Annotated in this window: 47 protein-coding genes, 1 tRNA gene and 1 pseudogene (2 of these 49 only partly in view); 20 read left to right on the top strand and 29 right to left on the bottom strand. The window is 65.2% G+C overall.

Translation table 11 applies throughout. The features are described 5' to 3' along the window. Positions 1-124, bottom strand: the 5' portion of a protein-coding gene (locus AUL31_RS08220) for a cold-shock protein (protein ID WP_039188609.1). Its footprint begins 92 nt before the window's first position; only the first 124 of its 216 coding nucleotides appear in the window; its start codon is at positions 122-124; its stop codon lies beyond the left edge, outside the window. A 515-nt stretch (positions 125-639) separates the two neighbouring features. On the opposite strand from AUL31_RS08220, the gene AUL31_RS08215 reads away from it, so the two are divergent. Further along, positions 640-1,011 carry a hypothetical protein gene (locus AUL31_RS08215; RefSeq protein ID WP_060604278.1) on the top strand — a complete coding sequence of 124 codons (372 nt, stop codon included), beginning with the start codon at positions 640-642 and terminating at the stop codon, positions 1,009-1,011. 24 nt (positions 1,012-1,035) lie between these two features. Here the strand turns inward: AUL31_RS08215 and uvrB are convergent, their stop codons facing one another. The 9 genes from uvrB to AUL31_RS08170 form a co-directional block, all read right to left on the bottom strand. After that, positions 1,036-3,876: an excinuclease ABC subunit UvrB gene (gene uvrB, locus AUL31_RS08210; protein WP_060605243.1), complete on the bottom strand. Its 2,841-nt coding sequence runs from the start codon at positions 3,874-3,876 to the stop codon at positions 1,036-1,038. 204 nt (positions 3,877-4,080) lie between these two features. Beyond that, entirely contained in the window at positions 4,081-5,142 is a 1,062-nt protein-coding gene (locus AUL31_RS08205; protein ID WP_060604274.1) for a siderophore-interacting protein, read from the bottom strand. After that, entirely contained in the window at positions 5,139-5,978 is an 840-nt protein-coding gene (locus AUL31_RS08200) for an ABC transporter ATP-binding protein (RefSeq protein ID WP_060604271.1), read from the bottom strand. Before AUL31_RS08200 ends, AUL31_RS08205 begins: the two co-directional genes overlap by 4 nt. Next, positions 5,975-6,943, bottom strand: coding sequence for a FecCD family ABC transporter permease (locus AUL31_RS20280; RefSeq protein ID WP_409359957.1), 969 nt, complete (start codon positions 6,941-6,943; stop codon positions 5,975-5,977). Before AUL31_RS20280 ends, AUL31_RS08200 begins: the two co-directional genes overlap by 4 nt. Positions 6,944-7,005: 62 nt before the next feature. After that, positions 7,006-8,049: a FecCD family ABC transporter permease gene (locus AUL31_RS20275; RefSeq protein WP_060604264.1), complete on the bottom strand. Its 1,044-nt coding sequence runs from the start codon at positions 8,047-8,049 to the stop codon at positions 7,006-7,008. Then, a complete protein-coding gene (locus AUL31_RS08185) occupies positions 8,046-9,044 on the bottom strand; it encodes an iron-siderophore ABC transporter substrate-binding protein (protein WP_060604261.1) in 999 nt (332 codons plus the stop codon). Before AUL31_RS08185 ends, AUL31_RS20275 begins: the two co-directional genes overlap by 4 nt. A 14-nt stretch (positions 9,045-9,058) precedes the next feature. Then, positions 9,059-11,206: a TonB-dependent siderophore receptor gene (locus AUL31_RS08180; RefSeq protein WP_060604258.1), complete on the bottom strand. Its 2,148-nt coding sequence runs from the start codon at positions 11,204-11,206 to the stop codon at positions 9,059-9,061. 196 nt (positions 11,207-11,402) lie between these two features. Continuing rightward, positions 11,403-11,798, bottom strand: coding sequence for an acyl-CoA thioesterase (locus AUL31_RS08175; RefSeq protein ID WP_060604255.1), 396 nt, complete (start codon positions 11,796-11,798; stop codon positions 11,403-11,405). Between the two features lie 62 nt (positions 11,799-11,860). Continuing rightward, complete coding sequence (locus AUL31_RS08170; RefSeq protein ID WP_060604251.1) at positions 11,861-12,754, bottom strand: DMT family transporter; 894 nt, start codon at positions 12,752-12,754, stop codon at positions 11,861-11,863. 134 nt (positions 12,755-12,888) lie between these two features. Between AUL31_RS08170 and AUL31_RS08165 the strand changes: the two genes are divergently transcribed. Beyond that, positions 12,889-13,326, top strand: a complete 438-nt coding sequence (locus tag AUL31_RS08165; RefSeq protein WP_060604246.1) for a PRC-barrel domain-containing protein — start codon at positions 12,889-12,891, stop codon at positions 13,324-13,326. A 32-nt stretch (positions 13,327-13,358) separates the two neighbouring features. Here AUL31_RS08165 and AUL31_RS08160 read toward each other — a convergent pair whose 3' ends face one another. After that, positions 13,359-13,973, bottom strand: a complete 615-nt coding sequence (locus tag AUL31_RS08160; RefSeq protein WP_060604243.1) for a glutathione S-transferase family protein — start codon at positions 13,971-13,973, stop codon at positions 13,359-13,361. Between the two features lie 207 nt (positions 13,974-14,180). Between AUL31_RS08160 and AUL31_RS08155 the strand changes: the two genes are divergently transcribed. Continuing rightward, the gene (locus AUL31_RS08155; RefSeq protein WP_060604240.1) at positions 14,181-15,383 is read left to right on the top strand and encodes a pyridoxal phosphate-dependent aminotransferase; all 1,203 of its coding nucleotides are present in this window, start codon (positions 14,181-14,183) and stop codon (positions 15,381-15,383) included. Positions 15,384-15,674: 291 nt separating this feature from the next. Here AUL31_RS08155 and AUL31_RS08150 read toward each other — a convergent pair whose 3' ends face one another. Beyond that, the gene (locus AUL31_RS08150) at positions 15,675-16,571 is read right to left on the bottom strand and encodes a LysR family transcriptional regulator (protein ID WP_060604236.1); all 897 of its coding nucleotides are present in this window, start codon (positions 16,569-16,571) and stop codon (positions 15,675-15,677) included. A 39-nt stretch (positions 16,572-16,610) separates the two neighbouring features. Next, entirely contained in the window at positions 16,611-17,588 is a 978-nt protein-coding gene (trxB, locus tag AUL31_RS08145; protein WP_060604233.1) for a thioredoxin-disulfide reductase, read from the bottom strand. 394 nt (positions 17,589-17,982) lie between these two features. Here trxB and AUL31_RS08140 point away from each other — a divergent pair, with 394 nt between their 5' ends. From AUL31_RS08140 to AUL31_RS08125, 4 genes are all read left to right on the top strand, one after another. Then, positions 17,983-19,782 carry an ABC transporter ATP-binding protein gene (locus AUL31_RS08140; RefSeq protein WP_060604230.1) on the top strand — a complete coding sequence of 600 codons (1,800 nt, stop codon included), beginning with the start codon at positions 17,983-17,985 and terminating at the stop codon, positions 19,780-19,782. A gap of 191 nt (positions 19,783-19,973) precedes the next feature. Continuing rightward, a complete protein-coding gene (locus AUL31_RS08135; protein WP_060604228.1) occupies positions 19,974-21,362 on the top strand; it encodes a TrkH family potassium uptake protein in 1,389 nt (462 codons plus the stop codon). Further along, positions 21,359-22,159: a glycosyltransferase family 25 protein gene (locus AUL31_RS08130; RefSeq protein WP_060604224.1), complete on the top strand. Its 801-nt coding sequence runs from the start codon at positions 21,359-21,361 to the stop codon at positions 22,157-22,159. Before AUL31_RS08135 ends, AUL31_RS08130 begins: the two co-directional genes overlap by 4 nt. An 88-nt stretch (positions 22,160-22,247) precedes the next feature. Beyond that, on the top strand, positions 22,248-22,724 hold the full coding sequence (locus AUL31_RS08125; RefSeq protein WP_060604221.1) for a hypothetical protein: 477 nt from the start codon (positions 22,248-22,250) through the stop codon (positions 22,722-22,724). A gap of 8 nt (positions 22,725-22,732) precedes the next feature. Here the strand turns inward: AUL31_RS08125 and AUL31_RS08120 are convergent, their stop codons facing one another. From AUL31_RS08120 to aceA, 6 genes are all read right to left on the bottom strand, one after another. Further along, positions 22,733-25,327 carry an HWE histidine kinase domain-containing protein gene (locus tag AUL31_RS08120; protein ID WP_060604218.1) on the bottom strand — a complete coding sequence of 865 codons (2,595 nt, stop codon included), beginning with the start codon at positions 25,325-25,327 and terminating at the stop codon, positions 22,733-22,735. Continuing rightward, positions 25,324-25,938, bottom strand: coding sequence for a biliverdin-producing heme oxygenase (locus AUL31_RS08115; protein WP_060604215.1), 615 nt, complete (start codon positions 25,936-25,938; stop codon positions 25,324-25,326). Before AUL31_RS08115 ends, AUL31_RS08120 begins: the two co-directional genes overlap by 4 nt. Before the next feature lie 35 nt (positions 25,939-25,973). Next, on the bottom strand, positions 25,974-27,266 hold the full coding sequence (locus AUL31_RS08110) for an NAD(P)/FAD-dependent oxidoreductase (RefSeq protein WP_060604212.1): 1,293 nt from the start codon (positions 27,264-27,266) through the stop codon (positions 25,974-25,976). Further along, a complete protein-coding gene (locus tag AUL31_RS08105) occupies positions 27,259-28,782 on the bottom strand; it encodes a glutamine synthetase family protein (protein WP_082646854.1) in 1,524 nt (507 codons plus the stop codon). Before AUL31_RS08105 ends, AUL31_RS08110 begins: the two co-directional genes overlap by 8 nt. A gap of 92 nt (positions 28,783-28,874) precedes the next feature. Beyond that, complete coding sequence (locus tag AUL31_RS08100; RefSeq protein WP_244489349.1) at positions 28,875-29,132, bottom strand: SMc00767 family acetate metabolism repressor; 258 nt, start codon at positions 29,130-29,132, stop codon at positions 28,875-28,877. Between the two features lie 32 nt (positions 29,133-29,164). Continuing rightward, positions 29,165-30,469, bottom strand: a complete 1,305-nt coding sequence (aceA, locus tag AUL31_RS08095; protein WP_060604209.1) for an isocitrate lyase — start codon at positions 30,467-30,469, stop codon at positions 29,165-29,167. Between the two features lie 204 nt (positions 30,470-30,673). On the opposite strand from aceA, the gene AUL31_RS08090 reads away from it, so the two are divergent. From AUL31_RS08090 to AUL31_RS08060, 7 genes are all read left to right on the top strand, one after another. Then, positions 30,674-32,086 carry a helix-turn-helix domain-containing protein gene (locus AUL31_RS08090; RefSeq protein WP_060604206.1) on the top strand — a complete coding sequence of 471 codons (1,413 nt, stop codon included), beginning with the start codon at positions 30,674-30,676 and terminating at the stop codon, positions 32,084-32,086. Positions 32,087-32,158: 72 nt separating this feature from the next. Then, on the top strand, positions 32,159-32,899 hold the full coding sequence (locus tag AUL31_RS08085; RefSeq protein ID WP_060604203.1) for an aspartyl/asparaginyl beta-hydroxylase domain-containing protein: 741 nt from the start codon (positions 32,159-32,161) through the stop codon (positions 32,897-32,899). Then, positions 32,896-33,408 carry a GNAT family N-acetyltransferase gene (locus tag AUL31_RS08080; RefSeq protein WP_060604200.1) on the top strand — a complete coding sequence of 171 codons (513 nt, stop codon included), beginning with the start codon at positions 32,896-32,898 and terminating at the stop codon, positions 33,406-33,408. Before AUL31_RS08085 ends, AUL31_RS08080 begins: the two co-directional genes overlap by 4 nt. 80 nt (positions 33,409-33,488) lie before the next feature. Further along, positions 33,489-34,592: a polyamine ABC transporter substrate-binding protein gene (locus AUL31_RS08075; protein WP_060604197.1), complete on the top strand. Its 1,104-nt coding sequence runs from the start codon at positions 33,489-33,491 to the stop codon at positions 34,590-34,592. 26 nt (positions 34,593-34,618) lie between these two features. Next, positions 34,619-35,770: an ABC transporter ATP-binding protein gene (locus tag AUL31_RS08070; protein ID WP_060604194.1), complete on the top strand. Its 1,152-nt coding sequence runs from the start codon at positions 34,619-34,621 to the stop codon at positions 35,768-35,770. A gap of 9 nt (positions 35,771-35,779) precedes the next feature. Next, a complete protein-coding gene (locus tag AUL31_RS08065) occupies positions 35,780-36,706 on the top strand; it encodes an ABC transporter permease subunit (RefSeq protein ID WP_082646853.1) in 927 nt (308 codons plus the stop codon). Further along, positions 36,703-37,548, top strand: coding sequence for an ABC transporter permease subunit (locus tag AUL31_RS08060; protein WP_060604191.1), 846 nt, complete (start codon positions 36,703-36,705; stop codon positions 37,546-37,548). The genes AUL31_RS08065 and AUL31_RS08060 overlap by 4 nt, the downstream gene beginning before the upstream one ends. 9 nt (positions 37,549-37,557) lie before the next feature. Here the strand turns inward: AUL31_RS08060 and AUL31_RS08055 are convergent, their stop codons facing one another. The 3 genes from AUL31_RS08055 to AUL31_RS08045 all read right to left on the bottom strand — a co-directional run bounded on the left by AUL31_RS08055 (position 37,558) and on the right by AUL31_RS08045 (position 43,325). Further along, on the bottom strand, positions 37,558-38,610 hold the full coding sequence (locus tag AUL31_RS08055) for a hypothetical protein (RefSeq protein ID WP_060604188.1): 1,053 nt from the start codon (positions 38,608-38,610) through the stop codon (positions 37,558-37,560). A 54-nt stretch (positions 38,611-38,664) separates the two neighbouring features. Next, positions 38,665-40,533 carry an AsmA family protein gene (locus AUL31_RS08050; protein WP_060604185.1) on the bottom strand — a complete coding sequence of 623 codons (1,869 nt, stop codon included), beginning with the start codon at positions 40,531-40,533 and terminating at the stop codon, positions 38,665-38,667. A gap of 101 nt (positions 40,534-40,634) precedes the next feature. Next, positions 40,635-43,325: a PAS domain-containing sensor histidine kinase gene (locus tag AUL31_RS08045; RefSeq protein ID WP_159439799.1), complete on the bottom strand. Its 2,691-nt coding sequence runs from the start codon at positions 43,323-43,325 to the stop codon at positions 40,635-40,637. Between the two features lie 236 nt (positions 43,326-43,561). Between AUL31_RS08045 and AUL31_RS08040 the strand changes: the two genes are divergently transcribed. Beyond that, positions 43,562-44,080: a phasin family protein gene (locus AUL31_RS08040; protein ID WP_232414398.1), complete on the top strand. Its 519-nt coding sequence runs from the start codon at positions 43,562-43,564 to the stop codon at positions 44,078-44,080. 109 nt (positions 44,081-44,189) lie between these two features. Further along, positions 44,190-44,266: transfer RNA gene (locus AUL31_RS08035), tRNA-His, on the top strand. A 172-nt stretch (positions 44,267-44,438) separates the two neighbouring features. Here the strand turns inward: AUL31_RS08035 and AUL31_RS08030 are convergent. Then, positions 44,439-45,224: an alpha/beta fold hydrolase gene (locus tag AUL31_RS08030; protein ID WP_060604178.1), complete on the bottom strand. Its 786-nt coding sequence runs from the start codon at positions 45,222-45,224 to the stop codon at positions 44,439-44,441. A gap of 98 nt (positions 45,225-45,322) precedes the next feature. Continuing rightward, the gene (locus tag AUL31_RS08025) at positions 45,323-46,231 is read right to left on the bottom strand and encodes a LysR family transcriptional regulator (RefSeq protein ID WP_060604175.1); all 909 of its coding nucleotides are present in this window, start codon (positions 46,229-46,231) and stop codon (positions 45,323-45,325) included. A 221-nt stretch (positions 46,232-46,452) separates the two neighbouring features. Here AUL31_RS08025 and AUL31_RS08020 point away from each other — a divergent pair. Further along, positions 46,453-47,456, top strand: a pseudogene (locus AUL31_RS08020) (zinc-dependent alcohol dehydrogenase family protein). 13 nt (positions 47,457-47,469) lie between these two features. Here AUL31_RS08020 and AUL31_RS08015 read toward each other — a convergent pair. Together AUL31_RS08015 and AUL31_RS08010 are read right to left on the bottom strand one after the other, a co-directional pair. Then, positions 47,470-49,143 carry a putative bifunctional diguanylate cyclase/phosphodiesterase gene (locus AUL31_RS08015; protein WP_060604170.1) on the bottom strand — a complete coding sequence of 558 codons (1,674 nt, stop codon included), beginning with the start codon at positions 49,141-49,143 and terminating at the stop codon, positions 47,470-47,472. 122 nt (positions 49,144-49,265) lie between these two features. Then, positions 49,266-50,159 (bottom strand): SDR family oxidoreductase, encoded by an 894-nt coding sequence (locus AUL31_RS08010; RefSeq protein ID WP_060604166.1) that lies wholly within the window; start codon positions 50,157-50,159, stop codon positions 49,266-49,268. A gap of 92 nt (positions 50,160-50,251) precedes the next feature. Between AUL31_RS08010 and AUL31_RS08005 the strand changes: the two genes are divergently transcribed. After that, positions 50,252-51,634, top strand: coding sequence for an MFS transporter (locus AUL31_RS08005; protein WP_060604163.1), 1,383 nt, complete (start codon positions 50,252-50,254; stop codon positions 51,632-51,634). A 24-nt stretch (positions 51,635-51,658) separates the two neighbouring features. Here AUL31_RS08005 and AUL31_RS08000 read toward each other — a convergent pair whose 3' ends face one another. Then, entirely contained in the window at positions 51,659-52,633 is a 975-nt protein-coding gene (locus AUL31_RS08000; RefSeq protein ID WP_060604161.1) for a sensor domain-containing diguanylate cyclase, read from the bottom strand. 297 nt (positions 52,634-52,930) lie between these two features. Here AUL31_RS08000 and AUL31_RS07995 point away from each other — a divergent pair, with 297 nt between their 5' ends. Further along, on the top strand, positions 52,931-54,163 hold the full coding sequence (locus AUL31_RS07995) for a glycosyltransferase (RefSeq protein WP_060604158.1): 1,233 nt from the start codon (positions 52,931-52,933) through the stop codon (positions 54,161-54,163). An 8-nt stretch (positions 54,164-54,171) separates the two neighbouring features. Continuing rightward, positions 54,172-55,413, top strand: coding sequence for a glycosyltransferase (locus AUL31_RS07990; RefSeq protein ID WP_060604155.1), 1,242 nt, complete (start codon positions 54,172-54,174; stop codon positions 55,411-55,413). A gap of 25 nt (positions 55,414-55,438) precedes the next feature. Here AUL31_RS07990 and xseA read toward each other — a convergent pair whose 3' ends face one another. Together xseA and AUL31_RS07980 are read right to left on the bottom strand one after the other, a co-directional pair. Continuing rightward, on the bottom strand, positions 55,439-57,016 hold the full coding sequence (xseA, locus tag AUL31_RS07985; protein ID WP_060604152.1) for an exodeoxyribonuclease VII large subunit: 1,578 nt from the start codon (positions 57,014-57,016) through the stop codon (positions 55,439-55,441). Further along, positions 57,016-57,238, bottom strand: partial view of a LysR family transcriptional regulator gene (locus AUL31_RS07980; RefSeq protein ID WP_060604147.1) — the end only. Its footprint extends 734 nt past the window's final position; the window shows 223 of its 957 coding nt (coding positions 735-957); its start codon lies off the right edge, out of view; its stop codon occupies positions 57,016-57,018. The genes xseA and AUL31_RS07980 overlap by 1 nt, the downstream gene beginning before the upstream one ends.

Below are 57,238 nucleotides of genomic sequence, written 5' to 3'. Positions count from 1 at the left end.
CGGACAGGCCCGAAGCCTGAACGGCGGAGATATGGACGAAGATGTCCGCACCGCCATTGTCGGGCTTGATGAAGCCGAAGCCTTTTTCGGTGTTGAAGAATTTGACCGTGCCGGTCTGAGCCATGCTGGAACCCTTTTCCTAAGGCTATTCGTGTCGCCCTTGCGGGCATGGCAGGCAAGTCTTGATGCGAGGAAAAGGAGCCGATACATCGCAGGCCGCATAAGCGGGCCGCTCGGGGAATGCGCCCCCGATACGCAATTCGTCCATTACCCGTGTTCGCAAAATTGCCCGAACGTCACTTTTGTGAATGCCAATCAAAGACTTTGCAAGCAAAACTTTTGTGCATGACTGCTCAAAAAGTAGCAGGTCCAGTGGTCGATGCGGACCTGCTTCGCAAATGTATGTGAAGCGAACTAATCTGCAAATGGTGACGCCTGTCACCTGTGTTCGCTGCTGCCGGGCATCTTCAAACCGGTCCGTGCGGCGCTTGCGGAGGAATGACATCCTAAGTCGAAATGCCGGCCGGAGGGCCGATTGAGGGTCTCACCCTTTTCCCGACGCTCTTGAGTCCCAGATTGGGGGCATCCCTTCGTGGACGCAGACGTTCGCGACAAGAGTTAAGTCAAGGAGTTTGGACGATGAGACACCTCATTGCCGCCGCCCTCGCCACCACGTTTATCGCTTCGGTGGGCGCTGCCCATGCACAGGCGCCTGCCATGCAGCAGGACATGGAGCCCTCGATGCAGACGGGCACGCCGGTCGGCGGCAGCGCGCCGGTGGACAATGTCCTGGGCACGGGAGCGCTTCCCGGGGTCGGTATGGGCAGCTCTTCCGCGCCGGACACGTCCGGCATTTCCGGGCCTGGCGGCCTGCAGAACGGCATCGGCGCGCAGGGCGTGGCCGCTCCGAGCCTGTCCGGCTCGGCCGTGACCAATGATGGGTCGGTGCCCGGAACGGGCCAGTCCGGCTTCGGCATACCGCTCGATCCGCAGCCGGCGACCGGCAACTAGGCCGCCGCTGAACGCCCGCTTTGCCTACTGCCCCGGTCGGCCTGTCTTGCCGGGGCGGCGCTTGCGCCGCTTCTCGTCGCCCGGGTCCTCATAGGAGCCCACACCGATCCGCTCCCGGCGGATCGGACGCGCATCGCCCTCCGGCTTTGCCGGCGCCGCGCCACCGACCGGCTTTTCGGTCCGGCCGACAGTCATCTCATCCAGCGTATTCTTGCGGAACAGCGATCCGCCGGCTTCGCCGCGCGGCGCCAGCGGTTCTCCGCGTGGGCCGAAGCGCGGGTTGGCCGGCGCCTTCGATCTGCCGCGCCGCTTGCCGCCTTCGGCGTCCGATATATCGCGCGCCAGCGGGTCGTCCGCGATGGCCAGCTCGGTTGCCTGAAGGCGCTTGATTTCGTCGCGCAGCCGCGCCGCCCGTTCGAAGTCGAGATCGGCCGCCGAGTCCCGCATCTCCTTTTCCAGATGCTCCAGATGGCTCTTGAGGTTGGAGCCGACCAGGGCGCCTTCCCGGGCGTTCGGCCCGGTATCCACCCGCACGTGGTCTTTTTCGTAATAGGAATCGAGGATATCGGCGATCTTCGCCTTGACGCTTTCGGGCGTGATGCCGTTGGCCTTGTTGTAGGCTTCCTGCTTCTCGCGGCGGCGGTCCGTTTCCGCGATGGCGCGCTCCATGGAGCCGGTCATCCTGTCGGCATACAGGATCACCCGGCCGTCAACATTGCGCGCGGCGCGGCCAATGGTCTGGATCAGCGACGTCTCGGACCGCAGGAAACCTTCCTTGTCGGCGTCCAGGATGGCGACCAATCCGCATTCCGGGATGTCCAGCCCCTCACGCAGCAGATTGATGCCGACCAGCACGTCGAAGGTGCCAAGCCGCAGATCGCGGATGATCTCGATCCGCTCCAGCGTGTCGATATCCGAATGCATGTAGCGGACGCGGATTCCCTGCTCGTGCAGATATTCCGTAAGGTCCTCGGCCATGCGCTTCGTCAGCACGGTGCAGAGAACGCGGTAGCCGTTACCCACCGTCTCGCGGATTTCGCCGATCAGATCGTCCACCTGGCTGCGCGCCGGGCGGATTTCCACCGGCGGGTCGGTCAGGCCGGTGGGGCGGATCACCTGTTCGGCGAAGACGCCACCCGATTGCTCCAGTTCCCATGCGCTCGGGGTTGCCGACACCGCCACGGTCTGTGGGCGCATGGCATTCCACTCCTCGAAACGGAGTGGCCGGTTGTCCATGCAGGATGGCAGGCGGAAGCCGTACTCGGCCAGCGTCGCCTTGCGGCGGAAGTCGCCACGGTACATCGCGCCGATCTGCGGCACGGTGACATGGCTTTCGTCGATGAAGACGAGGGCATTGTCCGGCAGGTACTCGAACAGCGTCGGCGGCGGATGGCCGGGCTGGCGCCCCGTCAAATAGCGCGAGTAGTTCTCGATGCCGTTGCACGACCCCGTCGCCTCGATCATCTCGATATCGTAGTTGACGCGCTGCTCCAGCCGCTGCGCCTCCAGCAACCGGCCGGCGCGGTTCAACTCCACCAGCCGATGGCGCAACTCTTCCTTGATCGACTTGACCGCCTGCTGCAGCGTCGGGCGCGGCGTCACATAGTGCGAGTTGGCGTAGATCTTCACGCTTTTCAAATCGTCGGTCTTGCTGCCCGTCAGCGGATCGAACTCGGCGATGCTCTCGATCTCGTCCCCGAACAGCGAGATACGCCAGGCGCGATCCTCCAAGTGGGCGGGGAAGATCTCGATCGTGTCGCCCCGCACCCGGAACGAGCCGCGCTGGAAGTCCATGTCGCGGCGCTTGTACTGCTGGGCAACGAGATCGGCCAGAAGCTGGCGCTGGTCGAGCCGGTCGCCCACCGTCATCTGGAAGGTCATGGCGGTATAGGTCTCGACCGAGCCGATACCGTAGATGCACGAGACGGACGCGACGATGATGACGTCGTCCCGCTCCAGAAGCGCCCGGGTGGCCGCGTGGCGCATCCGGTCGATCTGCTCGTTGATGGAGCTTTCCTTCTCGATATAGGTGTCCGACCGGGGCACATAGGCTTCCGGCTGATAGTAGTCGTAATAGGAAACGAAATACTCGACGGCGTTGTCCGGAAAGAAGTTCTTGAACTCGCCGTAGAGTTGCGCCGCCAGCGTCTTGTTCGGCGCAAGGATGAGCGCCGGCCGCTGCGTGCGCTCGATGACGTTGGCAACGGTGAAGGTCTTGCCGGAGCCCGTCACGCCCAGCAGAACCTGTGTCTGCTCCGTATCGGAAATGCCCGATACGAGATCCTCGATGGCCTGCGGCTGGTCGCCCTTCGGCGTGTAGTCGGAGGCGATGCGGAAATTGTGCCCACCCTCCGATTTTTCTGGCCGATGCGGCCGGTGCGGCACCCAGATCTCGCCGTTCTTCAACAGCGGGTTGCCCTCGGAGATCAGGCGCGTCAGCGCCTCCACCGTGGCGGTGACGCCGCTCTCCGGCAGGGCGGCGGCGTCCTCCAGGCTGATATCCATGCCGGCCACGGGGTTGAGCCCGGCGCGCGCGCGCGCCTTGGGGTCCGCCGTGCCGCCCATGGACGTACCGCGCGCCGTGCGCCCGGAACTGGCCTTGCCGTCGCTCTTTTTGCCCTTGCCGCCCTTCGAGCCGGCCTTGGCCGGCTTTTCGCCGGATGTGTCGGCGGCTTTCTCCGCCGTCTCCTCCAACTGCTCGGCGATGGCATCCGCCCAGCCGGACACCGCCCCCTGGTAGGGGGTGGCATCCCAGTTTGGCTGCGGCGCCTCGCGCATGCCGCCGGGCTTGTTCAGCGGCTCGGATGCGTCCGAAAAGTCGAGCGTCGGCGAGCGACGCGGGGAGGGTTTCTTGGAGTCGGCCATGGCGGGAATATGGGCCGTTGCCACGGTCGTGAAAAGGCCTGCGATGATCTTCATCTTTCGCTTACCAAACACGCCCTACAGTGGCACTCGTCCGCTTGAGTTTGCGGGGATTGAGAGGCGATCTCCCTTGGGTTCTGCGTATGGGGGATGGCATTCGACTGCGGCCGCCGCCGCGTGTATGGCGGCGGCGGGCACGGTCCGGCCCTAAGCCTGGCGCTCCCAGTACCAGGCCACATACATGTTCCCGCGCGCGTGGCCACGACGCTTCAGGAGCGTGCGAACAGAGCGGACATCCTGCTTTTCGCAGGCCACGAAGACAAACGTATCGCCCGACATGTTTTCGATGGCCGCGCCGATGGCCTGGCCGAGCCTGCCGCCCTCGTCCGGCGCGTAGCCGCTGCGATGCAGCCAGGTCACGTCCAGCCCCTCGATGCGCGGCAGATACCGCTCTTCGCCGGCATCTTCCACTTCGATGATCGCTCTTGCGGACGCGCCGGGGGGCAGTTCCTCCACGATCCGCGCGATGGCCGGCAGCGCACTTTCGTCGCCGGCAAGCAGGATCGACTGCGCGCGGGGTATGCCGCCGCTGCCCGGACCCAGCAGGGCGACACGCTCGCCCGCTTTGGCATCGCGGGCGAAATCCGCTCCCGGCGTGGGGCCGTGGGAGGATGGATGCTGCAGGAAGTCGATGGACAGCTCGCAGCGCGCCGCATCCACCGCGCGGATCGTGTAGGCGCGAACCACGGGCGCATCCTCGCCCTCGGGCCAATCGACCCGGCCGTCTGCGCGGTAGCCCGGCCAGACGGGTTCGCGGCCACGGGCGGGAATCAGCAATCGAACATGGATATCGCCGTGCAGGAAGGGCTCGATATCGGCGCACCGGAAGACCACACGGCGCATGTTGCGGGTGACGTCATAAGCGGCGACGACCGTGGCTTCATGGAGGTTCGCAATCACCCCCTGCGGTGGGGGCGCCCGCCAGGTCAGGTCCAGCGGTTCCGCACCGGCGAAATAGAACATGTGCTCGGCCAGGTGGTTGCGGCTGAGGTCCAGCTCGGCCTGCGACGGAGAGGCCAGCTCGATCTCGATGCGTTCGCCCACAAGGCGAAGCACCGTCGATCCAAGCTCGTCCGTCAGTGTGGCGGTATCGCCGACACGCCGCACCTCCGCATGCTCGACGAAATGGTCGCAGACTTCATCGAGCATGCGCCGGCCATCGGCCGGCGTCGCCGCGCCGGCAAGCCTGAAGGCGAAATGTCCACTCATGCGTCGCTCTCCCGGGTGGATTGGTCCGGCACGGGGGCCGGTGTCATGCGGTGGCGGCCGATGGGCAGCATCATGGGCCGGCCCGAAAGCGGATCCGCGACGATGCGGCTGTGGATGCCGAACACATGGTGCACCATCGCTTCCGTCAGCACGGCCTCGGGCGGACCCATGGCGTGCAGGCGCCCGTCTGCCATGGCGATGAGCGCGTCGCAATAGCGTGACGCCAGGTTGAGATCGTGCAGCACCATGACGATGGTCGTGCCCCGTTTCTCATTGAGGTCGATGAGAAGGTCGAGAACCTCGACCTGATGGCGGATATCCAGGAAGGTGGTCGGCTCGTCCAGCAGAAGCACGTCGGTCTGCTGCGCCAATGCCATGGCGATCCACACTCTCTGGCGCTGTCCACCCGAAAGTTCGTCGACGGGGCGTTCCGCGAGCTCCATGGTTTTGGTGGCTTCCAGCGCCGCCGTCACGGCATCTTCGTCGGCCCGGCTCCATCGGGACAGGAGGCCCATATGGGGGTTGCGGCCACGGCCGACGAGATCGAGCACGGTGATGCCCTCCGGCGCGATCGGCGATTGCGGAAGCAGGCCCAGCCTGCGTGCAAGCTCGCGCGGGGCCGTCGCGTGGATATCCTTGCCGTCCAGCAGGACATGCCCGCCCTGCGGGCGCAGCAGGCGGGACGCGGCGCGCAGCAAGGTCGACTTGCCGCAGGCGTTTGCCCCGACGATCGCGGTGACCCGGCCCGCTGCGATCGCAAGGTCCAGCCCATGGAGTATGGTTGCGCCTCCATAGCCCGCCACGAGTTGGCTGACGGTCAATCCACGATCCGTCACAGCGATCTCCCCGTACGATTGGTGCGAATGATGAGATAGAGCAGATAGGGCGCTCCGAGGGCGCCCGTCACGACGCCGACAGGCAGGCGGCTCGGCAACAGGTACTGGCCGCAGAAATCGCCCGCCAGAACAAGGATCGCGCCGACCAGCGCCGAGGGTACCAGCAGCGAGCCGTTGGACCCGGCGATCCGCGCCGCGATGGGGCCGGCCAGGAACGAGACGAAGGCGATCGGCCCCGTCACTGCCGTGGCGACCGCGATCATGCCGACTGCCGAGATCATCACCACGATCCGCGTTGCGGAAACGCGCGTGCCGAGGGCGGCGGCCATATCGTCGCCCATGCGCAGCGCCTCGAGGTCGCGCGTGCGGGACAGGAGCAGCGTCCCGAACAGGATCAGGGCGGCCAGAAGCGGCAGCGCCTGGTCCAGCCTGGCGCCGTTGACGCTGCCCGTCAGCCAACGGATCGCTTCCTGGCGGCTCCATTCCGGGGCGTGGAGCAGCAGATAGGCGATGAAACTCTGCACCATCGCGGAAATGCCGATGCCGATCAGGATCAGGCGGGTTCCGGCCTGCCCGTTGCGGATCGACAGAAGGTAGATCAGCAGCGCGACGGCGAGCCCGGCCAGAACGGCCATGAGCGAGACGACGGGCCCGCTGAGCGCCAGGACGACGATGGAAAAGACCGCGGCGGCACTTGCGCCCGAACTGATGCCGATAATGTCCGGACTGGCCAGCGGATTGCGCAGCATCAACTGGAAGGCGACCCCGGCGAGGCCGAAGCTGAGACCGGCAAGAAGAGACAGCACGGCGCGCGGCAGACGCAAGGTGCCCACGGTGAAGCCGACCCCGGCGACGGGCTCGCCCATCAGCACGCGGACGACGTCGCCTGCCGGCACGTAGGATTGGCCGAACATCAGCGACAGCGCGAAGATGACGGCAAGAAGGGAGACGAGAAACGCCCGCAGGCCAAGCCGGCGCCGTGCCTGCCCGCTGCGGATGGCGGCGATCGTGGTTGAGGTTGCCGCGCTCACAGTTCGCGCACCCGGCGGCGGCGGACGATCCAGATGAAGAGCGGCGCGCCGATCAGCGCGGTCACGATGCCGACGTCCAGCTCCGCCGGCCGGGCAAGGATGCGCCCCATGATGTCCGCCGCGGTCAGAAGGGCCCCGCCCGCGATGGCGCAGGCCGGCAGCAGCCAGCGATGGTCGATGCCGACCAGCAATCTGCAAGCATGCGGGACGACAAGCCCGACGAAGCCGATGGGCCCGCACAGGGATGTGGCCGCACCGCACAGCAGTATCGCGCCGGTGGCCGCGCCGATGCGCGCCAGCGCAACCCGCTCGCCCAGCCCGGCGGCGAGATCGTCGCCGAGGGCCAGAAGGTTCAGTTTGCGGGCGCAGAGCAGGCTGATGACGAAACCCGCAACGAATATCGGCAGGATGGCCAGGGTCCGCTCCATCGTCGCGCCGCCGACGCCGCCGATCTGCCAGGCCTGGATTCCGCCGGCGATATCGTTGCGCGGAAGGATGACGGCGATCACCAGCGAGGAAAACGCGATCGACGTGGCCGCGCCGGCCAGGGCCAGCTTGAGGGGCGTGGCACCGCCGCGCCCGAGCGACCCTATGGTGTAGACGAAGACGGCCGTGGCGGCGGCGCCCAGGATGGCGGTCCATACGAATTCGTAAGGCGTGGACATGCCGAACCAGACAATACCGATGACGACCGCCAGCGTCGCGCCGGTGTTGACGCCGAGAATGCCGGGATCGGCCAGGGGATTGCGCGTCATGCCTTGCATCACGGCGCCGGACAGCGCAAGTGCGGCCCCTGCCAGAACGGCCAGCAGCGTTCGTGGGATGCGCAGATCGATCGTCGCCCGAAGCAGCTCGTCGCCGCCACCGGACAGCGCCGTGGCGACGTCCGACCAGCTCGTCACGCGGGTGCCCACCGCCAGCGACAGCGCGCAGGCGAAGGAAAGCGCGATCAGCGCCCCGAGCAGGCACAGGCTTCGCAGCCGGTTCGACTGCCGTCGAACCGGTACGACCTTTGCGATGGGGCCGGCGCCTTGCGTCATTCGGCCTTGGCGGCAGCCTCTGCCAGCAGCCGCACGTAATCCTTGAGCACCCACGATATGGACAGCGGCGTCGGATTGGCCGCCGTTCCGACGGGGTCGCGCCCGAGGCCGATGACGGCACCGTTGCGGATTGCCGGCAGCGTTCCGATCAGGGCGTTGGACTTCACCTGCTCGATGGCGGCAGGGTCGCCATAGGTGACGACGATATCGACATCGTCGAAAAGGTCGACGCGCTCGGCGCTGATCGAGCCGGAGAACAGCCCGCTTGCCGACGCCTCCCGAACGCTTTTCGGAGAGGCAAGGCCGAGATCCTCGAAGAACTTCACGCGGGTGTCGTTGGCCGTATAGAAATTGATGGTACTGAGATCGAGCGGATTGATGTGCGTCACGAACATCGCGGTCTTGCCGGCAAGCTTCGGATACGCCGCCGTCGTCTCGGATATCTCCGCCTCCAGCCGCGCGATCAGCTCTTCGCCCTGCGTCTCCATGCCGATGCCCATGCTGTTGAGCCGGATCATCTCGCGCCAATCCGTGGCCCACGGCGCCTGCGGATAGGCGACCACGGGGGCGATCTGGGACAGGGTGTCGTAATCCGCCTGGCTCAGCCCGGAATAGGCGGCCAGGATGACGTCCGGCCGGCTGGCCGCGACGGCCTCGAAATCGATGCCGTCGCCCTCGTCGAAGATGGCGGGGGGCTGGCCGCCGAGTTCGGCCAGCTTTTCGGCCACCCAGGGCAGAAGCCCGTCATCGTCGTCGTCGCCGAAATTGGCGCGCGCAAAGCCGACGGGGATGACTCCGAGCGCCAGGGGCACCTCGTGATTGGCCCAGGAAACGGCAGCAACCCGTTCCGGCTTCCGTTCGATGACGGTCGTTCCCAGCGCGTGCTCGATGACGATCGGGTAGGTCTGTTCGGCCCTGGCCGCCGCCATCGCACAACCGAGGGCGGCAAGCACCAGCAGGACGGCCGAAAACCGGCGATACAGCTTCGTTCTCATTGTCGCGGCGGCCCTTACCACGTGTAACGCAGGGTCACGTCGAGCTCCTGCCCCGTGTTGTAGAAATCGGCTCCGAAGCCGCCATAGGCGACGTACTTCTTGTCGAACAGGTTTCGCGCATTGGCCTGCAGAGTGGCGTTTTCGGCGATCTCGTACACCAGCACCGCGTCGAACTCCGTATGGCCGCCGACACCGATCGTATTGGCGTCGTCGAAGTAGTACTGGCCCTCGTAGCGGGCGCCGACGCCGAAGGTCAGGTTGCCGCGCCATCCGGATGCCGGAAGCGTGTAGGTCAGGAATGCAGAGGCGATGTGCTCCGGCACGAAGGCGGGCCGGTTGCCTTCATTGCCGAGCGTGCCGTTTTCGACGATCTCGGAGTCCAGGTAGGAGTAGCTGCCGATGAGGTTGAAGTTGTGCGGCAGCTCTGCCTTGGCTTCGATGTCGAGGCCGCGCACCTCGATCTCGCCGATCGGCACGCGCTGCAGCGTGATCGGGTCGGTGCGGGTGAGGTTGTCGCGCTTCAGATCGTAGATCGATGCGGTGATGAGCCCGGGGAAGGCATCCGGTTGGTACTTGACACCGACTTCATACTGCTCGCCCGTCTCCGGCGCGACGCCGATGGCGGCCGGCACGACCGACTCCGAATAGCTGCCGAACACCGCGAACTCGTTGGTCACGAGGTAGGTCAGGCCGAAGCGGCCCGTCGTCTCGCTGAGGTCGTCGGACAGGGTGACATCCGTCAGCTTGTTGGTCTGCTCCAGATCGAGCCAGTCGTTGCGGATGCCCGCCGTGGCGATCAGGCGGTCGAAGAAGGTCAGCTCTTCCTGGGCGTAGAGGGCCCGCGTGCGCTGGTCGGTGCGCTGGCTGGAGAGCAGGGGCACGGAGGACGGACCGCCCGTGTAGATGGGGTTGCGTATATCGATGGACGGCGCGGCCCCGAACAGCGTGTCGTTGTCGCCCGATGCGTCGCGATACTCGAAGCCGAAGAGTGTGCGGCTCTTGATGTTCTCGAAGGTGGTTTCGTAAAGGCCGTGGACATCGCCCACGAAGACGTCAGCCCCGCTGTCGTTGCCGAAGAAGGAGCGGCCCGCGAGGGAAGAGCCCGGCGCCGGCGAACGGGCGATATAGGCATAGCCGTAATCGCTGTCCGTGCTGGAGTAGCGCGCCGTCGACGCGATCGAGAAGCCATTGTCGAAATCATGGTCGAAGAAAAGGCTGACCGTGTCGCGCTGCGTGCCGCGATAATTGTACGACGGCTCGCCGAAGAACTGGCTTCGTCCGAAATCGTAGCCGATCGGATGGCCGCCGCCGCCCGGTACGCTGTCGATGTAGAGGTGATCGTAGACGATGCTGAGGTTGGTGAATGCCGTGGGGCGCCATGTGATGCCGCCCTGGAAGAACTTCTCGTCATCATTGGAGAAGTCGTATTCCTTGTCGGCGTCCTGCAGCTTGCCGGTGACGCGCACCGAGACCGTGTCGTCGGCGGTCAGATTGGTGCCGCCGTCGAACCCGATCTCCTTGTGGTTGAAGGAGCCGCCCGTCACATAGACTTCGCCGAACGTATCCCGCCGTGGGCGCTTGGTGATGTAATTGATCGCCCCGCCGGGGGCGGCAAGGCCGAAGCCGCTGGAGTTGGCGCCGCGCAGAACCTCGATATTGTCGAAGGCATAGATCTCTTCGCGCGGGGCGCCGAAGGGCAGGCCCAGCGGAAGTCCGTCGCGGAAGGCATAGGCATCCAGGCCGCGGATCCGGACGAAATCGAAACGGTCGTCGGAGCCGTAGAAGCCGGTGGATACGCCCGCCGTGTAATCGAGTGCCTCTTCGACGCTGCTCGCGTTGCGCAGGGCCAGCTCCTCCGGCGTGATGACGGACACTGAGGCCGGCGTTTCCAGCATCGAGGTCGGCATGCGGCCACCGGCGGTCGTCTCCTGCACGATCAGGCCGCTATAGTATCCGCCGCCGAATATGCTGCTGCCGTCATTGTTCTCGACGACGATCGTATCCAGCACGATGGCGCCGCCATTCTGCGCGGTAGGGGCCGTCTCCTGTGCGCTTGCGGCCTGGGGCGCGGCCGCCAGGAGCGTGCACCCGGCCAGAAGCGAGGCGCTGAGCGCGCGAAGCCGGAAACCGTGGGCAGGGGAGGGAAGCGATCGGCTCGTCATGGGGGCGTCACTCATACTGAACTGGGATGTCTAAGCCGCAGCGATCGCTTCGGCTGCTCCCGTCAGGCATGAATATGAGCTATCGAGTCAAGTTATTTCCGGCCCGTCACGGTCGTGGCGGTAAACCTCGGTGTTCGTGTGTTGCCGGTGGGCGACAGCTACGTCCGTGTGCCAGTGCCGCGTGCGTCCGGATCGGTCACGCTTCGGTGGGCACCGGGGTGGGGCTGCCGGCGCCATCCAGGGCGACCATGGTGAAGACGCCTTCCGTTACCTTGACGAGGTCGCGCGTCAGATAGCGCTGTGCCCAGGCCTCCACCTCGATCCGGATGGAGGTGCGCCCGACACGCTCGACGGCGGTGTAGACGTTCAACGTATCGCCGATCTTGACGGGGCGGTTGAAGACCAGCTTGTCCACCGCAACCGTGGCGACGCGGCCATGCGCGCGCTCGACGCCGCGAATGCCGGCTGCCAGGTCCATCTGCGACATGACCCAGCCGCCGAAGATATCGCCCGCCGCGTTGGCGTCGGCCGGCATCGCCGGCACCCGTACCGTCAACTCACCCGTCGGCGTCTCGCTCGCCTGCTGATTCATGCGTGTTCGCTCCCCTCGCGGCCCCGTACCGACCAACGAGATACATGACTGTGTCAGCGGGTTCAATTTCCGCTGCGGCGACGGGCCTGCCACGCCGTTGGACCCACTTCCACCAGAAGCATCGCGGCGAAGATGAGCCCGCATCCGGCCAGGGCCACCGGGCCAAGCCGCTCGCCAAGGATGAGCGCGCCGAACAGGCCGGCGAAAAGCGTTTCCGATGACAGCATCACGGCCGCCTGCGGCCCCGTCGTATGCTGTTGGGCCACCACCTGCACGGTGAAGCCCAATGCGACGGATACCAGCCCCGCATACAGGATTTCCGGTGCCGCCGCGGCGATCTCCGAAAGGCCGGTATCCTCGAGAACGAGCGCGCCGACGAAGGAAAGCCCGGCCGCAACCAGAAACTGCGTCGCCGACAGGGCGAAGGGGCGGCCGGAGCCGGGTGCGAAGCGGCCGATGAACAGGATCTGCAACGCCCAGAACACGGCGCCTGCCATCACCAGCATGTCGCCGCCGGACAGGGGCCCCAGATGCCCGCCGCCCGTCAATACGATGCCGGCGAAAGCCATGGGCGCCGCCATCAGGATGACGGGATGCGGGCGGTTGCGGAACAGCGCCAGCGCCAGCAACGGCGTCAGCACGACATAAAGCCCGGTCAGGAAACCGGCATTGGTGACGCTGGTATGGACGATCCCGATCTGCTGCAGGATCGATCCGGCAAACAGGAATAGGCCGATGGCGACATAGCCGCGCCACTGCCGCCCGGACAGGGGTGCAGCGGCGCGGAGCGCCTCCATCCGCACGAGCGGCAGCAGCGCAAGTCCGCCGATCAGGAAGCGCAACCCGTTGTAGGACCAGGGACCGATCTTCTCCATGGCGGTCGATTGCGCGACGAAGCCCATGCCCCACACGGCGCCGGCGAAGAGCAGCAGAAGATTGGCGGTTACGCGGGACATGCCGGGAAACCGTCAGACGAAAATCTCAACTCCGTGAGCGGGAATAATGGAACCAAAGCGTGTGCCGGCGCCTTTCGCACCCCGCAGGCCGACGGCGCATTCGCCGGGGTCGGCTTACGAACAGAGAGGCATTTATGAAGAACATCCTGATCGCCGCCAGCATTGCAGCCCTTATGAGCGGAAGCGCGATGGCGCAGACCACCGCCACGACGCCGGCGCCGGCCTCCGACAACCCGGTCATCGTTGTGCTGCCTCCGGTCACGCAGGGCGCCGCGCCCGCGCATTTCCTGATCGACGATCTGGACGATGAGGATGTCTACGGCGTCGATGGCGCCAAGATCGGCGAGATCGAGGACTTCGTCGTCGACACCGAAGGTCAGATCGCGGCAGTCGTGATCGAGGTCGGCGGCTTCCTCGGCATCGGCGAGAAGGAAGTTCTGGTGGATTGGTCCGCACTCGACATCCAGGTCACCGACGGCGACCTGCGCGTCAACGCACCGACGCTGACCCGCGAAGAGCTCGAAGCTGCCGCCGACGTCGATGTCGACGCGATGGTGCTCGGCCGCGACTGAGGTTACGGAATCCTCCGGATGCTCGCCTGCCATCAGGCGGGCATCCAGTCTTTCGGGCGGTAGCCGGGCAGCGACTCCACCCGCTCCAGCCACGCCGAGACGTTGCCGAAGGGGGCGAGATCGAACCCACCCTCCGGAGCATCCTTCGTGTACGGATACAGGGCGATATCGGCAAGGCTTGGCCGGTCGCCGATGAAGAAGCGGTTGTCCGAGAGCTGACGGTCCATGACCGCCAGAACCGCGTTACCCCTTTCCAGCGTTGTCTGAAGCCGCTCGGCCGTCGCCGCCGCCTTCCGCTCCGGATACACCGACATGGCACGCCGTACGGCAATGGCGGGTTCGTGCTGGTTCTGCTCGAAGAACATCCATTGCAGCATGCGGGCGCGGTCAAAGGGGTCTTGCGGAACATAGTCCGTACCCTCTCCCAGATAATTCAGGATCGCGCCGGACTCCGCCAGGAAGCGACCGTCTTCCAGCTCCAGCAGCGGGCACTGACCGATGGGATTACGCCCAAGGAAGGTTTCCGTCCGCGTCGACCCGTCCCGCGTCGACACCTCCACATGGGCGAACGGACGGCCCGTCAGCGCCATCAGCAGGCGCGGCTTGTAGCAATTTCCGCTGTCCAGCATTCCGTAGATACGCAGCATTGTGCGGTGCCTTATCCCAGATGGTCGTTTCCGGCTCGACGCTATCTTCCCTGCCTGCTCGACGGCAAATTCATAATGACGCGGCACCGCATCACATTAATTGATGCCAGCGATGCCCATTAACGTGTTGCGCCCGCAGGCTTGGCGGCTCTATGTGTGGCCCGCAAGCCAGACTATCCATGCCATCACCGCCGGAGTATCAGGATCATGGCCTTCCTTGCCGCCGCGCTCGACCGCGTCAAGCCTTCCGCCACCATCGCCGTTTCGCAGAAGGCGCGGGAATTAAAAGCGAAGGGGGTCGACGTCATCGGCCTCGGCGCGGGCGAACCGGATTTCGATACGCCCGACAACATCAAGGCCGCCGCGATCGACGCGATCAACCGGGGCGAGACCAAGTACACGCCTATCGCCGGTATCCCGCAGCTTCGCGAGGCGATCTCGCAGAAGTTCAAGCGCGAGAACGGGCTGGACTACACACCGGCCCAGACCATCGTCTCCACCGGCGGCAAGCAGGTTCTGTTCAACGCCTTCATGGCGACCCTCAACCCCGGAGACGAAGTCGTCATCCCGACGCCTTACTGGGTCAGCTATCCGGAAATGGTGCTTCTGTGCGGCGGCACGCCCGTCTTCGTCGAGACCGGCCTGGAAAGCGGGTTCAAACTGACGCCCGAGGCGTTGGAAAAGGCGATCACGCCGAAGACCAAGTGGTTTCTGTTCAACTCGCCCTCCAACCCGTCGGGCGGCGCCTATACGCATGACGAGGTGAAGGCGCTGACGGACGTGCTGCTGCGCCATGAGCATGTCTGGGTCATGACCGACGACATGTATGAGCATCTCGTCTACGGCGACTTCACCTTCGCCACGCCGGCACAGGTGGAGCCGCGCCTCTACGACCGCACGTTGACGATCAACGGCGTGTCCAAGGCCTATGCCATGACGGGATGGCGCATCGGCTATGCCGGTGGGCCACTGAACCTCATCAAGGCCATGGACATGATCCAGGGCCAGCAGACGTCCGGCGCCTGTTCCATCGCACAATGGGCCGCCGTCGAGGCGCTGACGGGCCCGCAGGACTTCATCGCCAGCAACCGGACGATCTTCCAGGGCCGGCGCGATCTCGTCGTATCGATGCTCAACCAGGCGACCGGCATCCAGTGCCCGACGCCGGAAGGCGCGTTCTACGTCTACCCGTCCTGCGCCGGGCTGATCGGCAAGACGACGGAAGGCGGCAAGCGCATCGAGACGGACGAGGATTTCGTCACCGCGCTTCTGGAGCAGGAAGGCGTCGCCGTCGTGCACGGTTCGGCCTTCGGCCTCGGTCCGAATTTCCGGATTTCCTATGCAACTTCGGAAGCCCTGCTGGAAGAGGCATGCAAGCGCATCCAGCGCTTCTGCTCCAGCCTGCGGTAAGCACCAGCCTCATCGCGAACGCGACCCCGAGCCCGCGTCATTCAGCGCGGGCTTTTTCGTGGGCGATGCGGACGACAGGGCAAAAAAAAGCCGGGTTCGAAAACCCGGCTAAATCAAAGGGCTGCATATGGCAACCCTGGGAGGAAACGGTCGGGCGGAGGAATGGGAGGAGGTATTCCCCGGCCGCGACTGATTATCAAAATAGCGGGTCGCGCTCGAACAACCAGAGCCGATTGCACATGCCAGCCATGCACATTTGCATGGCATGCTCCAAAGCGTGCGCGATGCGGCCTAGAAGGCCCAGGTGCGCGCCTTGGCAATCAGGAAGTCGCGGAACACCTTGAGCTTGGCGGCATCACGCAACTGTTCCGGATAGCAGAGATAGGTGTCGAAGGCCGGCATCTCCATCTCGGGCAGCACCTGTACCAGCTTGGAGTCCTTGTCGATCATGTAGTCGGGCAGGAGCGCCAGGCCGATGCCGCGCTCGATAGCGGACTTGATCGCCATGAGATTGTTGATCTGCAGCACGGCCGGGCGCGTCATGCCTTCCGGCAGACCCACGGTTTCCAGCGTGTTGAGATTGCGCAGATAAAGCGGCGCCGGCTCGCCGAAGGTGATCAGGCGGTGGCGGTCGAGATCGGCGATGGTTTCGGGCCGGCCATAGCGTTGCAGGTAGCTGGGCGCGGCATAGACATGCAGATGCACGGTAAACAGGCGGCGCTGGATCAGGTCCGGCTGCTGGGGCTGGCGCAGGCGGATGGCGCAATCCGCCTTGCGCATGGTCAGGTCAATTTCCTCGTTGTCGAACACGAGCTGCAATTCGAGCTCGGGATACAGCTCGAGGAACTCCTGCGCGCGGTGGGTGAGCCAGCCGGAGCCGAGGCCGACCGTGGTGGTGACGCGCAGCCGGCCGCTGGGCTTCTCGCGCGTTTCGGTCAGTTGCATGCGGACGGTTTCGAGCTGCTTGAGCACATCCGTCGCGGTGCGGAACAGGATTTCGCCCTGCTCGGACAGCACGAGGCCGCGTGCATGGCGGTGGAAGAGAGGGGCGCCGATCTCCTGTTCGAGGGCGGCGACCTGCCGGCTGATCGCCGACTGGCTGAGGTTCAGCGCGTTGGCGGCATGGGTGAAGGAGCCGGCCTCCGCCGCTGCGTGGAATATGCGCAGCTTGTCCCAGTCAAGCGCCATCGATCCGTCCCGCTTTCTCGTAAGGTTTGCCGGTGCCCTTTATTCCGCTGCCTGCCGCTCGGCAGGGGCATCGGTGCGCGCCGCCAGCCAACGCTCGGCCTCCAAGGCGGCCATGCAGCCGAGCCCGGCCGCCGTTACCGCCTGGCGGTAGACGTCGTCGGCAACGTCGCCTGCCGCATAGACACCCTCGACCGATGTCTGCGTGGTGCCAGGCTCCACCCAGAGATAGCCGCCCGGCTTGGTGCGCAACTGGCCCGAGAAGAGTTCGGTTGCCGGCGCATGGCCGATGGCGATGAAGACGCCGTCGGTCGACCGCTCGGAGATCTCCCCGGTGACGACGTCGCGCAGCCGGACGCCGGTCACCTGCTTCATCGGGTGCTTGATGCCCACCACGTCGGCGATCTCGGCATTCCAGACGACGGAGACGTTATCGCGCGCCAGCAGGCGATCCTGCATGATGCGCTCTGCCCGGAAGGCGTTGCGCCGGTGAACCACAGTGACGCTGCGCGCGATGTGGGACAGATAGAGCGCTTCCTCGACCGCCGTATTGCCGCCGCCCACCACCACGACATCCTTGCCGCGGTAGAAGAAGCCGTCGCAGGTGGCGCATGCCGAAACGCCGAAGCCCTGGAACTCGGCCTCGGTGTCGAGGCCCAGCCAGCGCGCCTGTGCGCCGGTAGCGATGATCAGCGCGTCGGCCGTGTAGACGACGCCGCCGTCGCCACGCAGGCGGAACGGCCGCGCGGACAGGTCGGCTTCGACGATCAGGTCGGCTGCCATTTCCGTGCCCATGGCGAGGGCCTGCGCCTTCATCTGCTCCATCAGCCAGGGGCCCTGGATCGGGTCGGCAAAACCCGGATAGTTCTCGACGTCGGACGTGATGGTAAGCTGCCCGCCTTCCTGAAGCCCGGCAACCATCAGCGGCTTCAGCATGGCGCGCGCCGCATAGATGGCGGCGGTATAGCCGGCCGGCCCGGAGCCGACGATGAGAACTTCGGCGTGACGCTCGACGGTCATGGCGCTGATTCCGTGTTGATGCCTCGGTGTTCCGCAAGTGGCTTGCGGCACATTATCTTTCAATAGAGGACGTGCAGGGGCGACACAACAAGGGGTGGCGAGAAAGCCACAGGGCTTTGCGGGGCGGGCAGCAGCCCGGCGCGCGGCTTGACCGGCGTGATTTTGGATGGCTTTATGGCGCCTCTCGTCAACGAAGCAGACAGAAAGGGGGCGGCTGAATGAACAATCCGGATTTCGCACGCCCCTCGACGATCCAGGCGTAGGTACCGCCTTCCGCTCGTCCGCCGCCCATTCCGGCCGGCCCACCGCTTCGCCTTCCGCAGAGCATATCTCCATCACTGTCGGACGTCCGATTCGTCCGCGATGAAGGGCGGCCTTCGCGCCGCATCGAACCATGACCCAGTCAATCAAGAGCGGGCGCAGCGCCTATCGCCGCGTCCTGTCCTTCACCTTTTCCAACTGGCGCAGCGAGTGGCGACTGGTCGCCACGATCCTCTGCACGATCACGCTGGCAACGCTGGCCGACATCGCCATGCCTGTCTTCGCGGGTCGGCTCGTGGATGCGATTGCCTCTTCCGGCACCGGCGGCGGGCTCGATACGGCCTTGCACGCACTGGCCGCCATGGCCGTGCTGGGGCTTGCCTATGTCGTGCTGCGGCACATCGCATGGGCGGCGGTCGTGCCGATGACCCTGCGCATCATGGAGCGCGTCTCGCGCGGCGGCTTCACGCAGGTGCAGCGTTTCTCCGCCGACTGGCACGCCAACAGCTTCTCAGGCTCCACCGTCCGGCAGATCACACGCGGCATGTGGTCTCTCGACATCATGCACGACGTGCTTCTGCTGGCGCTCTGGCCCTCGCTCGTGGTGCTGGTGGGCGCGGTCGCGATCCTCGGCTGGCAATGGCCGGTGATGGGCCTTGCCATGGGCGCCGGCGCCATCGCCTACATTCTCGTCACCGTCGTCCTGTCGGTGCGCTGGATCGCGCCGGCGGCGCGCCTGTCCAACCGCATGGATACGCGGATCGGCGGCGTGCTGGCCGATGCGCTTGCCTGCAACGCCGTCGTCAAGGCGTTCGGCGCCGAGGCGCGGGAAGAGGAGCGGCTTGCCGACGCGACGCAGGAATGGAAGCGGCGCACCGCCGTCACCTGGATGCGGCACACCTGGGCCGGGTCGCTGCAGACGGTGCTGTTGTGGATCACGCGTATCGGGCTTGCCGGGCTTGCCCTGTATCTCTGGCACACCGGGCAGGCAACGCCGGGCGACGTCACCTATGTGTTGACCACCTACTTCGTGCTGCAGGGCTATCTCCGCGACATCGGCATGCATGTGAACAATTTGCAGCGCTCGGTGAACGAGATGGAAGAGCTGGTGGACCTTCACGACGAGGCGCCGCAGATCGTCGACGCACCGGATGCCCGGCCCCTGCGCGTCAGCGAGGGCACGATCGCCTTCGACAAGGTGGATTTCCGCTACGGCAGCCACGCGACGCCGCTTTATTCGGGCCTGGATGTCGTCATCCCGGCCGGGCAGAGCGTCGGGCTGGTTGGCCATTCCGGCTCCGGAAAGACGACGTTCGTCAAGCTGATCCAGCGCCTGTACGACGTTACCGGCGGCGCGATCCGGATCGACGGTCAGGACGTGGCGCAGGTCACGCAGCAGTCCCTGCGGCAGAACGTGGCCATCGTGCCGCAGGAATCGATCCTGTTCCACCGTACGCTGTCGGAGAATATCGCCTACGGGCGGCCGGGCGCCACGCAGGGCCAGATCGAGCATGCGGCACGGCTGGCCTCTGCGCACGACTTCATCATGCGATTGCCGCAGGGGTACGAAACCCTTGTCGGCGAGCGCGGCGTGAAGCTGTCCGGCGGCGAGCGCCAGCGCGTGGCCCTGGCGCGCGCCTTCCTGGCCGATTGCCCGATCCTGATTCTCGACGAGGCCACCTCGGCGCTGGATTCGGAATCGGAGCTGCTGATCCAGAAGGCGATGGAGCGTCTCATGGCCGGGCGCACCGCGCTGGTTATCGCGCACCGCCTGTCGACGGTGCGCACGCTGGACCGGATCCTGGTCTTCGACAGGGGACGGATCGTGGAAGACGGCACCCATGCGGACCTGCTCAAGCGGCGCGGCGGCATCTACCGCCGCCTGACCGAGCAGCAGGCCGGCGCAGCGACCGAACAGATGCGGGCAGGCTGACAGGCCTGTCCGCTCTCTGCCCGCCCCATGCCCGAAGCGGCGCGCACCGGGCGGGCAGGGGGTCTGTCATGGCTTCCCCGATACGCGGTTAGCCTTTAGAACGACGAAGACGAACTCACCTTGGGGCGCGTGGTATTTTCAGGATCGTTTCCCACGTCTCGTCGATTTTCGGCCTGGCCCTTGCCGGGGCGATGCTGCTGCCTGCGCTGGTCGACTTCGCGGACGGCAACGACGACTATCTCGTCTTTGTCGGATCATCGCTGCTGATCGCCGCGCTCTGCAGCCTCGTTGCCGTCGCGACGCGCGGGCCGCGCGTGCAGCCTTCGCCGCGCCTCGGCTTCGTGCTGGTGACGGGGGTCTGGCTGGTGAGCTGCGCGGTGGCGGCGGTGCCGCTCTACATGGCGTCCATCGGGCTGACGGTATCCGACGCCGTCTTCGAATCGGTATCGGGGCTCACCACCACTGGCGCCACCGTCATCAACGGGCTCGACGACATGCCGCGCGGAATCCTGCTGTGGCGCTCGCTGCTCAACTGGCTCGGCGGCATCGGTATCGTCGGCATGGTGCTTTTGATCCTGCCGTCGCTGCGCGTCGGCGGCCTGTCGCTGTTCCACCTCGAAAGTTCCGACAGGTCGGACAAGATGCTGCCCCGCGTCCAGCAACTGGCCAGCGGCATCGTCTCGGTCTACCTCGTGCTCACGGTCGCCTGCGCGGTCAGCTACGGCTCGTTCGGCATGGACGATTTCGATGCCGTCAACCACGCAATGTCGACCGTCGCCACGGGCGGCTTCTCCACCAAGGATGCCAGCCTCGGCTATTTCGACAATGACGGCATCCTGGCCGTCGCCACCGTTTTCATGACGCTCGGCGCGCTCCCCTTCGTGCTGTATATCCGCTTCTTCCTGCCACGGCAGTTCCAGCGCTGGAGCGATCCGCAGGTGCCGCTGTTCCTTGGCATCTGCGTCGTGGCGACCGCCGTTCTGGTGGTCATGCGCATGGTGCACAACGAGGTCGGCTTCGGCGAGGCGCTGGTCAGTTCGGCCTTCAATTTCGTTTCGATCATCACCACCACCGGCTTCATATCGGAGGATTTCACACGCTGGTCGCATGCCGCCGTCGGCGTCTTCTTCGTTGCCATGTTCATCGGCGGCTGCGCCGGCTCCACCTCCGGCGGCATCAAGGTCAACCGCATCCTGATCCTGTGGAACGTGGTGCAGGCCGGCTTCGGCCGGTTGCTGCGGCCGCGCTCGGTCCAGTCCCTGAAATACGGCCACAAGGATATCTCGGCGGACGGCATCCAGAGCGTGACCATATTCGTTTCGCTGTTCTTCATGCTGCTGATGCTGGGAACCGCCATGCTGGCCACGCTGGGACTGGATTTCGTCACGGCCTTTTCGGGTGCGCTGACGGCGGTGGCCAATACCGGGCCGGGTTTCGGCGACGTCATCGGGCCGGCCGGCAACTTTTCGGCCGTCGACGATCCGGCGCTCTGGGTCCTCTCATTCCTGATGTTGGTCGGGCGGCTGGAGATCGTGACCGTGCTCATCCTGCTGTCGCCGGCCTTTTGGAGGGACAGATGATGGACGCGGTCTTCATCAATCTCGACCGGGCGCAGGAGCGCCGGGCCTTCATGGAGGCGCAGGCAGCGGCATTGGGCCTGCCGTTGCACAGGCTGCCGGCGGTGGAAGCCGGGTCCATCGACGATGCAACGCGGGCCGCGCTGGGGCGTAGCTGGGAGCGGCCCCTGTCGGCGCCGGAGCTGGCCTGTTTCCTGTCGCACCGCGCGGCGTGGCAAAGGGCGGTCGATGCCGATGCGCCCCTGCTGGTGCTGGAGGACGATGCCGTGCTGTCGCCCCGCCTTCCGCAGGTCCTGCGCGCGGCCATGGCGACGGGCGGGATGGAATTCCTGAATCTGGAGGATTTCGGAAAGCGCCGCTTCGTCCGCAGGGCCGGGGCGCGGCCGTTGACCGAAGACGTGACGGCGGTGCCGCTGGCGCGCGACAAGGCAGGCTCTGCCGCCTACATCGTCTGGCCTGCGGGGGCAAAGCGGCTGCTGGCGCTGGCGTCGCGCCGTGCCGCACCGGCGGATGCCTTCCTGCACGCCGAAGCCGGCCTTGCCGCCTTCGTGTGCGAGCCGGCCATGGCCATCCAGCAGCATGTTCTGGCGGGACAGGAGGGGGCGGCAGGGCCGGGTGCCGCGGCGTCGTCCGTCCAGGCGCAGCGACAGCGGCTGCCGCCGACCCTTGCGAACCTGCCCTTCATGCTGCGGCGGCTGCGCACGCAATTGCGGCTCCTGCCTTTCCATGTCGGCAGGGTGGGGGCGTTGCGCTACAGGCATGTGCGGTTTGACGCGACATCACCGAAAAAGACCACATGATAGAGAATGTGACCGCGCCAAGACTCCAGTGAAGCGATGGAAGACGGTAGGGTTCGCCGTCGATCGTGATGGACGAGGAGTCGGGGACGTGAAGTCGGGTGTCCTGCCAGGCCTGTTTGCGGGCATTTGCCTTGCCGCTCTGCCATTGTCGGGCTGCAGCGGCACGGGCGAGGCGCCGGGCTTTGCCACGGCCGCATCCGCGCTCCAGACCTATGATTATTCCCGGCTCACGCCCTTTCCGCGCAAGCCCGAAAAGGCGCCGCACGGCCAGCCCTACATGCCGGACGAAGCCGAGCTTGCCGAAATCCTGAAGGGCGTGTCACCCCAGCTTGCGGACCCGGTCAGCGGACGCGTGGTGCGTGTTCAGGCGCGCACGCGCACGGCCGGCGTCGTCGAACTTTGCGGTCTCGCCCAGTCCCAGCATCAAAGCGGCGGCGATGCGCGCATGCTGCTGTTTGTCGGGCATCTGACACGCGCGCCGGACGGCAGCCCGCACTTCTCCGTCATGGAAACCGATACGATGTTCGATCGAGTAGAGTTCTGCCGCTCGCGCGGGCTGGTCTGACTTAAGGCTTAGTCCCGGGCGCCCGGACGCCCCAGCGCAACGGTCAGCGCGGCCAGAAGATCGTCCGAGGCGAAGGGTTTGCGGATGGCCTGTGCCGATCCGGCCTCGGCAGGCAGTTCCACCTTCTCGCCATAGCCCGTGACGAAGACGTAGGGGATGTTGCGCTCGTTCAACCGTGGAACCAGCGCGAACGACGTTTCCATACCCAGATTGACGTCCAGAAGAGCGATATCCACGCTCTCGCTGTCGATGATCGTTTGGGCATCGGCGACACTGGCCGCAATGAAGACCGTGCGCATGCCATGGTCGAGCATCAGTTGCTCGGCATCCAGCGAAATGATCATGTTGTCTTCCACGATCAGGCCGGACAGCCCATCCAGACTTGAATTCTGCGTTTCCATCATGCCGGCGGCCTCCTTCGTCGGAGCTCGGACGTCACCGCCCGGCACCTGCGACGCCGGACGGAAACTGCGTTCCGGCAGCAGGAAATTGGCGACGAGACCGGACAGACGGTAGTCCAGCCGTGCTTCGCCGCCAAGATCGTGCGGGATCGAGCGTTCGATGATGGTGGTGCCGAAACCGCGCCGCGTTGGCGCCGTCACGGCGGGGCCACCGGATTCGCGCCATGTGATGCGGCAATTGCCGTCCTGGTCGATGAAATAGTCCACGAGCACGCTTCCGGTCGAATCCGACAAGGCGCCGTACTTGGCCGAATTGGTGACGAGCTCGTGGAAGACGAGCGCAAGCGTGGAAAATGCCGACGCCTCGACCGTCAGGGCCGGCCCCTTTACGTCGACGCGCGACGCCTTGTTGCCGATATAGGCCGAAACTTCCGTGTGGATGATGCTGCTCAGCAGCACCGGTTTGAAATTGTCCGCGGTGAGCTGGTCGTGCGCACGGGCCAGCGCCTGCACACGCCCGGAAATGATGCGGCCGAAATCCTCGATCGATGCCGCTCCCGGCTTGGACTGGGCCACGATGGCGCGCATCAGGCTGAGGACGTTGCGCACCCGGTGGTTAAGCTCGGCAATCAGCAACTCCTGACGCTGTGTCGCCTGGCTTTGCTGGCGCTCGCTTTCCTCGTTGAAGCGGAGAAGGATTTCCAGAATGCTGACCCGCAGGGATTCCGCGGCCTTGATCGTCGCCTCGGAAAAGCTCTCGGACCGTTGATAGACGGTTTCCTTCCACGCCTCGAAGCTTTTGCGCGGTGTCAGCCTTACGCCGTGGGGTCCAACCGTCCGCTCCTTGGTGGAGGGGTCGCCTGCCCATGTCACCGTCTGGACGAGCTCGCGGCGGAAGAACAGGAGATAGTCGCGCGGCGACCGCGAGATCGGCACGGCAAGCACGCCGGCGGCGCGATCGACATAGTCGGCGGCCGGGGGATGGACGTCGGACAGGCAATCCGTTGCGTAGATCCGGCTGGCCCCGGCGCGGTTGAGGAAACGGGCGAGGGCCTGGATCTCCTCGGCGGTCGGCGTCTGACCGAACAGTCTTGCCTCGCCCTTGGCCCATACGGCGAAGCCGTCATTGGGGATGATGGCGCGCAGCTCTTCTGCAAAATCGGCGATCGCCTCGATGGAGGGCGTCGCCGCCACGATCTTGGCGACGAAGTGGTCGTGCAGATCGCGCGTGGCTTCCTCCAGAAGCCGGCGCTCCTTGTTGAGCCGCCCTTCGATCGTCAGCGAGACGATCTGCCCGAACAGCTCCACGGCAGAGCGCAGCTCCATGCCCAGCACGCGCGGCTGATAGTGATGCAGCGCGAAAAGGCCCCACAATTGGCCGTCGATGATGACGGAAATCGACATGGATGCGCCGACACCCATATTGCGTAAGTATTCCAGATGGATCGGCGACACACTGCGCGAGCCGGCCAGCGACAGGTCCAGCAACTGCCCCATGGGGTCCTGCATCGGCACGACGGGCACGGGAGGCGCGTCGACATCGGCGATGATTCGGATCGGGTTGCGGACATACAGGCTGCGCGCCTGCGCCGGAATGTCGGTCGAGGGATAATGCAGGTCGAGGAAGGACCCGATCCCGCTTCGGGCGGACTCGGCGATGACGTGGCCCGAATTGTCCGGAGAAAATCGGTACAGCATCACGCGGTCGAAACCGGTGACGCCGCGCAACTGCCGGACACACTCGCGGTACAGGTTTTCCAGCGTATCCGTGCGGTGGATCCGCGCGATCATGTTCTTGATGAGGATGCCGGGGTTGTAGCTGCTGGCTGCCGCCGGCTCCGCCTCGATGACGATCGACTGTGCGGACAGATGCAGCGCCACGTCGAACAGGCGTCCGTCCTGGAAAAGGTCGATCCCGAACAGGCGCTCGGCGCTGTCCGGTGCGGCCAGAACCTGCAACCGGCCGCGCAGCGTATGAAGCGTTACGGAAGGCAGCAGGAGGTTCAGCGGCTCGCCCAGGAGGTCGTCCACGCTGCGATCGACATAATCGGAGATGTTGGCGGACACGCGCTGGATGAGCCAGTCCATCGAGACGCAGACCAGAAAGCCGATCTGTTGTATCGAGCCCAGGAACTGGATGGGCTCGCGCTCGCAATTGGTAAGGTCGGCTACAAAGGAAAGCGCATTGTCCTGGGATGTCAAACCGGCACCATGACCCTGTCGGCTGAAGAGGCCGCGTCGTCACGCGCCTTCATGAAATAATCGAAAGCAGAACGAGCAGCCCCCACGCAGCGTTCCGTCTCCTCTTTCGTAAAGGCAAGATCGTCCATCCGCGCGGCAAGGCGGGAGAAGCGCTTGTCCTCGCCGGAGCGGGCAAGATACCGGAAGCTGGCGCCCGGCAGCCGCGCGGGCGCGTCGACCTTTTCGAAGGCGCGGTGGATGAAGACCGCCCCGAGGCGAGAGCCTTCCAGCACATAGGCAACGCCCACCGCTTCCGGCAGCCCGCTTTCGGCCAGCGCAAAGGGCGGCATCGACACCGGCGCCAGGCCCATGACGTCCATGTCGGCTTCAAGGTCGGAAAGCCGGCTCCACTCCGGCCATTCGGGCAGCCACTGCGCAAGCGGCGTCGTGGCCAGCCACGCCTCCACGCCGCCATGGGCGGCCTGGTTCATGCGCAGGAAATGGGTGTAGGCCGCGATATCGGGCACCGGCAGCAGCGCCGCGAAGGAGCTGTCCAGCGCCTCGTGCTGGCCTTGCGTTTCGGCGCGCAGATGAAACCGGAGATTTCGGGAAGCATTTGCATCGACGCTCATGGGGCAGCCTTCAGATCAGTTTGCGCCGTCGGTTATCACAACCGGTCGCGAAGCGAAAACCATGTCATAGCCAAAAAAAGAAGCGGGCTACGCAGCTGCGGCCCGCCAGGAAAAGCCGGGATGTCCAGCGCGCGGAGCGGGGCGAGCCTGTCGGGCGCTCCCGCCGCGAACTCGGCATAGAGCCGGCCGAAGAAATTCGCCAGCATGACGCCATGGCCGGAAAAGCCGCCGATGACCGTAAGCCCGGGATGGGGCGTATCCACATAGGGCATGCGCGTCATGGTTATTCCCACCGTCCCGCCCCATGCGTGGGTAATGCCGACGTCCGAAAGATGCGGATAGAGGCCGGCGATCAGGCGCCGCAGCGGGCCTGCGATGTCGCCATCGCCGCTCATGTAAGCCTCGCGCCCACCGAACAGCAGGCGGTTGTCGGCGCTCTTGCGGAAATAGCGCACGACGAAGCGGGAATCGTCCACGGCCTCGCCACCGGGAATAACGCGCTCCGGTTCCGCCAGCGGGGACGTCGCCGCGATGTAGGAGCGAATGGGCATGATGTGGGCGCCGGCGCGCGGCTCCAGCGAACCACCATGGCCATTGGTTGCCACCAGGGCCCGCGCGGCCGTGACGATGCCGAAGGGCGTGTGGGCGCGGATGCCCCCCGCGACGGGCTCCAGCCGCGTCACCGGGGTTTGCTCGTGCAGCACCGCCCCTGCCGCGTCTGCCACGCGCGCCGTACCGACAAGAAGCTTCATCGGGTTCAAATGGAAGGTCGCCGCATCGCGCAGGCCGCCATGATAGCTGTCGGAGCCCAGACGCTGCGCCATGTCGGCAGGCTCGTGCCAGGACAGATGCGGGTAGTCGTAGTGCCTGGCCATGTGTTCGGCATGGGCCTGGTAATCCGCAGCAAACCGTTTGCGGTGGACGACCGACAACTGCCCGGTGCCGAGATTGGCGTCGATGTCGTGTCGCGCCATGAAGCCCAGAAGGTGGCGTTTGGCATCCTCGGCAAGATCGAACAGGGCGCGGCTACGGGGCAGTCCTATGCGCGGCTCCAGCTCTTCCGGCCAGAGGCGCTGGCCGGTGCCGAACTGGCCGCCGTTGCGGCCCGACGCCCCGTCGCCAAGGCGGGCCGCTTCCAGAAGGACGACGCGCGCTCCGCCTTGGGCAAGATGCGCGGCAGCCGAGAGGCCAGTGAAACCGCCCCCGATGACAAGGACATCGGCCTGGCGGCTGCCGTCGAGGCGCGGATAGCGCGGCCGCTCGGCAATCGAGTCCTCGTAGAAGGAGCGGCCGGGCGAAATGGGAGACTGGTAGCCGGCCTCAGACATTGAGCAGGAGGAACTCCCGTTCCCAGGGGCTGATCACCTGCATGAAGGTTTCGAATTCGCCGCGCTTGATGCCGGCATAGGTGGCCAGAAACTCGCGGCCGAGGACGTTCTGGAAGGAATCTTCTGCTTCAAAGGCCGCAACCGCTTCCAACAGGCCGCGCGGCAACGAGATGACGCCGTCCTCGTTGACGGTGCGGTCGGTGGGCTGGTCCGGCTCGATGCCCTCGGTCATGCCGAGATAGCCGCAGGCCAGCGATGCCGCCAGCGCCAGATAGGGGTTGGCGTCGGAGGACGGAAGCCGGTTCTCCACCCGCCGTGCGGCGGGTTCGGATGTCGGGACGCGGAACGCCGTCGTGCGGTTGTCGTAGCCCCAGGCATTGTTGGTGGGAGCGCTCATCCCGTGCGTCAGCCGCCGGTAGGAGTTGACATAGGGCGCCATCATCACGAGTGCGGCCGGCACATAGCGCTGCATGCCGCCGATGAAGTGGTGGAACAGTTGCGAGGGCGTCCCGTCCGGATTGGAGAAGACGTTGGCCCCTGTGCGACGGTCCACCACGGATTGGTGGATGTGCATCGCCGAGCCCGGCTGCCCCTGGATCGGTTTGGCCATGAAGGTGGCGTAGATATCGTGCTTCAGCGCCGCTTCGCGGATGGTGCGCTTGAACATGAAGACCTGGTCCGCCAGCTCTATCGGGTTGCCGTGGCGCAGGTTGATTTCCAACTGGGCGGCGCCGTCCTCGTGGATCAGCGTATCGATCTCCAGGCCCTGCCGGTCGGAGAAGTGGTAGATATCGTCGATCAGCTCGTCGAATTCGTTGATGCCGCCGATGGAGTAGCTCTGCCCGCTCTGGATCTGCCGGCCAGAACGACCGATGGGCGGCGTCAGCGGATAATCCGGATCGACATTGCGCGAAACGAGATAGAACTCGATCTCGGGCGCGACGATGGGCCGCCAGCCCTTTTCCTCGTACAGTTCCACCACATGCTTCAGCACGTTGCGCGGCGTGTAGCCGACCGCCTTGCCGTTGACATCCACGAGGTCGCAGATGATGGCGGCTGTCGGGTCCGTCTCCCACGGGACTTCGGCGATGGTGGAAAAGTCGGGCACCAGCTTCAGATCGCCGTCATTGGGCGAATAGCGGAAGCTGCCCGTCTCTTCCGGATATTCGCCCGAGATCGTGTGCATGAACAGGGCGGATGGCAGCGCCAGCGAGGTATTGCCGGTAAATTTCTTGGCGGGCATCATCTTGCCGCGTGCAACGCCGGCAAGGTCGGGGGTGATGCACTCCACATCCTCGATCCGGCGCTCGGCAAGCCATTCGCGCGCCTCGTCCATGTCAGCGACGCCGCGCCGGGAATCCAGGAAGGCGGGCCGCTTCCGTGCCGCCTTGGCAAGGGGAGGCACGCTGCGCCCGCTTTCGCCGATGGCGGGGACGGCTGTCCTGACCTGTCCGTTCTTCTTGATCCTCGAGGGGGTGCCCGCCTCGGATTTTGGGGGTTTCGGACGTTTGGCCATGCAATCCTTCGCGACGGGTTTCGGCGTCGGTCGATGATAGCCAGTTCAAGTAGAGGCGGGCAAGGCGGCGCTGCGGCCGCCTTGCATGGTTTTCAGCGTTCGGTGCGCACGATGACGGGAACCAGAAGGTCTCCCCAGCAGCCATTGCCGGAATGGTGGCGCGCCGAGCGCACCAGTTCGACGGACAGTCCTTCCTCCACCGCCTTCATGACCGACTGGTTGAGGCGGTGCAGGTCGTTGGCCAGCGAGCGGATGGCCGCCTGCTGTGTGCTATCCATGGTGGCGGACTGCTCTTCGGCGCGTTCGCGGACGCGGGTGCGCGGGCGCTTTTCTTCCATGACGAGGCTCATATCGATCGCTCCTTGAGGTACGGTTGCCGGGTTTACTCTGCGGCGACGTTCAGCGGCGCTGCCGGCCGGAACTGCGCGCTTTCGGTGGATTCGCCCATGGCGGTGGTGGAGGATGTGCCGCCGGTGATGGCCATGCTGACGGCGTCGAAATATCCAGTGCCCACTTCGCGCTGGTGCTTGGTGGCGGTGTAGCCGGCCGCCTCGGCTGCGAATTCGGCTTCCTGCAGCTCCGAATAGGCGGCCATCTGCCGGTCGCGGTAACCGCGCGCCAGCTCGAACATGCCGAAATTGAGTTGGTGGAAGCCGGCCAGCGTGATGAACTGGAACTTGTAGCCCATGGCGCCGAGCTCGCGCTGGAACTTGGCAATGGTCGCCTCGTCGAGGTTCTTGCGCCAGTTGAAGGAGGGCGAGCAGTTATAGGCCAGCATCCGGTCGGGATGCACCTTGTGGACGCCTTCGGCGAAGCGGCGTGCCTGGTCCAGATCCGGCTTGGATGTCTCGCACCAGATCAGATCGGCATGCGGCGCATAAGCGATGGCGCGGGCGATGCAGGGCTCCAGCCCGTTGCGCACGCGGTAGAAGCCTTCCGCCGTCCGGCCGGCATCGTAGTCGACGAAGGGTTGGTCGCGCTCGTCGATGTCTGAGGTCACCAGCTTGGCCGCCTCGGCATCCGTCCGCGCCACCACCAGCGTCGGCACGCCCATCACGTCGGCCGCCAGGCGCGCCGCCGTCAGGTTGCGGATATGCGCCGCCGTCGGGATGAGCACCTTGCCGCCAAGGTGCCCGCACTTCTTTTCCGAGGCGAGCTGATCCTCGAAATGCACGCCCGCCGCACCGGCTTCGATGAAGGCCTTCATGATTTCGAACGCGTTGAGCGGCCCGCCGAAGCCGGCCTCAGCATCCGCGACGATTGGCGCAAACCAGCTATCGACGCTGAGACGGCCTTCCGAATGCTCGATCTGGTCGGCACGCTGCAAGGTGCGGTTGATGCGACGGCACAGTTCCGGCGCGGCGTTGGCCGGATAGAGCGACTGGTCGGGGTACATGGAGGAGGCGGTGTTGGAGTCGGCCGCCACCTGCCAGCCCGACAGGTAGATCGCCTTCAGGCCGGCGCGCACCATCTGCATGGCCTGGTTGCCTGTCATCGCGCCCAGCGCGTTGACGAAATCCTCGGTGCGGAGCAACTCCCAAAGCCGGTTGGCGCCGTTTTCCGCCAGCGTGTAGCGGATGGGGACGGAACCGCGAAGTCGCTTTACATCCTCGGCCGTGTAGGGACGCTCGATCGTGTCGAAGCGGCCTGCCGGTGCGCTTTGGACGAGGTTGTAAAAATCAGTCATGTCCTGTCACTCCCTGATACGACGCTGGTGCTTGCGTGCTCTGCGTCCGGGAGAAGGATTGACAGAACTTCCAGATCACGGCAGCGAAAACCCTGATTTGCGGCGCTGGAAAGATGTCGGCTTGTACGTGCTTTGACAAAAGGCGCCTGTCATGATGTAAAATCTGTAAAGCAGGACGGTTGTAAAAACGCGGTCAAAACGGTCATGGCGGACAACAAGATATTTGCCGGGCCACGATTGCGCCGGCTGCGGAACGGGCTGGGGCTGACGCAGACGGCCATGGCGGCCGAGCTCGGCATATCGCCCTCGTACCTGAACCTTCTGGAGCGCAATCAACGGCCGCTGACGGTGCAGATCCTGCTTCGGCTGGCGGAAATCTACGATGTCGACCTCTCGGGCCTGCAGGCGCGGGAGGGCGACGGTGTCCGCGCCGAGCTGAAGGCCGCCTTCGCCGATCCGCTCTTGTCGGGCGAATTGCCCGGACCGCAGGAGATGGGCGATCTCGTCGACGCCGCCCCCAACGCCGCGGCCGGGATGGCGAAGCTCTATCGCGCCTACAAGGAAATGGAGGCGCGTCTGTCGGACCTGTCCGTGCTTCTGGCCGGGCAAGGCAAGGCGCTGGACGCCGCCGGCTCACGCCTGCCCATGGATGCGGTGCGCGAGGTGCTGGAAGACAGGCCCAACTACTTCGCCGGCATCGACGGGGCGGCCGAGGGCCTGAGCACGGAGATCGGCCTTGGCGACGATGCCTATGGGGCACTGAAAACCTGGCTGAAGGCGCGGCACGACGTTTCCGTGCGCGTCCTGCCGGTGGAAACGATGCCCAACTGGCGCCGCCGCTTCGACCGGCATTCCCGCCGTTTGTTCCTGTCCGAGCGTCTGTCCGCGCCGGACCGGCTGCGCGAGGTGGCCTTTGAGGCGGCATCCCTTGCGCTGGCGCAGCCGATCCAGTCCGAGCTCGACAGTTTCGCCTTTCCCAGCGCAGAGGCGCGGCGGCTGGCCCTTTTCGAGCTGACGCGCTACGCGGCCCACGCGCTGATCATGCCCTATGGCCCCTTTCATGCCGCAGCCGAGCGGGCGGCCTACGATATCGACGCCCTTGCAGGTCGATTCCAGGCCTCGTTCGAGCAGGTGGCCAACCGGTTGACCACGCTGCAGCGCCATGGGGCGCCGGGCGTGCCCTTCTTCATGATGGAGGTGGACCAGGCCGGCAACCGCTTCCGGCGGGCGGGGGCGCAGGGCTTTCCCACCCGCCGCTTCGGCGGCGGCTGCGTCAAGCTGGCCATCCACAACAGTTTCGCCGAGGCCGGGCGCGTGATCGTGGAAGAGGTGGAGATGCCCGACGGAGCCACCTTCCTGACGATCTCGCGCACGCTGGAGGGGTTGAAGGCCGGCTTCGCCGAGCGCCCCCGCCGCACCGCGCTGCTGCTTGCCTGCGAAGTCGCTTTCAAGGATAGGGTCATCTATGGCAGGCTCGGCCGGATGGCGCCGGTGCCCGTGGGGCCGGCGTGCCGGCTCTGCGAGCGGGCGGCCTGCCTGGCCCGGGCCGAGCCGCCGCTGACGCGGCCTCTGGGCCTCGACGCCTGGGTCAGCGGCCTGTCGGCTTTCGATTTTTGAGTAGGAGTGTCGCCGGTGGATATGCGGAGCGGGTCATCCCAGAAAGCGAAGACAGAGGGCCTGGAAGATACGATGAGCCGGCAGGGCTTCGTCGCGCGGGCGGTGCAGAAGGTGGTGGACGGCGCGGAGGCATGGAACCTGTCCAGCGCCACGCTCGGTAACCCGCCGGTCTATGACAACGCCGTCTTTCCATGGGCAGCGGAGGTGGAGGCCGAATGGCCCCTTATCCGCAAGGAACTGGATGCCGTCCTGACCCGCAAGGGAGAGCTGCCCGCCTTCCACGAGATTTCCTCGGAGGTGCGCTCGATCTCCTCCGACCAGAACTGGAAGACCTTCTTCCTGTGCGGCTACGGCATCAAGTCGGAGGAGGCGATCCGCCAATGCCCGCAGACCTGGCGCATCCTGCAGAAAATTCCCGGGATGAAATCGGCCATGTTCTCGATCTTCGAGCCGGGCAAGCATCTGCCGCCGCATCGCGGGCCGTATAATGGCGTGCTGCGCTTCCACCTCGGCCTGATCGTTCCGGACGAGCCCGACAAGATTGCAATCCGCGTTGCCGATACGCTTTGCCACTGGCAGGAAGGCAAGGCGCTCATCTTCGACGATGCCTACGAGCACGAGGCGTGGAACCACTCCGACAAGGTGCGCGTGGTGCTGTTTGTCGATTTCGAGAAGCCGCTGCGGTTTCCCGGGCGCCTCACCAACAAGGCCGTCCTGAACATGGCCGTGTTTACCCCCTTCATCCGCGAAGGCTACAAGGCCCACAAGGCGTGGGAGAAGATCTTCTACGGAGCGGGACAGAAGCACCGATGAACGACACGACGATGGATCAGGCGCGATGGCGCGCGATGGCGGACCATGACGTGGCCGCCGTCACCGCACTGGCCGACAGGGTGCATCCTGGCCTGCCGGAACGGCCGGAGGTGTTCCGCAACCGCATCGGGCTGTTTGCGGACGGGGCCATCGTGCTGGATACCGGCGCGGCGATCGTCGGCTATGGCGTCGCACACCCGATCGAGCGGCTGTCGCCGCCGCCGCTGGACACGATCCTCGACCGGCTGGAGCCGTCGGCGGACGCCTTCTACATCCACGACGTCGTCGTTGCGCCGGAGCGACGGGGGCGGGGAGAGGCGCGGCAGGGCATCGACAGGCTGCTCGGCATCGCGGCGCGCTTTCCGGTGACGACGCTGATCTCGGTGTACGGGACGGGGCCCTTCTGGGCCCGCTTCGGCTTTGCCGCCATCGACGACGCGGCAATCGGCGCCAAGCTCGCGGCCTATGGGCCCGATGCGATTTATATGCAGCGCGACAACCGCTTGTGATCTTGTCCAGTTAGGGGCTACCCAAAGGCCCGACTCTCGGAAATAGTCGGGCATCCGGCCCCGTCGCGTGACTTCAGGAGATGCAGATCTTGCCCAACCGTTCCACTTGCAGCCTCGTCGCCCTCGCCGCATTCACTGCCCTGACCGGGCAGGCTGCCGCTCAGCAGCAGCTCAACATCTACAACTGGTCGGATTATATCGACCCGACGATCATCGAGGACTTCACCAAGGAAACGGGCATCCGCGTCGTCTACGACACGTATGATTCCAACGAGATCCTGGAAACCCGGATGCTGGCGGGCGGCAGCGGCTACGACATCGTGGTGCCCTCGGCCGAATATCTGGCGCGGCAGATCCAGGCGGGCGTGTACCAGAAGCTGGACCCGTCCAAGCTGACCAATCTCGGCAACATGTGGCCGATGATCCAGGAGCGTGTCGCGGCCTTCGATCCCGATAACGCCTACTCGGTCAACTACATGTGGGGCACCACGGGCATCGGGTACAACACGGCCAAGGTCGCCGAGGCCCTGCCCGATGCGCCGCTGGATAGCTGGGCGCTCGTCTTCGATCCGCAATATGCCGAAAAGCTGGCGTCATGCGGTATCGACATGCTGGATTCGCCCGGCGAGATCATCCCCGCGGCCCTGAACTATCTGGGCGTCAACCCGGATGCGGCGTCTGCCGAGGACATCCAGAAGGCGACCGACCTTTTGCTCAAGGTGCGGCCTTTCATCCGCAAGTTCCATTCGTCGGAATACATCAACGCGCTGGCCAATGGCGACATCTGCGTGGCGGTGGGCTTCTCCGGCGATATCTTCCAGGCGCGTGACCGGGCGGAAGAGGCCGGGGCCGGCGTCGAGATCGGCTATTCCATCCCCAAGGAAGGCGCGATGATGTGGTTCGACCAGATGGCCATTCCGACGGATGCGCCGCACGTCGAAGCCGCCCACACATTCATCAATTACATGATGCGCCCCGAAGTGATCGCGCGCGCCACCGACTATGTCGTCTATGCCAACGGCAATCTCGCCTCGCAGAAGCTGATCGATCCGGAAATCTTCGGCGATCCGGCCGTCTACCCGGACGAGGCGACCCTGGAAAAGCTGTACATCAAGCTGCCCTACGATGCCCGGGCGCAACGTCTGGTGACGCGCGCCTTCACCACCGTTCGGACCGGACAGTAGACGCGACGGCGAGGCTCTGTTCGATCATGGCGACGGCGCTCAAATCGCTCGGAAGCATCCGGCGGAACTTCGATCCGTGGAACGACCCCACGGCAAAACCACTGATCGAGTTCGACCGGGTGGTGCGCACCTTCGGCGACTTCAACGCCGTGGACGATCTGAGCCTCAACGTCTACACGCGTGAATTCTTCGCGCTGCTGGGGCCGTCGGGGTGCGGCAAGTCCACCCTTCTGCGGATGCTGGCCGGGTTCGAGACGCCGACCTCCGGCGATATCCGCTTGGGGGGGCAGAGCCTGACCGGCGTTCCGCCCTACCGGCGGCCGCTCAACATGATGTTCCAGTCCTACGCTCTGTTTCCGCATATGAGCGTCGAGAAGAACATCGCCTTCGGCCTGAAGCAGGACGGCATGGCGCGCTCGGAGATTGCCGACCGGGTTGCCGAAATGCTGCGGCTGGTGAAGCTGACACCCTATGCAAAGCGCAAGCCGCAGCAGCTTTCGGGCGGCCAGCAGCAGCGCGTGGCGCTGGCCCGCTCGCTTGCCAAGAAGCCCAAGGTGCTGCTTCTCGACGAGCCGCTCGGCGCGCTCGACAAGAAACTGCGCGAGGAAACACAGTTCGAGCTGATGGACCTGCAGCAGGAGCTAGGCCTGACCTTCGTGATCGTCACCCACGACCAGGAAGAGGCGATGACCATGTCGGACCGGATCGCCGTGATGCGCGCCGGCCGGATCGAGCAGGTGGCGACGCCGGCCATCCTGTACGAGGCCCCGAACTCGCGATACGTGGCGGACTTCATCGGCAATGTCTCGATCGTCGAGGGAACGGTGGAAGACATCTCCGGCGACAGGCTGCGCCTTGCGGCCGAAGGCGGCATCCTGACGGTGGACGGTGCGCCGAACCTGGCAAAGGGGGCGGCTGCCGCACTGGCGGTGCGGCCGGAAAAGATCACCCTCAGCCGCCGCCCGCCGGATGCCGGCGCGGCCAACGTCATGAAGGGGACGGTCTGGGACATCGCCTATCTGGGGGATGTGACGCTGTTCAACGTCAAGCTCGATAGCGGCACGATCATGCGGGCGACCGTCATGAACGCCTTCCGCGTTGCGCCGGAGCAGATCGGCTGGGATGAGGAAGTCTATCTTTCCTTCCCCGCCGATGCCGGCGTCATCCTGTCGGCATGAGGGCGCGGCATGGCGGCTGAAACAAGGGGCGGCGACAAGAAGGCGGGTTCGGGCGGCTGGTTCAGGGCAGGGGTGATCGGCATCCCCTATCTGTGGCTCATCGCGCTGTTCCTCATTCCCTTCCTGATCGTATTCAAGATTTCGCTGTCGGAAACGGCGATCGCCCAGCCGCCCTATCTGCCGACCTTCGACCTGACCGACCTTTCGGCCAGTTGGCAGGCTTTGCGTGACCTGTCCTTCGAAAACTATCTGTGGCTGGGCGGCGATCCGCTTTACATCAACGCCTATCTGTCCAGCCTGCGCATCGCCTTCGTGTCTACCGTCCTCGCCCTGGCGGTCGGCTATCCGCTGGCCTATGGCATGGCCCGCGCATCGGGCAGCCTTCGCCCCATCCTCCTGATGCTGGTCATCCTGCCGTTCTGGACGAGCTTTCTGATCCGCGTCTATGCGTGGATCGGCATCCTGCGAGGCGAGGGCTACCTCAACCAGTTCCTGCTGTGGACGGGTATCGTCTCGCAACCACTGAACCTCCTGAACACCGAGACCGCCGTCTATATCGGCATCGTCTATTCCTATCTGCCGTTCATGGTTCTGCCCATCTATGCGAGCCTGGAGCGGATGGACCACCGGCTGGTCGAGGCGGCGAACGATCTTGGCTGCCCGCCCTTCTGGGCGTTCTGGAAGATCACCTTCCCGCTGTCGCTGCCCGGCGTCGTCGCCGGGTCGTTCCTGGTCTTCATTCCGGCGGTGGGCGAGTTCGTCATTCCCGATCTTCTCGGCGGCTCCCAGACGCTGATGATCGGCAAGGTCCTTTGGGACGAGTTCTTCATCAACCGGGACTGGCCGGTCGCGTCGGCCGTGGCCGTCCTGCTGCTTCTCGTGCTGGTGGTTCCCATCATGATCTTTCAGAAGATCCAGGCCCGGAGCCTGACATGAGCGGTCGGCTGTCGCCCTTCAATATCGTGTCGCTGGTGGTCGGCTTCGCCTTCCTCTATCTGCCGATCGTGCTGCTGGTGGTCTATTCCTTCAACGCATCGCAGCTTGTCACCGTATGGGGCGGCTTTTCCACGCGCTGGTACGCGGCGCTGGCGGGCAACAGCCTGTTCGTCGATGCGGCCTTCATCACGTTGCGCGTCGGTATCCTGTCGGCCACCATCGCCACCATCCTGGGCACGCTGGCGGCTATGGCCATGGTGCGCTACGGCAATTTCCGCGGCAGGCTGCTGTTCTCCGGCATGGTGGCGGCGCCGCTGGTGATGCCGGAAGTCATCACCGGCCTGTCGCTGCTGCTGCTGTTCGTGGCCATCAATTTCGACAGGGGGTTCTGGTCGGTCACACTGGCGCACACGACCTTCTCCATGTGCTTCGTCGCCGTCGTGGTGCAGTCGCGGCTGATCGGCGTCGACCGCTCGCTCGAGGAGGCGGCACAGGACCTTGGATGTCCGCCCCTGAAGGCCTTTCTGCTGGTGACCATACCGGTCATCTGGCCGGCTGTGCTGGCGGGCTGGATGCTGGCCTTCACCCTGTCGTTGGACGATCTGGTGATCGCCAGCTTCTCCTCCGGCCCCGGCGCCACCACACTGCCCATGCGGATCTACAGTCAGGTCAGGCTGGGCGTGACGCCCGAGATCAACGCCATATCGACGATCATGATCGGCGTGGTGGCGACAGGTGTGGTCATCGCCTCGCTCGTCACCAAGCGGCAGGAGGTGCGCCGCCTGCGCGACGAAAAGCTGGCGCAGGAAGCGGAACGTCTGGCCGTCTCGTCTGCCGGCTGACGCGCAGCTTTATCGACAGGCCGTGTCGTGGGCTGCCCGTATGGCGTTCATGGTTTCGTCGAGCGCGGCAGCCACCGGGTCTTCCCCGCCGCCGCGCGCCGCCATCACGATATCCAGCGCCTCGATGTCGGCAAGCGCGTTGATCAGCGCCGGGCGCACGAGCGGGTCGGTGACCGAGGACAAGGTCGGCGCGATCACCGCCAGATAGGTTGCCGCGCCGCGCCCCGGCGCCTGCGTGGCGGCATGCCGGTCCAGATCGATGAAAGCGCCGCGCCGCGCCGCGAAGATAAGCCGCCGCGCGGCACGCTCGAGTTCGCCGCGGGTTTCCAGCGCCATGGGCGGGCGCCGCGCCGCCGGCCCGAAATCGCCGGTCGAGGGCCGGGCCACTGCATTGGACGCAACGAAGGTCAGAAGGCCCGGACCGTCGCCTTGCTCTTCCTCGGCATCGATGGATGGCAGGCCGCCCGGCCCGGCGATCTGCATGCCGGGGCGATCGGCCGGCGCATATCGCGGTGCAGGCGGCGGCTGCATCGCATCGAGGGCCGCCTCGGCGTTGTCGCGGGCCGACTGCGCCAGGAAGGCTTCGGCCTCGTCCAGCCGCAGGTCGGTTACCGCAAGCTGGCTGGTGTAGCTGCGCAGGGTGCCGAGATAGTTGTCGAGGCCCGAGCAAAGATAGGGTGAGGGGCCCTGTGACAGATAGTCGGACAGATCCGTGCGGACCCGTTCCGCAACCCAGCGGTTGGACGCGGTCGCGGGAAGGGACCGGGCGCCGCGCTGGGCGGCAAGCTGGCCGGCCAGCCGCCGTGCCTTGGCCAATGGTGCATCCGCCTTGCCGGGGATGTCGGTGATCGAGAGCCTGCCGGGCAGCCGCGCATCTCCGGGCGCCGTGCCTAGCATCGCCTTGACGTCGATGTCGGCCAGGCGCTTGAAGGCGTCGGCCCTCACGCCCTGCAGGGCGGCGTGATAATCGTCAGAAGGGCCCGCCAGCGCTACCGGGGCGGATGCCGCGATAGCCAGGACGGCGATGGTCCCGATGAAGCCGAAGGTCGCTTTTGCCGGCATGTCTCGAACCCGTCCTCGCGGCACGGAGACGGGTCCGGCGGCGAATGTCTCGTTTCAGATCGGCTTGGAGCGCGGCGTCACGGTGACGTCCAGGCTCGGCCACTCGCCCCTCAATATGAACTCGATGGGTTTCGATGAGGTGAACGTGGCGTTGCTGTTTGCATCTGCGACATCGGCCGCCGCCGGCTCGAAGAGCCCCTCCAGCGACACGGATGTATCGGCCAGCGCGATGAGGCCCTGAAGCGTCATGCGGCCGGCCGAGCCCGCCATCTCGAAGCTGCCGACCCGCAGGAAGCTTCCGGCGGTGGACAGCCGCGCGGTCAAGGTGTCGAAGGTGGTCGCTTGCCCGCCCGGCTGCAACGTATAGGTGCGTTGACCTTCCTGGAGGTCGCCCACCTGCGGCATTCCGGCCACCGTGCCCGCACGGATGTCCACCTTCGCCTCGATACGGTTGTTGTTGGCGATCTCCGCCCAGTTGCGAACGGGCAGGTCCAGCTTACCGCTGATCGTGGCCGCGCCGGTCAACTGCAAATCGTCCGCGGACAGCCGCTGCGCGAGTGTGGCCGCCTCGATGCCCTGCAGCGCATAGGTGCCGGTCAGGCGGGGCGCGGCCGCATTGGCATCCAGCGAGACGCGTCCCTGCGCGCGCCCTCCGAAGACGGAAACATCGCCGATATCGACGACCGCGTTGCCCGAGGCGAATTTTACCGTGGCCGCCAGATCGCTCATGCCGACGCCGGCCAATTGCGATTGCGTTGCCGAAAGACGCAAATCCAGATCGAAGTCGCGGACGAAGTGCAGCGGGATTCGCCGCTGCAGGTCCAGAACGTTCCGCGGCAGAGGCGCGATCGCGCTTCCCAGCGTGTCGAAGTCGAAACTCTCGAAGGCGAGGGTGCCCGCAAGCATGGGGCGGCCGGCCAGCATCGCGATTTCAAGGGCGCCTTGTGCACGCATATCGTCGAGGCCGACGCTGGTGCGGCTCAGGAAGGCACGCTCCCCGGCCAGCCGCAGATCCGTCTCGAGGGCGATGGAGCCGAAATCCGGAAGCGCGAGGCCCGGGCTGCCGATCCACCGGCTGAGGCGCGCCAGCGAGGGCGCTTCCAGGGATAGACGTCCCTCCAGTTGGAACGGCGTACCGCCCGCGCCTGTCCCGTCGAAACGCAGGCTGACGGGCGGCGCACGCAGGGTGGCGGAAAGCTGGCTCTCGTCGCCCACCAGAAACGCCGCCGGCGACGCCACGGCCAGGCTGATGTCGGCCGGCTGGCCATTCCACACGAGGCTGCCGGACAGCTCTGCCGGCTGCCGCCCGCCATCCCACTGCAAGGCCAGGTTGATATTGCTGATGCCGGGCGCATCGCCCTGCGGGCGGAACAGCCCGTCGCGAACCTCGATGTAGCGGACCCCTTCGAACCGTTGCAGAACGGCGCGCAGCGTCTGTGTCGCAAGATCGATCACCTGCAGGCCGTCCGCGGCGTTGCCCTGGGTCAAGTCTTCGTTGGCGGCCGGTGCCGGATCGGATGGCGATGGCGCGGCGGGCCGCTCGTCCGCCTCGGTAAATTCCGGACGCACCAGCGTCAGGCGGGAAATGTCGGTTCGCCCGATCAGCGCATCGATGAGATCGAGTTGCGCGATGACGCGCGCTACGCGCAACTCCCGCGTGTCTTCGGCGCTGTCCATCCGGATGTTCGACAACTCCACGACCGGGCGCGGCAATAGCCGGAACGTGGCGCCGCCATCCACTTGCACGCTGCGCCCCGTCAGGGCGGCAAGGCGCTCTTCTATTCCGTGGCGGGCGTTTTCGAGGTTCAGCGACAGGCTGGAATTGGCAAGAAAAACGACGCCGATCAGGATGGCGGCCGCGACGCCGGCGAAGGTCCAGCCGAAGAGGCGGCGTTTGCGGCCGTCTCCGGGGGGCGAATGCAAGGGCGTATCGTGGGCGGACAAACGGGTCTCGTGCGCGGACTAAACTGTAGGGTGTATATACGGGACATCTCTGCGCGAAGCGAGTGCGCCGCCCCGAGCCGTCATTGCGCCACGACCCGGTCTGCCGGAAAGGTGATTTCGACGATGGTGCCTTCGCCCTGCGTCGAACGCAACGCGAAACGGGCGGAGTTCGCCTCCACCATGGCCTTGGTCAGCGGCAGGCCGAGCCCAGTGCCGTCGCCCCGTTCGCGGGCAATGGCGCTGACCTGGCTGTAGGGAATCATAGCCTCCGACATCTCGTCCTCGCTCATTCCGATTCCGGTGTCGCGGAAGCGCAGGATGAAGCAGCCCTTCGTGTCCACGCTTGCCGAGACCACCACCTGGCCCCCTGCCGGCGTGAAGCGGATGGCATTGGACAGAAGGTTGAGCGCGATCTGCCGGATAGAGCGGGCATCGGCCAGAATGTGCGGAAGGCCGCGTGGCAGGTCGCTGCGAAGGATCACGCGGGCCCGGCCCGCCTGCGGCTGCATGAGGGAGACGATCTCCGCCGCGATATCGACGGCGGATACGGGGGCGATCTTCAGCGAGGCCTTGCCGGCCTCGATCTTGGATATGTCCAGAAGGTCGTTGACGAGGTCCAGCAGATGATGGCCGGAATGCTTGATATCGCGAAGATATTGCAGGTAGCGCTCGTTGCCGATGGGGCCGAAGCTTTCCGCAGCCATCACATCGGCGAAGCCGATGATGGCGTTCAGCGGCGTACGCAGCTCGTGGCTGATATTGGTCAGGAAGCGGCTTTTATGCAGGCTGGCGTCTTCGGCCTGTCGCCGCGCCGCGACGAGCTCTTCCTCGATGCGCTTCCAATGTCCGATGTCCCGGATCACGACGCACCAGCCGCGCCCCGCACCCAGCCTGCCGATGGTGATGAACAGCGGAATCGGCGCGCCGCGCGCCACCTTGCCAAGCACTTCCCTGCCATCGTTCAAAATGCTCTGCATGCCGCCGTCGCGCAGCGCGGCCAGATAGGCGGCCGCCGTTGCACGGCTGTCCTCGGCGATCAGGTCGGTGAAGGGAAAGCCGCGGCACTTTGCGGCCGAAAGGCCGAACAGCGCCTCTGCCGAGCCGTTCATCGCGCGCAGCGTGCCGTCGTCCTCCAGCATCAGGATGCCGTCCGTCGCCGTATCGAGCACCGCCCGCAACTCGATCGTCTCTTCGTCGGCGGGGGCCGGTGCCGGGCGCTGGAAGGTGAACAGAAGGATCGCCGTTCCGGCGACGGTGATGCGCTGCATCTGGCAGGAAACGCGCACGACCTCGCCATCCTGCCGCAGCAGCCGGATGCAACCCTGCGCCTCGCCAAGCCTGCCATCGTCCGCCGCAAGAACCTCCAGCCCCCCGGCCGCTTCCAGGGCCGCAAGGCCGGCATATCCCGACAGGTCGAAGAAACTGCGATTGGCATGCGCAAGGCGTCCGCGAGCCTGCACCAGGGCAGCTACGGGCAGTGCGTCAAGAAAGGTGACGATGTCGGCGGGCAGGTCCGACGGGGGCGCCGCTGGCGGCGTATCGCCAAGGCCGCCAAGGGCCGCACCGATGGATGCGAAGGCATCCGCCTCCGCACCGGACAGGCCGGTGCCGTTAGCCGGTTCGGGAAGGCTTTCCGCCTCGACACGCCCGACGATGCGGCCGAAGCCGCGTATGCCCTCGAAGACGGTTCCCCGCCCGTAGACCGGCAGGGCCGCAAGCTCGATCCGCATGCGGTCGTCGCTGCCGTCGACCGGCCAGTCCACCATCCGGTCCGACCACGGGGCGCGGCTGCGCAGCAGGTGCGCGATCTCGCCGGACGGGTCGAGACCCAGGCGATCCATGATTTCGAAGATCGCGTGCCCGTGCAACGCCTGCGCACTGGCGCCGACGGCGGCGGCCAGCTCCGCGCCGACGGCGGTGAAGCGGTAGGCGGCATCGACGCGCCATTCGAAGCGGCCATCGGCCAGCGAAATTGCCGGTTCGGCCTGTCCGGGGTGCCCTGGCATCGCTTCGGTGCGGAGCCTGTCGCGTGACTCCGCAGCCTTGTAGCGCAGGGTGACCGCCTTTTCGGACAGGCGTTCATGCCACCGCTGGACGATCTGCCCGATCGGCGTCGTCGAAGCCTGTGCCTCGGTTGCGTCGGTCGGCACTGCAGGGGCCTGCGGCGCAGGTTCGGCCATAGCGGGCTTGAAGGGCTGCGCATCCGTCCAGGGGCCTGTATCGGCAACGAGGGCCAGTCCGCTGCCAAGACGCGCAAAGGCGAGTTTGCGGCCCTCGTCGGCGATTTCCAGATAATCGATGGGGCCGGTCAGGAACTCGTCCGCGGCATCGATAAAGTCGGCCGCCCGGTCCGGGTCAAGCGAGGCACTCATCGCCTGCAGGCCGCCGGCTGTGATGATCGCGGCCGGATGTCCGATCATGCCGGACTCGCGCAAGAGACGCTCCGCCAGCATGGCCCCGACGTCCGGACGCGCCATGGGATGCAGGCTGGACAACAGCACGAATTCTTCGCCGGCCGCGGCAACGGCCATGCGCAGGCGGATCGTGATGGAGACGAAGCCGGCGCCGGACTGCGTCGGAAGCCGCGTCGTCACTTCTCCGTCACGCATCAGGGCGCCGGCAAATTCCCTGATGCGCGACAGGGGGGAGGGCGTTCCGGAGGTCAGCGTATCGGCAGCTTTGTTGTGCCAGAGAACTTGGGTCAGGTCGGCGGACAGCGCTGCGACGGCGCAGCCGGCTTCGCCGGCGCGGCGTACATCTTCAAATGCCATGATCTCCAGAGGGTTCATGTCCTGAAAATGTCCTGTCGAGGGCCCCGCCCATCCCGTTGGTTACGCCTTTGTTAATAACGCCCGGCACGCACGAAATCCATTGCGGGCGCCAGGGTCGGCCGATCATTCGTCGGGAAGGGTTAACATCCTGCAATCATTCGATGCGCCGCTCGTCAGTTGTCAGAACATTGGAAATCCGCTCATGTAGGCGTCTTGAGATGGCGAGGGAGAGTGCGATGAAGGAGAAGGTAAGGTCCGCAGGCAAGCCTTCGGGGGAGTTTTCGCAAGCCGAGGACGCCTTCAAGCAGGCGATGGACCCGGAAAACGTAGCGCGTGCGCAAGCCGCGCTTGGCCTCGATCCCGAACGGTTCCAAGAGGCGTTGCGCGGTTTGACGGAGCGCACGGTCGAGCAGTCGCGCAAGACCTATCAGGCGATCCGCGACAATGCCGACGAGGCGACCAAGACCCTGGAAGCGACGCTGGAGAATGCGCATAGCGGCTCTCTGTCCCTGTCCAAGAAGGCCATAGAGGCTCTGCGGACGAATGCCGAACTCGGCTTCGCGCATCTGGAAAAGATGACGAAGGTGCGCTCCGTTGCCGAACTGGTCGAATTGCAGTCGGGCTATGTGCGCGAGCAGACGGAGCTGATGGCCGGGCAGATCCGGGACATGCAGTCGCTGTCGCGGACGGTCGCCAACGAACTGGTGCGGCCCGGCAAGGAGGCCATGGACAAGGCGCGCACCCGCAAGGAGTGATCCGGCGCACGACTTGAATTTTAGGGTGGTCTCCAAGCGCGGGATGGGCTTGCGTCCCGCGCCGAATGAATTTATGTGAACCGCCATGGAGCGACAAGCTCCTCGGTATGCGGTTGTAGCTCAGCTGGTTAGAGCGTTGGATTGTGGCTCCAGAGGTCGGTGGTTCGAACCCACCCAACCGTACCATCCCCAAACCCCTGCGAATTAAGGCTTCGACAGCGCGGGCGGGGTAAGTTCACTGACTTCCATCGCAGTCCATGCACTGCAACTACAGGTTCTGGCGGAGCGCCGGCTACTCCATGCAACATGGAATCGCCTTGCCCTTTCATTTCCGCTCTGCAACGGCCCATCCGGCAGTTCATGCCGAAACGGTGACCTCGATGAAGCGGGCGATCATCGCGTTGATCTGATCCGGAACCTCCAACTGGCAGAAGTGTCCTGACGCGACGGTTTTGCCGAACAACAATTCGGGCGCCAGGTCCCGCAGGCGCGCTGTGTCCGAGCGCGGGGTCGGCTCGTCAGCTTCGATGTACAAGCCGGGAACACGCACGTTCCCGCCTGCTTCAGGATTATAATCCCTGAGGCCCTCGAACGCGGAAACCAGCACATGCTGGGGCGTCTTGGCCATTGCATCGGGAATCTCGGAGCGGCGCTGACGATCGTCGGTCGATATGAACAGCGCATTCCGTACATAGTCTGCCAATACATGGCGATAGCCCGGCCCACGCAACCCGGATAGAAACGGCTCTATCCCCGGCCTCGATGCCGACGGTATGGCTACGGCCGAATCCAGCATGACAATCGCGGCCGGAAGTGTCGCAGAACGCTTCGCCAGTTCGAAGGCGACGATCCCTCCCATGCTATGCCCCACAATCACTGGCGGCCGGAGCTGCAGGTGCTGAGCGACAGCGATTACATCGTCGGCGAAGAGCTGCATCGAATAATGCGAGATCGGCTTGTCACTCTGTCCATGTCCGCGAAAATCGACCGCAACGACCTCATGGCCAAGATTGGCAAAATGATCGAACTGGGGCTGCAGGTAGGTATGGTCGCAGCACCAGCCATGCAGAAACATGATCGGGCGCTTCGGCCCAACGACGCGCTCGTAGAACAGGCGCACATCACCATCGACCACAAAGGGCATGAACGTTCCTCGCGCATGATCGCCAGTAGGTGCCATTTGGTTGTAAAGGCTGCACGGTGTCCAGCCGCGGGCAGAGCTTTGGCCGGGCGTTCAACGGCTTACGTCGGAAGACCCCGGTCCCAGTAGGGCTCCGGTCCGAACCGCGCGATAAGCCAGTCGATGAATACCCGAACCTTGGGGGCCAGTTCTCGCGAGCTTGGATAGAGCGCCAGAAGTGTCTGCGTCGACACGAGAGGGTGATCGGACAGCACAGGCACCAGCGTTCCATTGCGGAGTTCTTCCGCCGCGCACCAGCTTGCCATCAGGGCAATCCCCAGCCCGGCGCAGGCAGCATCGCGCACGGCGCCACCATCATTGATCCGCAGCGTTGGCGTTACCTGCTTTACGAGGGTTTCCCCGCCCGGGCTTTTGAAGGTCCACGCATGAAGCGTGCCGACCACGAGGCAATCGTGCGCGTCGAGGTCGTCCGGGGAGCCGGGGTGCCCGCGTCGTTGCAGGTAATCGGGTGATGCAACCAGCACGCGGCGGTCGGGCGCGATCCGCCGCGCCACGAACGAGGAGTCACGCAGGCTGCCGTAGCGGACCGCAACATCGAACGCGCCTTCCACCAGATCGACGATGCTGTCGGAGAGGCGCATGTCGAGGGTGAGATCCGGATATCGACGCATGAAATCCGGCAGCCCCGGTACGATATGCATCCGGGCAAACGATGCCGGCGCGGCAATCCGCAATGTGCCGCTGGGCGCCGTCTGCTCGCGCCCCAGGGCGGCGCGCGCGGCCGCGGCAGAGTCCAGTATGTTCTGCGCATAGGGCAGGAAAGCGTGCCCATCCTCCGTCAGCGTTGCCAGCCGTGTGGTCCGATGAAGAAGACGCGCGCCGAGACGCCGTTCGAACGATGCCAGCCGGGCACTGGCGCCCGCAGGCGTAATGTCGAGATCGCGGGCGGCCGCGCTGATGCTGCCAAGGCGCGCGATACGAACGAAGAGAGTCAGATCGCCAATATCCATGGTCTCTCTGCCTTTGCCGGCTCGCCTGGCACTTCAATCACCGAGACGAGGCGAGACCTGACGGTGCCATGACCCGCACCAGGTTTCAACAGACTGTTGAAGCTGCTTCAGCCCTGGTCCGACTACCGGGCCATTCGGTGAAAATCCAGATTGCTCTCAGCAAGAAACGGCGCGGCCTGGCGCGGCCTGGCGCGACATGCAGACTGGAAGGAACACCGACCATGACCCACACGATGAAAGCTGCGATCCTTACCCGCTTCGGCGGGGTCGATGCGTTCGAACTCGCGAGGTTCCCGTCCCGGCCGTCGGGCCTCGCCAAGTGCGGGTGCGCGTCCACGCGACCTCCGTCAATCCATTGGATTACCAGATCCGTCGCGGCGACTATGCGAACTATGTGCCGCTGCCCGCCATCATCGGGCACGATATCTCCGGTGTCATCGAAGAGACGGGCTCGGACGTAACCGAGTTCGGCGTCGGCGACGCGGTCTACTACACGCCCAGAATATTCGGCGGGCCCGGCTCTTACGCAGAGCAGCATGTGGCCGATGTCGAACTGGTTGGCCGTAAACCCGCGAATATCAGTCATCTCGAGGCGGCCAGCCTGACGCTGGTCGGCGGGACCGTGTGGGAAGCCTTTGTGACGCGCGCGCAACTGGCCGTCGGTGAAACCGTGCTCATCCATGGCGGGGCCGGCGGCGTCGGCACCATCGCGATCCAGCTTGCAAAGGCCATCGGCGCGCGCGTGCTGACGACGGCCCGCGCCGAGGACCATGAGTTCGTGCGCTCCCTCGGTGCGGATGAGGCAATCGACTACACCACGGAGGATTATGTCGACGCAGTCGGGCATCTGACCGATGGGCAAGGCGCGAATGTCGTGTTCGACACAATCGGAGGCGATACCTTGACCAGAAGTCCGCTGGCGCTGGCCAGCCTTGGACGCATTGTTAGCATCGTAGACGTTTCGCAGCCGCAGAACCTCATCGAAGCCTGGGGCAGGAACGCTGCCTATCACTTCGTCTTCACGCGGCAGAACCGAGGCAAACTCGACGCGCTGACCGGCCTTGTCGAGCGCGGGCTCATCAAACCGGTGCTTGGCGCGACGCTGCCGCTTGCCCGCGTGGGCGAGGCGCATGACCTCCTGGAGAACAGGGGAAGACGCAAAATTCGCGGCAAGATCGCCATCGACGTGGCTGGCGAAACGGTTTCCCTTCCTCCGCTTCGCTGACGCTGCGGTGGCCTCAATCAGCCAAGGCGTCGACGCGCTCGTGATCGACTGGCCCCGGCTTTCCGAAGAGGTAGCCTTGCAACGAGTCGCAACCCTTTGCCGTCAGTATGTACTGCTGGTTTGAGTTTTCCACGCCCTCCGCCGTCGTCGACAGGCCATAGCCGTCGCAGAGCGCCAGCACGGCATCGATGACTGCGGTGGACTTTCCGTCGTCACCGATCTGGTCGACGAAGGATTTGTCTATCTTGATGCGGGTGAGGGGAAGTTTCTTGACGAGCGAGAGCGAGGAGAAGCCCGTCCCGAAATCGTCCAGCGCAATGCCGATCCCATGGTTTCTGAGGGTCCTCAAAATCCCTTCGGCGATCACGACATTGTCCAGCACCATGGACTCCGTAATCTCCAGTTCGAGACGTTCCGGCGCCAGCCCCGTATCGCTCAGGATCTCATCGACGATCCCGACGAATGTCGGATCGGTTAGCTGGGCAGCGGAAACGTTGACCGATACGTAGATGTTGTGCGACCAGCGCATCGCTTCCGAGCAGGCGGATCGCAGAACCCATTCTCCGAGAGCGAATATCAGGCCAAGATCCTCGACAACGGGAATGAACACCGAAGGCGGCACCATCTGTCCTGTGGCGGTGCGCCAGCGGAGCAGGGCCTCGTAGCCCGCAACCTCGCCATCGACGGCGTTGATGATCGGCTGATAGTCCAGATAGAAGAGACGCCGATCGACGGCCTCGCGCACGTCCAGCTCCAGAACGGTCCGCGCCCGTGCGAGCATATCCATTTCATCGCTGTATTGACGCACGCAGCTACGTCCGTCCCGCTTCGCCTGGTAGAGCGCCAGGTCGGCGCGGCGCAGGATGAGATCGATGTCGTAGCCGTGGAAGGGCGCAATCGCAGTCCCGACACTGACCCCGACCTTGGCAAGCTTGCCGGCCACCAGGACAGGCTCTTCCATGGCCGCGACAAGGGCATTTGCAGTCAGCTTGATCGCGTCGAGCGTCGGAGAGCCGAACTGGAGGGCGATGAACTCGTCGCCTCCCAACCGGCCCAAAACCCCATTTTGCCCCAGAACTGCCTGAAACCGCCGCGTGGCGGATTTCAGGACTTCATCTCCCCCTTCATGGCCAAGGTTGTCGTTGACCGCCTTGAAGCGATCCAGGTCCAGGTAGTGAACGGCGATCCTTGAGCCATAGGCGACTTGCGGTAGTTGCTCCTCGAGCTTTTCCCGAATGCCCCGACGATTATAGATCCCTGTCAGGGAATCATGACGCGCCTGATGCTCGAAACGGCGATTGGCTTCCTGTTGCTCGGTCAGGTCACGTGTGACCTTGGCGAAACCCAGAAGCGACCCGGCCAGATCGTAGACCGGGTCGATCACGACGCTCGCCCAGAACGCCGACTGGTCCTTTCGATAACGCCAGCCCTCGTCCGCGAAGTGGCCCAGCCGCTTTGCCGTTTCCAGATTATCCCAGGGCACACCGCGCCTTCGGTCATCGTCCGAAAAGAAACACGAATAGTTCTTCCCGACGATTTCGTCGGCGCTGTAGCCTTTGATGTGTTCGGCGCCCGCGTTCCAATTCAGGATGAAACCATCTTCATCGAGCAAGTAGATTGCGTAGTCTTTTACGCTCGATAGCAGCAAGCGGTACATCAAATCGTCAGTAATGCCCGTGCGGTCCATGATTGGTGAGAGCCTTATCGTGTGGCGTGGATAATCATGATGATGTCTGCGAAGATGGATTACACTGCTGAACTGGCGGCCATCGTGCCGGAGGAGGGACGCCCGACGGCGTCCCCGAATACTCAGGCGATCCCTGCGCCTCCGGTGATGCCGTAGACCTCGCCCGTTATGTAGCTGCCTTCCTGGCTGGCCAGCAAAACGTAGATCGGGGCGATTTCGACGGGCTGGCCTGGCCGCCCGAACGCGCTATGCCCACCGAACTGCTGCACCTTTTCGGGTGGCTGGCCGCCGCTCGATTGCAGGACGCTCCAGAACGGGCCGGGCGCCACAACATTGGCCCGGATGCCCTTTTCGATCAGCTGCTTGGACAGCGCCTTGGTGTAGGCCACGATACCCGCCTTCGTGGTTGCGTAGTCCAGAAGGATATCTGACGGATCGTAGGCCTGCACCGACGCGGTCGTGATGACGGCAGCACCCGCCGGCATATGCGGAACGGCCGCCTGGCAAATCCAATGCAGCGCGTAGAGGTTCGTCTTCAGCGTCTTGTCGAAATCCTCCGAGGATAGCTGCGAGATATCCTCTCGGTACTGCTGACGGCCGGCGTTGACGACAAGGATGTCGATGCCACCCATATGCGACGCCGCCAGGTCCACAAGCTCGCGGGACCAGGCCTCGTCGGTTACGTCTCCCGGCAGCGCCAGGGCTTTCCGGCCCTCGGCCTCGATCAGGGCGATCACCTCCGCCGCGTCGGCCTCTTCAGATGGAAGGTAGGCGATGGCGACATCCGCGCCTTCGCGGGCATAGGCGATGGCCGCAGCGCGGCCTATGCCGCTGTCGCCGCCGGTAATCAGCGCCTTGCGGCCCTCGAGCCGGCCATGGCCGACATAGCTCGTCTCGCCGTGATCGGGGGTCGGCTCCATTTTCGTCGCCAGCCCCGGGGCGGGCTGCGGCTGGTCGGGGAAGGGCGGCTGGGGATACTGCGTACGCGGATCCTGCATGGTGGTGCGGCTGGTCATGAAAGAGTCTCCAATCTATCGACAAGAGCAATCCCGTCGACCAACATACGTTCCGCCGCTCGTTTGGTGGCCCTCATCTGGAGCGTCGTTCGATGCTGGGTGTTCTTCGCAACCGGACCTACCGTCGGCTTTTCGCCGCGCAGGCTCTTTCCCTTGTGGGCACGGGGCTGACCACCGTCGCGCTGGGTCTGCTGGCCTACGATCTGGCGGGGGACGAAGCCGGGGCTGTCCTCGGCACCGCGCTCGCCATCAAGATGATCGCCTATGTCGGCGTTTCGCAGTTCGCAGGTGTCATCACGGCGTGGCTCCCACGCCGGACATTTCTGGTGACGCTGGATGTCGTGCGGGCGGGGTTCGTGCTTCTGCTGCCCTTCGTCACCGAAATCTGGCAGGTCTATGGTCTGGTCTTCGCCTTCCAGTCCATGTCGGCGCTGTTTACGCCGACCTTCCAGGGAACGATCCCCGACATACTGCCGGACGAGCGCGACTATACCAAAGCCTTGTCGCTGTCGCGCCTCGCCTATGATCTGGAAAGCCTGTTCAGTCCGCTTCTGGCGGCTCTGCTTCTGACCGTGATCGGCTTCCACTGGCTGTTCCTGGGGACCGTGATGGGCTTTCTGGCCTCGGCCTTTCTGGTCGCGACAGTCGCTCTGCCGTCGGCGACGGCGATGGCCGGCTCCGGCTTCGTCGATCGCTTCACCCGCGGTGCGCGCATCTATCTTGCAACACCGCGCCTGCAGGGCTTGCTGGCCTTGTCGCTGGCTGCGTCCGCCGGCGGTTCCATGGTCATCGTCAATACGGTGGTGCATGTCCGCACCCAGCTCGGCGGTTCCAACCACGACGTCGCCCTGCTGTTCGCCGCCTATGGCCTGGGTTCCATGTCGGTCGCGATTTTCTTGTCGCGCATTCTCGGTTCGGTATCGACCCGCGCAACGATGATCGGCGGTGCGGTGGCGATGGCCTGCCTGCTGCTGGTCGGCGGCACAGGGCCGGGCTGGATGCCGAGCATCGGCCTTTGGCTTTTGATGGGGGCCGCGTCCTCCGCCATCGGAACGCCAATTGGCATCGTGTTGCGGCGGTCGTCCGGCGCGGCCGACAGGCCTGCGGTGTTTGCGGCACAGTTTGCCCTGTCGCATGCCTGCTGGCTGGTCACCTATCCGCTTGCCGGCTGGCTCGGAGTGACGATCGGCCTCGACGCGACGTTCGTCGCCCTGTCGGTGGTATGCCTGGCCGGCACTGTGGCTGCGACAGTGCTCTGGCCAGCCGACGATGCGATCGAGATCGAGCACCAGCATGCCGCCTTTGCCCATGATGCGATGCATGTCCACGACGAGCACCACAGGCATGACCATGAAGGCTGGGAGGGGCCCGAGCCTCATCGCCATCCCCACCGGCATGCGCCGATCCGGCACAGCCACGCCTTTGCCATCGACGATCATCACTTCGCCTGGCCAACCGCGACACATAGGGGATAGAGGGGAAGCCTCGCCAGCGGCCGGTCATCCGGCGACGCAGCGGTTGCGCCCCTGCGCCTTCGCCGCATAAAGCGCCTTGTCCGCCCGATCCAGCCAGGTCGCGAGATCCGAAGCTTCCGCATTGCATTGCGCAAGGCCGAAACTGGCGGTGAACGGCAAGTCCGGAACTTCCCTGATCGTCGCGTCTTCGATTGCCTTGCGAAACCGCTCGGCTGCGGTCTGGGCTTCGGGCAGCCCGGTGTTGACGAGCAGGATGGCGAATTCCTCGCCCCCGATGCGCCCGATCTGTTCTTCGTTGCGTTTGACGGCCTCGCAGGCAGCGCTTGCGCTTTTCAGCACCGCGTCCCCTATGCCGTGTCCATAGGTATCGTTGATCGACTTGAAGCGGTCGAGATCGAAGATGACAAGCGTGACGGGCTGGCCATGACGCAGGAAGCGGCTCAGCTCCCGCTCCGCAGCCTCGGTGAATGCGCGGCGCGTCGCCAGGCCCGTCAGGCCATCGCGAGACGCGATCTGGCGCAGCTCGAACTGGGTGATTGCGACGGCCGCGAACTGGCGAAGGGTTGCATAGTCGTCCGGCCCGAAACGTCTGGGCTGCGTGTCCAGGATGCAGATGGTGCCGATGTTGTAGCCGTCCGGCGATGTCAGCGGAATGCCGAGATAGCTTCGCAGATGCGGCGCCTCGGCAACCATGGGGTGATCCACGAAACGCGGGTCCAGCGTCATATCCTCGATGGCGAGGATGTCGGCAGACTGGATCGTATAGTTGCAGAAGGACGCGTCGCGTGGAATCTCGACGAGACTGGCCCCGTCAATGGCCTTGTACCACTGGCGCCTGTCATCGATGATTGAGATCAGCGCGATCGGTGCCTTGAAGATCGTCTTCAGCAGGCTGACGATGTTATCGAATTGCGGCTCGGACGGGGTGTCCATGATGTCGTACCGCGCAACGGCGGCCAGCCTGCCGCCTTCGTCGCCGAGTTTGATGTCATGGAACATGGACGCGCTCTCTTCATAACTATCGTGGCACACTCGTACGCATTTAGAGGTAGATGGCCGCGCCGGTACACAATCAACCGGTAGTGCGGCGACTTGACACAATCGGACAGCATCGTGCTGTAGGCCGTGACCGTCGGCCGAGTCTTCTTATAAAAACAAGCTTTGTCATTTATCTGATGATAAGATGCGAAGCGGCTCGGACGCCGTCATTTGATGATGGACGGAGCGCCTTGGCGACTGTAATCCTTTGATTTTCGGTGGATGCCGCGTCGCCGTAAGCTAGGATAGAAGTCATACATGAAGCTGCTCTTCGTGCATCAGAACTACCCCGGGCCGTTTCGCCACCTTGCGCCGGCCCTGGCCAGATTGCCCGATCATCGTGTCGCCGCGCTCCATATGCGGTCGGACCTGCCAGACCGCGTAGACGGCGTGCAGCTTGTTTCCTACCGCCCCGCCCGCAGCAGCACGCGAGACGTACATCCCTGGCTGCGTGACCTGGAAACCAAGACGATCCGGGGCGAAGCGGCGTTTCGCGCGGGCACCGCGCTGCGCGAGCGCGGGTACGAACCCGACATCATCATCGGCCATCCCGGCTGGAGTGAAATGATGTTCCTGAAGGATGTCTGGCCGCAGGCACGCATGGCGATCCACTGCGACTATTATTTCCGAAAGGATGGAGGCGACGTCGGTTTCGACCCGGAGTTCATCACGCCCGATCCGCTCGATGCCAGCCGCATCGCCTTTCGCAACCTGCATCTGGACATGACCCTGCGCGAGGCGGATGCCGGGCTTGCGCCGACACAATTCCAGGCCGACGCCTTCCCCGGCTTTTTCCGCCAATGGATAACGGTCGTTCCGGATGGCATCGACACGGTCCGTTTCGCGCCGCGCGCCGATGCATCCGTCGATGTCGGCGATGGCCTTGTGCTGACCCGCGAGGACGAGGTCGTCAGCTTCTGCGCCCCCGTGCTGGAGCCGGGCAGCGGCTATCATATCTTCATGCGCGCACTGCCCGAGCTTTTAGCCGCGCGGCCGGCTGCGCACATCGTGATTGCCGGCGGGGAGGGTGCGCCGGCCGATTGGCCGTCGGCCGGGCTGAGCTGGAAGCAGAAGTTCATCGACGAGGTGCGGTTGCTGGTCGGCCCGGCCGACTGGGCCCGTGTCCATTTCATGGGACGGCCGGACCGGCGCGGGCGCCTGGCGCTGGCGCAGGCATCGCGCGTCCATGTGCATCTTTCTTATCCGTTCCCGCTGTCGCCCTATTTGATCGAGGCGATGAGCGCAGGATGTGCGGTCGTTGCCGGCAATACCGAGCCCGTGCGCGAAGCGATAACGCATGGTGAGAGCGGCATTCTGGTCGACTATTTCGACGTGCCGGGCATGGCTTCCTCGATCGCATCCCTGATGGCCGACGCGGCCATGCGCACCGAGCTGGGACAACGCGCCCGCGAGGCAGCCTGCGCCGGCTGGGATCTGAATGCGGTATCGCTGCCCCGCGCCAAGGCATGGCTGGAAGCGGTCGCAGCCTGACCCCACCCATGAGAGACCTTCTCTTCGTCCACAACAACTTTCCCGCCCAGTTCAAGCATGTGGGCCCCTTGCTGGCCCGCGAGGGGCGCTATGCCGTGGCGGCCCTTCACAAGCGGACGGACCTGCCGGACCAGGCGTTGGGCATGCGCCTTCACAGCTACACGCCCGTCGGCGCCCTATCGGCCGGGGTGCATCCGTGGCTGACGCAGGTCGAGAATGCCCTCAACCACGGCGAGGCAGCCACGCGCCGGGCACTGGAGCTGCGCCAGGCGGGCTATGAGCCGGATGTCATCATCGGGCATCATGGCTGGGGCGAGATGATGTTTCTGCGCGACATCTGGCCGAGGGCGCGGGTTGGCCTGTACTGCGAACTCTATTACCGGCACAGGGACTCGAGCTGGGACTTCGATCCCGAATTTCAGGAGAGGATCAACCCGGCGGCCGTGTGCAAGGCGCGGATGCTGAACATTCCCTTCGACATCAGTTTCGAAGGGGCGGTCGCGGGCCTGTCGCCGACACGCTGGCAGGCCAATACCTTTCCCGAGCCCATCCGCCGCCGTATCGACGTGGTGCATGACGGCATCGACACCGCGCAGATCCGGCCCAACGGCAGTGCGCGGCTGCAGGTGGAGGGCGGGGTGCTGACCCGCGAGAACGAGGTGTTCACCTTCGTCAGCCGTCACCTGGAGCCCTATCGTGGGCTGCACATCTTCATGCGCGCCTTGCCGGCGCTGCTGCGCAAGCGGCCGGCGGCGCATGTCGTCATCGTCGGGTCGGAAGGGAAGGATGGCGGCTATGGCCCGCTGCCCGAAAGCGGAACCTGGAAGGAAAGGTTCATCGCGGAAGTGCGGCCGCAGATGGACGATGCGCAATGGGCCCGGGTGCACTTCCTTGGCCGCATTCCCTATGAGCGCTTCGTGCAGGTGCTGCAGGTATCCACGGTCCACGCGTATCTGACCTATCCGTTCGTGGTGTCCTGGTCTTTGCTGGAAGCGATGAGCGCCGGTGCCGCCATCGTTGCCAGCGATACCGCCCCTGTCAGGGAGATGGTCGAACACGGGCGCAATGGCATGCTGGTCGACTTCTTCGACAGCACGGCGCTGGCGGAAACGCTGGCGCGCCTGGCGACCGCCCCTTTGCAGCGGGCGCGGATGGGCGCTGCCGCACGACAATTCGTCATCGATACCTATGAGGTGGCGGACTGCGCCAGGCGGCAGGCCGAATGGATCGACCGGGTGGCGGCGGGCTAGCCAACTCCCGTGCACGGCAAGGCAGCTAGAACAGCTTGCCCTGTTCCGGCTTGACGTGTTCCGTTTTGGCCGTGCGGCGGGGCCGCGCCATGGCGCCTTCCGCGTCCAGAGCCATGGCCTCGCGGCTTTCGCCTCCGGCAAACTCGACGGAAAATCTCTGCCCGGTCGACAGCCCTTCGGCACGGGTGATCGCCTGGCCGGTCGTGTCGCGGATGATGGCGTAGCCGCGCTCCAGCACGCGGCGCGGATCCAGGCTGGCGGCGACGCGCCAGACGCCGGCCAGCCGCTCCGTGCGGCGTGTCGCCGAGCGTTCCCAGGTCTGCTGCAGTATCGCGCCGACCGGCGTCAGCCGCCGGCGTCCATTGTCCAGCCGGTGGTCCAGCAAGGACGGACGCAGCCCGGCCGCAACGCTTGCAAAGCGGTTCCGCGCGCCGGATGCACGGCCGGACAAGGCATGGTCCGACCGGTTGGCCAGTTCCGTCAGATGCGCGCGCTTCTGCCCGATCATGACAGCCAGCCGCCCCGGTTGCAGGCGTGCGGATGCCGACAGGAAGCGCCGCCTTTCGCCGGTGACGTAGGCGGTCAGGCCGCGCTCCAGCCCGACGGCCAGGTCGTCCAGGCGGCGTCGCGGCGTGGCAAGCAGCATGTCGGCGCCCGGCATGGCGCGCGCCAGCGCCATCAGCGCGCGGCGCTCCTGCTGAAGCTGCCGGCTGATGCCGGCGCGCAGGCGCGCATGCAGGGCGGCCACCTGCGCCATCAGTTCGGCCCGTACGGGGACGGCCATTTCCGCCGCGCCGGTGGGTGTCGGCGCACGGCGGTCGGCCGCGTGGTCGATCAATGTCCAGTCCGTTTCGTGGCCGACCGCCGAAACGAGGGGGATGGCGGAGGCTGCAGCCGCCCGCACGACGGCTTCATCGTTGAAGCCCCACAGATCCTCGAGGCTGCCACCGCCCCGGGCCACGATGATGAGGTCGGGCCGCGGAACCTTGCCGCCGGGTTGGATGGCGTTGAACCCCTCGATGGCGGCGGCGACTTCGGCCCCCGATGTCTCGCCCTGCACGCGCACCGGCCACACAAGGAGATGCACGGGGAAGCGATCGGCGATGCGGTGGCAGATATCGCGGATGACAGCTCCCGTCGGCGAGGTCACGATGCCGATGACGCGCGGCATGAAGGGCAGGGCACGCTTGCGCGCCGTATCGAACAGGCCTTCCGCTTCCAGCTTCAACCGGCGCTCGTTCAGCAACGCCATCAGGGCGCCGGCGCCGGCCGGCTTCAGGTCGTCGATGACGATCTGGTACTTGGAAGAACCGGGATAGGTCGTCAGCCGGCCGATGGCGATGACTTCCAGGCCTTCTTCCGGCCGGAACGCCAGCTTGGCGAAGGTGGCGCGCCAGACAACGGCATCCAGCCGCGCACGGTCGTCCTTCAGCGTGAAATAGGCGTGGCCCGATGCGTGCGCCCCGCGATATCCCGAGATCTCGCCGCGCACGCGGACATTGCCGAACGCATCCTCGACGGTGCGCCGCAACGCGCCGGAGAGTTCCGACACGGAATACTCGGCGGCATTGGTGCCCTGTGTTGCGAAGCCGCCGTCCGACATTACCAGCCGGCCGCCGTCATGCCCGGGCGCAGGCGCTGCGAGCGGATCAGCCGCGTTTCCGGCAACTGCCGCGTCAAGGGCGTTTCCTCTGTCGGCGGCACCAGGTTGCGCAGGCTTTCCCGGATATGCTCGATCAGCGCGGAAATGACGGGGGTGTCGGTATTCTTGCCGCGCATCACCGCAATCTCGGCATCGTTGAGCCGGGGGAAGCCTTCCTCTTCG

Source organism: Aureimonas altamirensis (genome assembly GCF_001463885.1).
In the GTDB taxonomy this organism is placed as follows: Bacteria; Pseudomonadota; Alphaproteobacteria; order Rhizobiales; family Rhizobiaceae; genus Aureimonas; species Aureimonas altamirensis.
Note: the sequence above shows the minus strand (reverse complement) of the source record. Positions and strands in the feature narration are given on the sequence as shown.

Excerpts from the sequence above, each read along its gene's own strand:
- AUL31_RS08215 (WP_060604278.1), top strand. The coding sequence starts at position 640 with ATGAGACACCTCATTGCCGCCGCCCTCGCCACCACGTTTATCGCTTCG.
- uvrB (WP_060605243.1), bottom strand. The coding sequence starts at position 3,876 with ATGGCCGACTCCAAGAAACCCTCCCCGCGTCGCTCGCCGACGCTCGAC.
- AUL31_RS08205 (WP_060604274.1), bottom strand. The coding sequence starts at position 5,142 with ATGAGTGGACATTTCGCCTTCAGGCTTGCCGGCGCGGCGACGCCGGCC.
- AUL31_RS20275 (WP_060604264.1), bottom strand. The coding sequence starts at position 8,049 with ATGACGCAAGGCGCCGGCCCCATCGCAAAGGTCGTACCGGTTCGACGG.
- AUL31_RS08185 (WP_060604261.1), bottom strand. The coding sequence starts at position 9,044 with ATGAGAACGAAGCTGTATCGCCGGTTTTCGGCCGTCCTGCTGGTGCTT.
- AUL31_RS08180 (WP_060604258.1), bottom strand. The coding sequence starts at position 11,206 with ATGACGAGCCGATCGCTTCCCTCCCCTGCCCACGGTTTCCGGCTTCGC.
- AUL31_RS08175 (WP_060604255.1), bottom strand. The coding sequence starts at position 11,798 with ATGAATCAGCAGGCGAGCGAGACGCCGACGGGTGAGTTGACGGTACGG.
- AUL31_RS08170 (WP_060604251.1), bottom strand. The coding sequence starts at position 12,754 with ATGTCCCGCGTAACCGCCAATCTTCTGCTGCTCTTCGCCGGCGCCGTG.
- AUL31_RS08165 (WP_060604246.1), top strand. The coding sequence starts at position 12,889 with ATGAAGAACATCCTGATCGCCGCCAGCATTGCAGCCCTTATGAGCGGA.
- AUL31_RS08160 (WP_060604243.1), bottom strand. The coding sequence starts at position 13,973 with ATGCTGCGTATCTACGGAATGCTGGACAGCGGAAATTGCTACAAGCCG.
- AUL31_RS08155 (WP_060604240.1), top strand. The coding sequence starts at position 14,181 with ATGGCCTTCCTTGCCGCCGCGCTCGACCGCGTCAAGCCTTCCGCCACC.
- AUL31_RS08150 (WP_060604236.1), bottom strand. The coding sequence starts at position 16,571 with ATGGCGCTTGACTGGGACAAGCTGCGCATATTCCACGCAGCGGCGGAG.
- trxB (WP_060604233.1), bottom strand. The coding sequence starts at position 17,588 with ATGACCGTCGAGCGTCACGCCGAAGTTCTCATCGTCGGCTCCGGGCCG.
- AUL31_RS08140 (WP_060604230.1), top strand. The coding sequence starts at position 17,983 with ATGACCCAGTCAATCAAGAGCGGGCGCAGCGCCTATCGCCGCGTCCTG.
- AUL31_RS08135 (WP_060604228.1), top strand. The coding sequence starts at position 19,974 with ATGCTGCTGCCTGCGCTGGTCGACTTCGCGGACGGCAACGACGACTAT.
- AUL31_RS08130 (WP_060604224.1), top strand. The coding sequence starts at position 21,359 with ATGATGGACGCGGTCTTCATCAATCTCGACCGGGCGCAGGAGCGCCGG.
- AUL31_RS08115 (WP_060604215.1), bottom strand. The coding sequence starts at position 25,938 with ATGAGCGTCGATGCAAATGCTTCCCGAAATCTCCGGTTTCATCTGCGC.
- AUL31_RS08110 (WP_060604212.1), bottom strand. The coding sequence starts at position 27,266 with ATGTCTGAGGCCGGCTACCAGTCTCCCATTTCGCCCGGCCGCTCCTTC.
- AUL31_RS08105 (WP_082646854.1), bottom strand. The coding sequence starts at position 28,782 with ATGGCCAAACGTCCGAAACCCCCAAAATCCGAGGCGGGCACCCCCTCG.
- AUL31_RS08100 (WP_244489349.1), bottom strand. The coding sequence starts at position 29,132 with ATGAGCCTCGTCATGGAAGAAAAGCGCCCGCGCACCCGCGTCCGCGAA.
- aceA (WP_060604209.1), bottom strand. The coding sequence starts at position 30,469 with ATGACTGATTTTTACAACCTCGTCCAAAGCGCACCGGCAGGCCGCTTC.
- AUL31_RS08090 (WP_060604206.1), top strand. The coding sequence starts at position 30,674 with ATGGCGGACAACAAGATATTTGCCGGGCCACGATTGCGCCGGCTGCGG.
- AUL31_RS08085 (WP_060604203.1), top strand. The coding sequence starts at position 32,159 with ATGAGCCGGCAGGGCTTCGTCGCGCGGGCGGTGCAGAAGGTGGTGGAC.
- AUL31_RS08080 (WP_060604200.1), top strand. The coding sequence starts at position 32,896 with ATGAACGACACGACGATGGATCAGGCGCGATGGCGCGCGATGGCGGAC.
- AUL31_RS08075 (WP_060604197.1), top strand. The coding sequence starts at position 33,489 with ATGCAGATCTTGCCCAACCGTTCCACTTGCAGCCTCGTCGCCCTCGCC.
- AUL31_RS08070 (WP_060604194.1), top strand. The coding sequence starts at position 34,619 with ATGGCGACGGCGCTCAAATCGCTCGGAAGCATCCGGCGGAACTTCGAT.
- AUL31_RS08065 (WP_082646853.1), top strand. The coding sequence starts at position 35,780 with ATGGCGGCTGAAACAAGGGGCGGCGACAAGAAGGCGGGTTCGGGCGGC.
- AUL31_RS08060 (WP_060604191.1), top strand. The coding sequence starts at position 36,703 with ATGAGCGGTCGGCTGTCGCCCTTCAATATCGTGTCGCTGGTGGTCGGC.
- AUL31_RS08055 (WP_060604188.1), bottom strand. The coding sequence starts at position 38,610 with ATGCCGGCAAAAGCGACCTTCGGCTTCATCGGGACCATCGCCGTCCTG.
- AUL31_RS08045 (WP_159439799.1), bottom strand. The coding sequence starts at position 43,325 with ATGGCATTTGAAGATGTACGCCGCGCCGGCGAAGCCGGCTGCGCCGTC.
- AUL31_RS08040 (WP_232414398.1), top strand. The coding sequence starts at position 43,562 with ATGAAGGAGAAGGTAAGGTCCGCAGGCAAGCCTTCGGGGGAGTTTTCG.
- AUL31_RS08030 (WP_060604178.1), bottom strand. The coding sequence starts at position 45,224 with ATGCCCTTTGTGGTCGATGGTGATGTGCGCCTGTTCTACGAGCGCGTC.
- AUL31_RS08025 (WP_060604175.1), bottom strand. The coding sequence starts at position 46,231 with ATGGATATTGGCGATCTGACTCTCTTCGTTCGTATCGCGCGCCTTGGC.
- AUL31_RS08015 (WP_060604170.1), bottom strand. The coding sequence starts at position 49,143 with ATGGACCGCACGGGCATTACTGACGATTTGATGTACCGCTTGCTGCTA.
- AUL31_RS08010 (WP_060604166.1), bottom strand. The coding sequence starts at position 50,159 with ATGACCAGCCGCACCACCATGCAGGATCCGCGTACGCAGTATCCCCAG.
- AUL31_RS08005 (WP_060604163.1), top strand. The coding sequence starts at position 50,252 with ATGCTGGGTGTTCTTCGCAACCGGACCTACCGTCGGCTTTTCGCCGCG.
- AUL31_RS08000 (WP_060604161.1), bottom strand. The coding sequence starts at position 52,633 with ATGTTCCATGACATCAAACTCGGCGACGAAGGCGGCAGGCTGGCCGCC.
- AUL31_RS07995 (WP_060604158.1), top strand. The coding sequence starts at position 52,931 with ATGAAGCTGCTCTTCGTGCATCAGAACTACCCCGGGCCGTTTCGCCAC.
- AUL31_RS07990 (WP_060604155.1), top strand. The coding sequence starts at position 54,172 with ATGAGAGACCTTCTCTTCGTCCACAACAACTTTCCCGCCCAGTTCAAG.
- xseA (WP_060604152.1), bottom strand. The coding sequence starts at position 57,016 with ATGTCGGACGGCGGCTTCGCAACACAGGGCACCAATGCCGCCGAGTAT.